General features: G+C 64.9%; 42 protein-coding genes (1 of these 42 cut by a window edge). 15 read left to right on the top strand and 27 right to left on the bottom strand.

Annotation, left to right across the window (positions count from 1 at the left end; translation table 11 throughout):
• Positions 1-103: 103 nt before the first annotated feature.
• The gene (locus tag PCA31118_RS04850; RefSeq protein WP_150623412.1) at positions 104-718 is read left to right on the top strand and encodes a hypothetical protein; all 615 of its coding nucleotides are present in this window, start codon (positions 104-106) and stop codon (positions 716-718) included.
• Positions 719-842: 124 nt separating this feature from the next.
• Complete coding sequence (locus PCA31118_RS04845; RefSeq protein ID WP_150623410.1) at positions 843-1,424, top strand: hypothetical protein; 582 nt, start codon at positions 843-845, stop codon at positions 1,422-1,424.
• Here the strand turns inward: PCA31118_RS04845 and PCA31118_RS04840 are convergent.
• The 5 genes from PCA31118_RS04840 to PCA31118_RS04820 are packed head-to-tail and all read right to left on the bottom strand — an operon-like array spanning position 1,412 to position 9,805.
• Positions 1,412-2,947 (bottom strand): heavy metal sensor histidine kinase, encoded by a 1,536-nt coding sequence (locus tag PCA31118_RS04840; RefSeq protein ID WP_150623407.1) that lies wholly within the window; start codon positions 2,945-2,947, stop codon positions 1,412-1,414. The two genes, PCA31118_RS04845 and PCA31118_RS04840, sit on opposite strands and share 13 nt — an antisense overlap.
• A 37-nt stretch (positions 2,948-2,984) precedes the next feature.
• On the bottom strand, positions 2,985-3,665 hold the full coding sequence (locus PCA31118_RS04835) for a heavy metal response regulator transcription factor (RefSeq protein WP_150623405.1): 681 nt from the start codon (positions 3,663-3,665) through the stop codon (positions 2,985-2,987).
• Positions 3,666-3,674: 9 nt separating this feature from the next.
• Positions 3,675-5,246: an efflux transporter outer membrane subunit gene (locus PCA31118_RS04830; RefSeq protein ID WP_246190057.1), complete on the bottom strand. Its 1,572-nt coding sequence runs from the start codon at positions 5,244-5,246 to the stop codon at positions 3,675-3,677.
• On the bottom strand, positions 5,243-6,541 hold the full coding sequence (locus PCA31118_RS04825) for an efflux RND transporter periplasmic adaptor subunit (protein ID WP_150623401.1): 1,299 nt from the start codon (positions 6,539-6,541) through the stop codon (positions 5,243-5,245). The genes PCA31118_RS04830 and PCA31118_RS04825 overlap by 4 nt, the downstream gene beginning before the upstream one ends.
• Before the next feature lie 57 nt (positions 6,542-6,598).
• Entirely contained in the window at positions 6,599-9,805 is a 3,207-nt protein-coding gene (locus PCA31118_RS04820; protein ID WP_150623399.1) for an efflux RND transporter permease subunit, read from the bottom strand.
• 345 nt (positions 9,806-10,150) lie between these two features.
• Between PCA31118_RS04820 and PCA31118_RS04815 the strand changes: the two genes are divergently transcribed.
• Together PCA31118_RS04815 and PCA31118_RS04810 are read left to right on the top strand one after the other, a co-directional pair.
• Positions 10,151-11,284 carry a Dyp-type peroxidase gene (locus tag PCA31118_RS04815; RefSeq protein ID WP_150623397.1) on the top strand — a complete coding sequence of 378 codons (1,134 nt, stop codon included), beginning with the start codon at positions 10,151-10,153 and terminating at the stop codon, positions 11,282-11,284.
• A complete protein-coding gene (locus PCA31118_RS04810) occupies positions 11,281-12,111 on the top strand; it encodes a family 1 encapsulin nanocompartment shell protein (protein WP_150623395.1) in 831 nt (276 codons plus the stop codon). Before PCA31118_RS04815 ends, PCA31118_RS04810 begins: the two co-directional genes overlap by 4 nt.
• 92 nt (positions 12,112-12,203) lie before the next feature.
• Here PCA31118_RS04810 and PCA31118_RS04805 read toward each other — a convergent pair whose 3' ends face one another.
• The 5 genes from PCA31118_RS04805 to PCA31118_RS04785 form a co-directional block, all read right to left on the bottom strand.
• Positions 12,204-13,952 carry a glycosyltransferase family 39 protein gene (locus tag PCA31118_RS04805; protein ID WP_150623394.1) on the bottom strand — a complete coding sequence of 583 codons (1,749 nt, stop codon included), beginning with the start codon at positions 13,950-13,952 and terminating at the stop codon, positions 12,204-12,206.
• A 42-nt stretch (positions 13,953-13,994) separates the two neighbouring features.
• Positions 13,995-15,392, bottom strand: a complete 1,398-nt coding sequence (locus PCA31118_RS04800) for a sensor histidine kinase (protein ID WP_150623392.1) — start codon at positions 15,390-15,392, stop codon at positions 13,995-13,997.
• Positions 15,389-16,048, bottom strand: coding sequence for a response regulator transcription factor (locus PCA31118_RS04795; RefSeq protein ID WP_150623390.1), 660 nt, complete (start codon positions 16,046-16,048; stop codon positions 15,389-15,391). Before PCA31118_RS04795 ends, PCA31118_RS04800 begins: the two co-directional genes overlap by 4 nt.
• Positions 16,049-16,363: 315 nt before the next feature.
• Positions 16,364-18,652 (bottom strand): 5-methyltetrahydropteroyltriglutamate--homocysteine S-methyltransferase, encoded by a 2,289-nt coding sequence (gene metE / locus PCA31118_RS04790; protein ID WP_150623388.1) that lies wholly within the window; start codon positions 18,650-18,652, stop codon positions 16,364-16,366.
• Positions 18,653-18,759: 107 nt separating this feature from the next.
• Positions 18,760-19,746, bottom strand: a complete 987-nt coding sequence (locus PCA31118_RS04785) for a LysR family transcriptional regulator (protein ID WP_150623386.1) — start codon at positions 19,744-19,746, stop codon at positions 18,760-18,762.
• Between the two features lie 189 nt (positions 19,747-19,935).
• Between PCA31118_RS04785 and PCA31118_RS04780 the strand changes: the two genes are divergently transcribed.
• On the top strand, positions 19,936-21,843 hold the full coding sequence (locus tag PCA31118_RS04780) for a sulfatase family protein (RefSeq protein WP_150623384.1): 1,908 nt from the start codon (positions 19,936-19,938) through the stop codon (positions 21,841-21,843).
• A 187-nt stretch (positions 21,844-22,030) separates the two neighbouring features.
• Positions 22,031-22,672, top strand: coding sequence for a putative pterin-binding protein (locus PCA31118_RS04775; protein WP_150623782.1), 642 nt, complete (start codon positions 22,031-22,033; stop codon positions 22,670-22,672).
• Between the two features lie 21 nt (positions 22,673-22,693).
• On the opposite strand, the gene PCA31118_RS04770 is transcribed toward PCA31118_RS04775, so the two are convergent.
• Both PCA31118_RS04770 and PCA31118_RS04765 read right to left on the bottom strand, forming a co-directional pair.
• Positions 22,694-24,847, bottom strand: coding sequence for an esterase/lipase family protein (locus tag PCA31118_RS04770; protein ID WP_217431239.1), 2,154 nt, complete (start codon positions 24,845-24,847; stop codon positions 22,694-22,696).
• Positions 24,844-25,917, bottom strand: coding sequence for an Lnb N-terminal periplasmic domain-containing protein (locus PCA31118_RS04765; RefSeq protein ID WP_150623382.1), 1,074 nt, complete (start codon positions 25,915-25,917; stop codon positions 24,844-24,846). The genes PCA31118_RS04770 and PCA31118_RS04765 overlap by 4 nt, the downstream gene beginning before the upstream one ends.
• Before the next feature lie 235 nt (positions 25,918-26,152).
• On the opposite strand from PCA31118_RS04765, the gene PCA31118_RS04760 reads away from it, so the two are divergent.
• Complete coding sequence (locus PCA31118_RS04760; RefSeq protein ID WP_246190056.1) at positions 26,153-26,851, top strand: hypothetical protein; 699 nt, start codon at positions 26,153-26,155, stop codon at positions 26,849-26,851.
• 69 nt (positions 26,852-26,920) lie between these two features.
• Here the strand turns inward: PCA31118_RS04760 and PCA31118_RS04755 are convergent, their stop codons facing one another.
• The 3 genes from PCA31118_RS04755 to PCA31118_RS04745 form a co-directional block, all read right to left on the bottom strand.
• Positions 26,921-27,925, bottom strand: coding sequence for a sterol desaturase family protein (locus PCA31118_RS04755; RefSeq protein ID WP_150623381.1), 1,005 nt, complete (start codon positions 27,923-27,925; stop codon positions 26,921-26,923).
• 12 nt (positions 27,926-27,937) lie between these two features.
• Positions 27,938-28,903, bottom strand: coding sequence for a YVTN family beta-propeller repeat protein (locus PCA31118_RS04750; protein WP_150623778.1), 966 nt, complete (start codon positions 28,901-28,903; stop codon positions 27,938-27,940).
• 267 nt (positions 28,904-29,170) lie between these two features.
• On the bottom strand, positions 29,171-29,749 hold the full coding sequence (locus tag PCA31118_RS04745) for a PadR family transcriptional regulator (RefSeq protein WP_150623379.1): 579 nt from the start codon (positions 29,747-29,749) through the stop codon (positions 29,171-29,173).
• Positions 29,750-29,922: 173 nt separating this feature from the next.
• Between PCA31118_RS04745 and PCA31118_RS04740 the strand changes: the two genes are divergently transcribed.
• Both PCA31118_RS04740 and PCA31118_RS04735 read left to right on the top strand, forming a co-directional pair.
• Complete coding sequence (locus PCA31118_RS04740; RefSeq protein ID WP_150623377.1) at positions 29,923-31,944, top strand: NADPH-dependent 2,4-dienoyl-CoA reductase; 2,022 nt, start codon at positions 29,923-29,925, stop codon at positions 31,942-31,944.
• Positions 31,945-32,168: 224 nt separating this feature from the next.
• Entirely contained in the window at positions 32,169-33,944 is a 1,776-nt protein-coding gene (locus tag PCA31118_RS04735) for a GGDEF domain-containing protein (protein ID WP_174990328.1), read from the top strand.
• A 100-nt stretch (positions 33,945-34,044) separates the two neighbouring features.
• On the opposite strand, the gene PCA31118_RS04730 is transcribed toward PCA31118_RS04735, so the two are convergent.
• The gene (locus PCA31118_RS04730; protein ID WP_246190087.1) at positions 34,045-35,439 is read right to left on the bottom strand and encodes a CoA transferase; all 1,395 of its coding nucleotides are present in this window, start codon (positions 35,437-35,439) and stop codon (positions 34,045-34,047) included.
• A 261-nt stretch (positions 35,440-35,700) separates the two neighbouring features.
• Here PCA31118_RS04730 and PCA31118_RS04725 point away from each other — a divergent pair, with 261 nt between their 5' ends.
• Complete coding sequence (locus tag PCA31118_RS04725) at positions 35,701-36,900, top strand: citrate synthase family protein (RefSeq protein WP_150623371.1); 1,200 nt, start codon at positions 35,701-35,703, stop codon at positions 36,898-36,900.
• Between the two features lie 128 nt (positions 36,901-37,028).
• On the opposite strand, the gene PCA31118_RS04720 is transcribed toward PCA31118_RS04725, so the two are convergent.
• The 3 genes from PCA31118_RS04720 to PCA31118_RS04710 all read right to left on the bottom strand — a co-directional run bounded on the left by PCA31118_RS04720 (position 37,029) and on the right by PCA31118_RS04710 (position 40,753).
• Positions 37,029-38,642: a PepSY-associated TM helix domain-containing protein gene (locus tag PCA31118_RS04720; RefSeq protein ID WP_150623369.1), complete on the bottom strand. Its 1,614-nt coding sequence runs from the start codon at positions 38,640-38,642 to the stop codon at positions 37,029-37,031.
• Positions 38,643-38,782: 140 nt separating this feature from the next.
• On the bottom strand, positions 38,783-39,241 hold the full coding sequence (locus PCA31118_RS04715) for a DUF2946 domain-containing protein (RefSeq protein WP_150623366.1): 459 nt from the start codon (positions 39,239-39,241) through the stop codon (positions 38,783-38,785).
• A gap of 57 nt (positions 39,242-39,298) precedes the next feature.
• Entirely contained in the window at positions 39,299-40,753 is a 1,455-nt protein-coding gene (locus tag PCA31118_RS04710; protein ID WP_150623364.1) for an HD domain-containing phosphohydrolase, read from the bottom strand.
• 282 nt (positions 40,754-41,035) lie between these two features.
• Between PCA31118_RS04710 and PCA31118_RS04705 the strand changes: the two genes are divergently transcribed.
• Together PCA31118_RS04705 and PCA31118_RS04700 are read left to right on the top strand one after the other, a co-directional pair.
• Entirely contained in the window at positions 41,036-41,821 is a 786-nt protein-coding gene (locus PCA31118_RS04705; protein ID WP_150623361.1) for an alpha/beta fold hydrolase, read from the top strand.
• Between the two features lie 253 nt (positions 41,822-42,074).
• A complete protein-coding gene (locus PCA31118_RS04700) occupies positions 42,075-43,118 on the top strand; it encodes an alpha/beta fold hydrolase (RefSeq protein WP_150623359.1) in 1,044 nt (347 codons plus the stop codon).
• A gap of 131 nt (positions 43,119-43,249) precedes the next feature.
• Here the strand turns inward: PCA31118_RS04700 and PCA31118_RS04695 are convergent, their stop codons facing one another.
• The 3 genes from PCA31118_RS04695 to PCA31118_RS04685 are packed head-to-tail and all read right to left on the bottom strand — an operon-like array spanning position 43,250 to position 46,265.
• A complete protein-coding gene (locus tag PCA31118_RS04695; RefSeq protein ID WP_150623357.1) occupies positions 43,250-44,233 on the bottom strand; it encodes an ABC transporter substrate-binding protein in 984 nt (327 codons plus the stop codon).
• A complete protein-coding gene (locus PCA31118_RS04690; protein ID WP_150623355.1) occupies positions 44,233-44,562 on the bottom strand; it encodes a 4Fe-4S binding protein in 330 nt (109 codons plus the stop codon). Before PCA31118_RS04690 ends, PCA31118_RS04695 begins: the two co-directional genes overlap by 1 nt.
• On the bottom strand, positions 44,559-46,265 hold the full coding sequence (locus tag PCA31118_RS04685; RefSeq protein WP_150623353.1) for an FAD-dependent oxidoreductase: 1,707 nt from the start codon (positions 46,263-46,265) through the stop codon (positions 44,559-44,561). The genes PCA31118_RS04690 and PCA31118_RS04685 overlap by 4 nt, the downstream gene beginning before the upstream one ends.
• A gap of 119 nt (positions 46,266-46,384) precedes the next feature.
• Between PCA31118_RS04685 and PCA31118_RS04680 the strand changes: the two genes are divergently transcribed.
• On the top strand, positions 46,385-47,215 hold the full coding sequence (locus PCA31118_RS04680) for a Crp/Fnr family transcriptional regulator (RefSeq protein ID WP_150623351.1): 831 nt from the start codon (positions 46,385-46,387) through the stop codon (positions 47,213-47,215).
• 341 nt (positions 47,216-47,556) lie between these two features.
• Here the strand turns inward: PCA31118_RS04680 and PCA31118_RS04675 are convergent, their stop codons facing one another.
• The 5 genes from PCA31118_RS04675 to PCA31118_RS04655 form a co-directional block, all read right to left on the bottom strand.
• Positions 47,557-48,480, bottom strand: coding sequence for a SphA family protein (locus tag PCA31118_RS04675; RefSeq protein WP_150623776.1), 924 nt, complete (start codon positions 48,478-48,480; stop codon positions 47,557-47,559).
• Positions 48,481-48,638: 158 nt separating this feature from the next.
• Entirely contained in the window at positions 48,639-51,314 is a 2,676-nt protein-coding gene (locus PCA31118_RS04670) for a fused MFS/spermidine synthase (RefSeq protein WP_246190055.1), read from the bottom strand.
• A gap of 114 nt (positions 51,315-51,428) precedes the next feature.
• Positions 51,429-53,000: an arylsulfatase gene (locus PCA31118_RS04665; protein WP_150623772.1), complete on the bottom strand. Its 1,572-nt coding sequence runs from the start codon at positions 52,998-53,000 to the stop codon at positions 51,429-51,431.
• Between the two features lie 220 nt (positions 53,001-53,220).
• Complete coding sequence (locus PCA31118_RS04660) at positions 53,221-54,270, bottom strand: HAD family hydrolase (RefSeq protein WP_150623349.1); 1,050 nt, start codon at positions 54,268-54,270, stop codon at positions 53,221-53,223.
• Positions 54,271-54,333: 63 nt separating this feature from the next.
• Positions 54,334-55,485 (bottom strand): formylglycine-generating enzyme family protein, encoded by a 1,152-nt coding sequence (locus PCA31118_RS04655; protein ID WP_150623770.1) that lies wholly within the window; start codon positions 55,483-55,485, stop codon positions 54,334-54,336.
• A gap of 363 nt (positions 55,486-55,848) precedes the next feature.
• Between PCA31118_RS04655 and PCA31118_RS04650 the strand changes: the two genes are divergently transcribed.
• Both PCA31118_RS04650 and PCA31118_RS04645 read left to right on the top strand, forming a co-directional pair.
• Entirely contained in the window at positions 55,849-56,808 is a 960-nt protein-coding gene (locus PCA31118_RS04650; RefSeq protein WP_150623347.1) for an AAA family ATPase, read from the top strand.
• Positions 56,809-56,936: 128 nt separating this feature from the next.
• A protein-coding gene (locus PCA31118_RS04645; protein ID WP_425495325.1) for a DUF58 domain-containing protein crosses the window boundary here: on the top strand, positions 56,937-57,671 show its 5' portion. The gene runs 171 nt beyond the window's last position; 735 of the gene's 906 nt are visible here — the first part of the coding sequence; the start codon lies at positions 56,937-56,939; its stop codon lies beyond the right edge, outside the window.

Raw genomic sequence — 57,671 nt, 5'->3', positions numbered from 1 at the left:
GGTTAATACGCGGTCTGCAGCGCCCGGTGTTTTAGTTCGGATAATTAACTAGATGCGATCCCGGTGGCGGGAATCGCGTTCATCGATAACAAAAGGACTCACCATGAAGCTCACGAATGCCATGATTCTGGCCGGTTTGTTGTCGTTGGGAACGGTAGTACACGCGCAGGACGCAGCGCGTCCCGCGCCCATCGTCGCCGGTGGCGTGGTCGAATACCGCACGACCTTGCTCGGCGTCGATGCGAAGAATCGCAGCATCAAGGTGGCAGACGATCACGGCAAGCCGGTCACGTTCCTCCTCGGCCCGGACGTCAGAAACTTTGAACAGCTTCGTAAAGGGGATAAGGTCATCGTTGCGTACGAACGCTCCGTGGCCATCTCGGTCGCTCCTGGCGATGGCATTCGCAGCCGGGTGGTGACCGAAGGTGCCGACCGCGCCGCGCCGGGTGAGAAGCCCGCCGCCGACGCGGCCCGTAACCTGAAGGTCGTGGCAACGGTGCAGCGCATCGATCGCAAGTCGAATGTGATTACGCTGCGCGGTCCGCAACGCACGGTCGACGTGAATGTCGAGGATCCGAAGCTGCTCGAAGGCGTGAAGGTGGGCGATTCCGTGACGGTGAACTACACCGAAGCGATCGCAGTTGCGGTCACGCCGGATCCGTCGGCCGGCAAGAAGAAGTGGGTACCGCCCGTGCCTGCATCGGCACCGAAGCCCTGAAGTATCGTCTGACGGCTGCGATGCATTGTCCGCAGCCGGTTTGACGGTCGTGTCGCCGGTGTTGCCAGCCATGGCCCATCGGCGCACGAGCCCCCCCTGATACGGCAAGCACCCGGAGATCGCCATGGCACGGTCCGCCTTGAAGTTCGACGATGCAACCTATGCTGCCTTGCTCGGCGCCGCGCGCGATGCGGACGCAGCACATCCTCATAACAACCCCGCCTTCCTCGATGCCTTCCTGGCGGATGCATGGAAAGCCGCGCATCGGATTTACGGCGCGCAAACCTATCTGCGCTTCATGGCGCAGGCGGGGGTGACGCGTCGCCCAAGCGCCGGCACCGTGCAAAAGGCCATTGTGCGCGCGCGTTCGATTTACGAAACACCGCTCGCCCCGGCCTTCGGCGCACTGCCCGCCACTGGCGGATCCGTGTGGGCGCAGCAACTCGAGCAGAATCTGGCGCGCGCCATGACCCTGCTCGACGCCATGCCCGAGAGCCACAACGCGCTTGGCGACGGCGTAGCCGACGTCGCGGATGCCATGCGGCGCGTGCAGCATCTCGAACGGGAAAACCTGGAGTTACGTGCGCGCCTCGCGCAGATGACGGTCGCCGCTGCCTACGCCCGCGAAGCGCTGGGTGAGACGCTGACGGTCTTCGCGCCGCACGCGTTGCAGCAGGCCAGCAGCCTGAGCCGTCACGGCGTCTGACGCGCAAGCGTCGTCGTGGCGGGACCGGCGGGCGAGGGCGGCATGGCCGATGGCGTGCTGCCGTCGCCCCCTGTCCCGGTATCAGCCGGGCGCGTCTGACCTTCGACATTGGCGCCAGCGTTGCCCGTGCGTCCGGTGGCGATGGAAAAACCGAATCGGTTAAGGCCGTTCGCGCTGCGTGCCCACACCGTCCCGCCATGCATCTCGGCAATCGCCTTGACGATGGCCAGCCCCAATCCGTGGTTCTCGCGACTGTTCGTGCGCGAGGCCTCCGCACGGTAAAAGCGGTCGAACAGATGCGCGAGCACGTCCGGTGCGATCGGCTCACCGGGATTGACGACTTCGATGTTCACGCGTCGGGTGTCGTCCGCGCGCGCGTCGTGCGGTTCGGCAGCTTGCGCATCGATGTGCACGTCGATGTTGGCGCCCGGCGCGCAATGTTCGACGGCGTTCATGACCAGATTGGCCAATGCGCGGCCGAATAGCGCCTTGTTGACCAGGGCGAAGGCGCTGCCGTGCAGTCGCGCGGTGACTTGTGCCTCTTCCAGCGCAATCTCGAGAAATTCCAGCGTATGCGCCGCTTCGCTGGCGAGCGACAGCGCCGTGAGCCCTGTGGCGCGCTCGCCCTGATCGGCCCGGGAGAGGAAGAGCATATCGTTGACGATGGTGCGCATGCGGCCCAGTTCTTCGAGATTCGACTGCAACAGGACCCGCAATTCCTCGACTGGCCGCTCCCTTGTGAGCGCCACTTCCGTTTGCCCGATCAGAATCGTGATCGGCGTGCGCAACTCATGGGCGACATCGGCATTGAAAGACTCCAGTCGTTCGTAAGCACTGTCCAGCCTCGCCAGCGCACCGTTGAACGAGTGGGTGAGATCGTCGAGCTCGACCGGCAGTGACCGGGTATCCAGGCGCTGCGAACGGTTGTCAGGACGAATTTCGGACGCTTCGCGCGTGAGCCGCCGCAATGGCGACAGGCCGAGTCGCGTCACGGAAAAAGTGAGCAGCAGCACGCCCAACGCACCTAAACCGGAGAGCGCCGCCAGACTCAGGCCGAACGCCCGCAATGTCTGCTCGTTCGGGGCATAACTGGCGGCGACTTGCAGCGCGACCGCGGGACGCGTGCCGTAAGGCGGCAAAATCTCGCGCGTGGTCAGCATGTCGTCGCCGCCGTTGTCGGGACTTAGCCTGACATACCCGTTGGATAGCCGCTTGACGAACATGCCGCTCACCGGGGTGCCGAACGTGTAACGCGGGTCGTCGCTCGTGACGGCGTAGGTCGTGGTGCCGTCGCGCGGCGTCATGTCGCTCAGCTTCTCGCGCACGATCTGCCACTTCTCGGGCGTACCGCCGTGGTAGACGATGATATGGGCGATCTGTGCCCGGTCGTCGAGCGATTCGCGCAGGTGCCGCTCCAACTGCACGCGCAGCACCAGATACAACGCCGCGCCCACGAGGGCGAATACCGACAGCGCCACAACGGCGAACATGGCGGCAAGGCGTCGGGAGATCGAGTGTTTCACGGTGGCGAGGTCGGTGCAGGTTCTCTCGGACGTGGCCTCAGGCCTGCGCCTCGCGCACTTCGAGCACGTAGCCCATGCCGCGCACGGTGTGCAGCAGCTTGGTCGTGAACGGGCCGTCGAGTTTGGCGCGCAGCCGCTTGATGGCGGTTTCCACCACGTTCGTATTGCTGTCGAAATTGACGTCCCAAACGAGTTCGGTGATCGCCGTCTTCGACAGGATGTCGCCCTGACGGCGCGCCAGCACCGAGAGCAACTGGAATTCCTTGGCGGTGAGATCGAGGCGATGGCCGTCTCGGGTCGCGCGGCGTCCGATGAGGTCGACGAACAGGTCGCCTACCGAAATCAGCGTCGATTCCTGTACACGCGTGCGGCGTGCCAGCGCATGCAGGCGTTCGACCAGTTCGATGAACGAGAACGGCTTGGTCAGATAGTCGTCGGCGCCTTCGCGAAGCCCGCGCACACGGTCGTTCACGTGATCGCGGGCGGTGAGCATGATGACCGGCGTCGACTTGCGTTCGCGCAAGGCGGCAAGCACCGCGAAGCCATCGCGTTTGGGAAGCATGACATCGAGCACGATCACGTCGTAGTCGAACTCCAGCGCCAGATGTGTGCCTTCCTCGCCATCGAGCGCTACGTCGACCACCCAGCCTTGCTCGGTGAGCCCGGCGCGCAGATAGTCCACTACCTTTTGTTCGTCTTCAACGATCAGCACTTTCATGTCGTTACCTCATCTTTGCGCATTATACGAGTCGGCGGATGCGCCGTCGGGCACGACGGCGACCGGGGCGACCGGGGCGACCGACCGCGCCGGGGAAGCCGGGGAGGCTGACGATGCCGCGGATGCAGAGGGTGTCGATGTCTCCGAAGGCTGCCATCCGCCACCCAGCGCCTTGACCAGTGCCACCGACAGGACGAGTTGCTGCCCCCGTATCTGCACGTCCTGACGTTCGCTGGCGAGCGCCGCCTGCTGCGCCGTGATGACGCTCAGATACGCCGTCAGGCCACCCGAATAACGATCGTTCGCGAGGCCCAGCAGGCGTTCGGCGTCACCGACGGCCGCGCGTGACTCGCGGGCGGCCGCGTCCAGCACCGACAGGCCGGTGACGCCGTCCTGTACCTGCTGGAACGCCGTGAGCACCGTTTGGCGATAGTTTGCTTCGACTCCGCGATACCCGGCGCTGGCGAAGTCGACGTTGGCCTGACGTCGGCCGCCGTCGAAGACGACTTGCGACGCCACGGTGCCAAGCGTCCACAACAGACTTGGCGCCGACAGCAGACTGGCGAATTCGGTACTCTGCCAGCCGATCCCCGGGTTGAGCGTCAGACTGGGGAAGAACGCCGCCTTCGCCACGCCGATTTGCGCGTTCGCCGCGGCCATGCTGCGCTCGGCGGACGCAACGTCGGGGCGCCGTTGCAAGAGGTCGCTGGGCACGCCGAGGGGAATCGGCGGCAGCACGCCCGGCAATGGGCCGGGCGCCACGGTGAACGCTGGTGCCGGCACGCCGACGAGGGCGGCGATGGCATGCTCGTACTGATCGCGCTGCTGGTGTAACAGACGCGCCTGCACGCGCGTGGTGTCCAGTTGCGATTGCTGCTGGAGCACGTCCAGTCCCGAGACGGCCCCCAGATCATGCTGCGCGCTCACGTAGTCGAGCGCCTTTTGCTGCAACGCGACCGACTGATCCAGTACCTTGATCTCCGCATCCACCTCCCGCAACTGAAAGTACGCAGTTGCCAGTTGTGTGGTGAGGATCAGCCGGGCGTTCGCCAGGTCGTCGCGCGCCTGTTCGGCGGATGCCTGTGCGCCTTCGACCTGACGGCGGATGCGCCCGAACAGGTCGGTGTCGTAGCTCACGCCGAGGCCGAGCTGCACGTTGTTCTGGACCGTCGACATGCTCGCCGACGAGTAGCTCGTGACCGGCCGGTTTGCCGAAATGCGCTGGCGAGCCAGGCCGAAAGACGCATCGACCTCCGGCAGACGTTGCGCCGACACACCGGACAGGGTCGCCTGCGCCTGATCGTAATGGGCGAGGGCAGCGGCAAGCGTCTGGTTCTGGGCGAGCGCCTGGGTTTCGAGCGCATCGAGCGTCGGTTCGCGGAACGCCTTCCACCAGTCGGGCTGCAGCGCTGCGTGAGAGGGCTGCGCCAGTTTCCAGTAACCGTCCGTCTTCCAGTCGGCCGGTGTGGCGACGTCGGGGCGATGGTAATCCGGGCTCACCGCGCATGCACCCAGCAGTGCACTGAGCGCGGCGGCCGTCAGCGTCGCTCCCAGCGGGACACTGCGCGTGAGCGCGCTCACGATTCGGCTCCCTGCGGTTTGGCGCTCGTGCCTTGTTGACTGCGCTCACCGCTCACACCGCTCCCACCGCCCGATTTCACGCCGGAAGCGGCCTTCACGTCGAGCGCCCTGGCTTGCACGTGGTCGCCATCGTCGATGGAATCGCTCGGATTGACGACCACGCGGTCGGTCGGCGCGACACCATCGGCCAGTTCCAGCGACTGTCCGAGGTCCTGAGCGATCACGATCTTGTGCAGATGCACGACACCCTGATCGTCGACCACGGCCACGCGCGGACCTTCCGCACGAAACAGCAGCGCATTGGCGGGCACGCTCAGGTGCGCCTGCACGGCGCCGGGCAGCGCCAACTGCACGTACGCGCCGGGACGCAGTTTCCCGTCCGGGTTCGGCAAGGCGGCCTCGATCTGGAGCGAGCGTGTCGCCACGTCGATGGCGCCCGACACGTGGGTGATCTTGCCCTGGAAGTGCTGGCCGGGAAGTTCGGCCTGCGTCACCACCACAGACTGGCCGACGGCCACACCCTGCGCATATGCCTGCGGCACCTGGACATAGACACGCAACGGGTCCGTCTGCGCCAGCGAAAACAACGCCTGACTGTTGCCGCTGCCCGCAGTAACCAGGTCACCGATGTCGACGTTGCGTTGCGTGATGACGCCGTCGAAGGGCGCGACGATGCGTTTGAACGATTCCAGTTGCTGGAGCCGCTTGACGTTGGCGTCCGCCGCCGCGAGGTTGGCGACGCCTTGCGTGTAGGTGCTCTGGCGCTCATCCAATTCCTGCTGGGAGACGGCATCGCGCTGGCGCAATTGCTGCCAGCGCGCGAGCGACGACTTCGCCAGTCCGAGAGACGCGTTGATCTGATTGCGCTGGGCGACGGCCTGGGCCAACTCCTGATCGATTTCGGGCGTGTCCAGATCGGCGAGCAACTGACCTTGCTTCACGCGCACGCCGATGTCGACATAGCGGTGCAGCACGTACCCGGTCGCCCGGGCGTAGATCGGCGACTCGACGGCGCCGCGCAGCGTGGCGGGGAGCAGCGTCTCGCTCGCTTTGGTCGCCTGCGGCGTGACGACGCTCACATACTGCGCGGCGTTGCGCTGCGTCACCTCGGCGACTTCGCGGCGTTGCAGCGCGTTAGAGAGGGTGGTGCGCGCAGCGCCCGCCGCCAGCAGCAAGGCCACGACGATCAGCGCAATTCTCGCGCGTCGGAATTCGCCCCGCCGAGGGGGCAACTGCCGACCCTCGGCGGGGTCGTGCTCGGGGATCGCCAGTTCGGCGTGATGTTTCTCGGTCATGTCGTTCAACCCGTCAAATCTTGGTATCTGGTGTGTTGGGTGTCGGTCGTGGCGCTTTCAGTGGTTCGCGCGGTCGTCGTCGCCACCGGGTGCTTCGCGCGTTGCTTGTGCCGTACGCCGGGCGTGGCGTCGTGCGAGTCGCGTGTGAACGCCGGCGAAGACCAGCGGCACGAAAAAGAGCGTCGATACCGTGGCGAACATCAGCCCGCCGATCACCGCGCGGCCCAGCGGTGCGTTCTGTTCCGCACCTTCCCCGAGGCCGAGCGCCATGGGCACCATGCCGATGATCATGGCCAGCGCGGTCATCAGTACCGGCCGAATGCGGCTCGCTCCGGCTTCGAGCGCGGCGGTGAGCGGCGCCATGCCGGCTTGCATGCGCTGTCGCGCGAAGGCGACCACGAGAATGCTGTTCGCGGTCGCGACCCCCATCGTCATGATGGCGCCGGTCAGCGCGGGCACCGACAGCCGGGTGCCGGACAGGAACAGCATCCAGACGATACCCGCCAGCGCGGCGGGCAGGGCGCTCACGATGATGAGCGGGTCGACCCAAGACTGAAAGTTCACCACGATGAGCAAATACACGAGCACGATGGCCATCGCCACGCCGATGCCCAGGCCCAGGTACGAGCTTTGCATCGTGCTGACCTGACCACGTACGACGATCTGGCTGCCACGCGGCAGCGCCTGCCTGGCCTGAGCGACCAGGCGGTTGATGTCACCGGCCACGCTGCCCAGATCCCGGCCTTCCACGCTCACGAAAATGTCGATGACCGGTCGGATGTTGTAGTGGCTCACCACGGCGAAGCGCTGCGTCGGCTCGACCTTCACGAAGTTGCCCAGCAACTGCGACTGTCCGGTGCCGGTCGTTCCTGCGACCGGCAGACGCAGCAAGTCGTCGATGGAACTGATGCGGTATTGCGGCGACTGCACCGAGAGGCTGTACTCCACGCCGTTCTGTTCATTGAACCAGAAGCCGGGGGAAGTCTGCGAACTGCCCGAGAGCGAAATCAGCACATTCTGGGCGACGGCATTGGCGTTCAGATTCAGTTGCTGCAAACGCGTGCGGTCCATGTCGAGGTGGATCGTCGGGGCGTTCACCCGTTGCTGGATGTGCGCATCGACGGTCCCCGGTACCTGGCGCACCTGCTTGAGCAGCTTCGTCGCCACGTCGAAATTCGCCAGTTGCTGGTTGCCGCTGATCTGAATGTCGATGGCTGCGGGCAGGCCGAAGTTGAGGATCTGCGTGACGATGTCCGCCGGCTGAAAGAAGAACTCCACGCCGGGGAAGCGTTGCGGCAGGAGGGCGCGCAGCTTGTCGACGTACGTCGCGCTCGGGTGGTGGTCCGGCGTCAGCGCGATCTGAATCTCGCCATCGAGCGTGCCGATCGTCCCGGCGTTGCTGTACGACAGGTTGATGCCGCTGTAGGGCAGGCCGAGGTTGTCGAGAATCGTCTCCAGTTCGTTGGCGGGGACCACCTCGCGCACCACTTTCTCGACTTCGTCGGCCAGCCGCGCCGTTTCTTCGATGCGCGTGCCTGTCGGCGCGCGCATGTGCATGCGGATGTTGCCCGCATCGACCGATGGAAAGAAGTCCGCGCCCAGCGCGAACACCAGCCCCATCGACAGAACACAGAATGCGAGAAACCCTGTCGCGAAAACGCGGCGGCGCACCAGCAGCGTGGAGAGCACCACGATATAGGCCGCGCGCATGCGCTCGAACCCGGCGTCAAAGCGCAGGTAGAGGCGGCGGAACATGCCTGGCCTGGCATTTGGCGCGCCCGCGTGCGCATGACCCATGAGCAGCATGGCGAGCGTGGGCACGAGCGTGCGCGAGAGGATGTACGACGCGAGCATGGCGAATACCACCGCCTCGGCCAGCGGCACGAAGAGGTAGCGCGCCACGCCCGTGAGGAAGAACATCGGCACGAACACGATGCAGATACACAGGGTCGAGACGAGCGCCGGCACGGCGATTTCGCCCGCGCCGTCGAGAATCGCCTGATGCAGGGGCGTGCCCATGTGAAGATGCCGCTCGATGTTCTCGATGGTCACGGTCGCGTCGTCGACCAGAATCCCCACCGCCAGCGCCAGCCCGCCCAGCGTCATGATGTTGATCGTCTGGCCGAGCGCGTGAAGCGCGAGCAGCGAGGACAGGATCGAGAGCGGGATCGAAATGGCGATGATGCAGGTGCTGCGCCAGTTGCCGAGGAACAGCAGGATCATGGCGGCGGTGAGCGCCGCGGCGATCAGCGCTTCATGAATCACGCCCTGCACCGCAGCTTTCACGAAGACAGACTGATCGAAAAGGGCCGAGATATGAAGATCGGCAGGCAAGGCCGCTCTGGCCTCCGGCAGAATCGCCTTGAGCGAGTCTACGACCGACAGCGTCGAGGCGTCGCCCGTCTTCATCACGGACATGAGCACGCCGCGCTGGCCGTTCTGACGCACGATGTTCGTCTGCGGCGAGAAGCCGGTGCGAACGTGGGCGACTTCGCGCAGATAGGTCGTGGCCCCGGCAACGGTGCGTACCGGGATGTTGTTCAATCCCTCCACCGTCGGAGGAGAGCCGTTCATGTCAACGGTATATTCCCGCGGCCCGATCTTGGCGGTGCCGGTCGGCAGAATCAGGTTCTGTGCGTTGACCGCGGCGACCACGTCCTGTGCCGTCAGGCCCTTGGCAAGCAGTGCGCGCGTGTCGATGTCGACCGAAATCAGCCGCGTCTTGCCGCCATACGGATAGGGCACCGCGGCGCCGGGAATCGTCACGAGCTGCGGACGCAGGAAATTGAGCGCGGTGTCGTTGAGCGCCGGTTCGGACAGGCTCGGGCTCGACAGGCCCAACTGCATGACCGGAATCGACGACGCCGAGTAACTGATGACCAGCGGCGGCGTCGCTCCCGGCGGCATTTGCTTGACCTGCGCCTGTTCGACCGCGACGACCTGCGCAATGGCGGTCTGAATGTTGGCCGTCGGTTGCAGGAAGATCTTGATGATGCCGATGCCGGGCAGCGACTGCGACTCGATGTGCTCGATGTTGTTGACGGTCGTCGTCAGCCCGCGTTCGTTGCCGGAAATCATCCGGTCGGCAATGTCCTGTGCGGACAGGCCGTTATAGGTCCAGATGACGCTGATGACAGGGATGTTGATTTCCGGCAGCACATCCACGGGGGTGCGCATGAGCGCGAGCGGCGTGGCGAGCAGAATCAGAATGGCCATCACGATGAACGTGTAGGGCCGTTTGAGCGCAACGTTGACAATCCACATGATTCAGACGCGCTCGGGCGCAGTCACAGGCGTATGGAGGAGGGCCGTGCCGTGAGCGCAGCATGGCGCGCCACCGGTATCGGAAGGATCGCCGCCATGGTAGGGGCGCACGCCCAACGCCAAAATGGCGCGAAAATGGCGAAATTGACAGAATTCGAACGACGGTCCGTAAACCCGCGCCGTATAAGGCTTTGCTCGACGGCATGCCTGCGGGAGTGGCATATTACGGCGTGTTGCGTTATAAAGTTGACGTACCAAAAGTCGCCGCCCGATAGCCTACGGTCTGCCTTTCGACCGCCGTTGCCGTGGCTGGCGTCGAGAACCCAAGCCCCACGCAGGAAAGCAATGACCGAACGCCCGACGTCCCCCCCTGAACCTCAGCCGGTTTCCGGCAAAGTCACCCGCAGCGCCATCTTCCTCGTCGCCACGATTCGCGACGATGAGGCCGCGCACGCCGCTGTGCGAGGCTGGTGTGCCGATGCCGCCGCTTATGTGCGCGCGGTCGGCAAGCGCGTGCCCACGGGCAATCTGTCGTGCGTGGTCGGCTTTAGCGACAACGCCTGGGATCGCCTGTTCGGCGCGCCGCGTCCGGCCGAGCTGCATCCGTTTCGGGAGTTCGGCTCGGGCAAGCGTCACGCCCCGGCCACGCCGGGCGACTTGCTGCTGCACATTCGCGCCGAGCAGATGGACCTGTGCTTCGATCTCGCCACGCTCATGCTGGGCAAGCTGGGCGACGCCGTGACCGTGGTCGACGAAGTCCACGGCTTCCGCTATTTCGATATGCGCGCCATGATCGGCTTCGTCGATGGCACCGAGAATCCGGAAGGCCAGGAGGCGCTCGATTTCACGGTGATGGGCGACGAAGACCCCGAGTTCGCCGGTGGCAGTTACGTGCTGGTGCAGAAGTATCTGCACGACATGACGGGCTGGAACGCACTGCCGGTCGAAGTGCAGGAGCGCATTATCGGCCGCACCAAATTTTCGGACGTCGAACTCGACGAGGACGTGAAGCCGAGCAATTCTCACAGCGCGCTGACCACGCTCGAAGTGGACGGCAAGGAAGTGAAGATCCTGCGCGACAACATGCCGTTCGGGCGCCCCGGATCGGGCGAGTTCGGCACGTTTTTCATCGGATACGCCCGCTCGCCGTGGCCCATCGAGCAAATGCTCGAGAACATGTTCGTCGGCAAGCCGCCCGGCAACTACGACCGCCTGCTCGACTTCAGCACGGCCGTGACCGGCGGACTGTTCTTCGTGCCCTCGGCGGCCCTGCTCGAAGCGCTGGCGGAGCGCTCGCCGCAGGCGGCTGCGGCCGAATCCGCCAACGTCATCAAAACCCTGATCGATGCCCAGCCGTCGAGCGTTCAGGTGCTCGACCGGTCTGTGGCAACGGCGCAAACCACTTCTCATCAGGCGAGCCCCGCCATTGCGGACGGCTCGTTGCAAATCGGATCGCTCAAAGGAGTTTCTCAGGCATGAATAACCTGCATCGCGAACTGGCCCCCATTTCGAGCGCCGCGTGGGCGCAAATCGAAGAAGAGGTGGCCCGTACATTCAAGCGCACGGTGGCCGCTCGTCGCGTTGTCGACGTCAAGGGCCCGAGCGGTCTGGCGCTCTCCGGTGTCGGCACCGGTCATCAGCAGGCCATCGACGCGCCGCTCGACGGCGTGAGCGCGCGTCAGCGCGAGGTGCTGCCGCTCGTGGTGCTGCGCGTGCCGTTCGAGCTCTCGCGCGAAGCGATCGACGATGTCGAGCGAGGCGCGAACGATTCGGACTGGCAACCGGCCAAGGACGCGGCGATCAAGCTGGCGTACGCCGAAGACCGTGCCATCTTCGACGGCTACGAGGCCGCGCGCATTACGGGCGTGCGTCAGGGTTCCTCGAATCCCGTGCTGCCGCTGCCGGACGACATTGCCGATTACCCGACGGTCATTGCCAAAGCGCTGGAGCAACTGCGTCTGGAAGGCGTTGACGGTCCGTACAGTGTGTTGCTGGGCGCCGACGCGTACACCGCCGTGGCCGAAGCCAACGACCAGGGTTATCCGATTCTCGAGCACATCGGCCACATCGTGAGCGGCGAGATCATCTGGGCGCCGGCCATTGACGGCGGCTGCATTCTCTCGACGCGCGGCGGTGACTACGAGATGCACATCGGCCAGGACGTCTCCATCGGTTACCTCGATCACACGGCCACGACCGTTCGACTGTATCTGGAAGAGACCTTTACGTTCCTGATGCTCACGGCCGAGGCCGGTGTGTCGGTGGGCAATGCCAAGCCTGTCGGTGCGAGAAAGAAGTCGAAGTAATGCGTCTAACTTACTGACGTAAAAAGAAAAACGGCTGAGGCGGAATTCCGCCTCAGCCGTTTTTCGTTGGGGTGTCGCCGTCCTGCGGGCGGTCAGTTGGCCGCAGGTGCCGATGCGCCGGCGGGTACTGCTCCGGTCGCCGGCTCGCCGGCCATCGGCTTTTCAATCATCACACGACGGTTGTCGCGCGCGATGATCTTCATCGGCAAGCCGAGCGTTTCGAGCACCGTGAACTTTTGCGGATCGACCAGCGCGAGCGCCTTCGGCGCCGCCATCCAGACGTCCACGAACTTCTCCAGCGTCGGCACCCAGCTATCGGGCGCTTGCGAGATGCCGAATTCCAGTTCGTCCTGTACCGCGACCATGATCATCGGTTGACGCAGGTAGTACGGCATCGTGTGGTCGAGCGTGCCGACCGAGTAGAACGGCGTGTCGGGGCCCAGTCGATCCATCTCGGCGCGCACCGCCGGCACGAGGTCGATGCCGGAGCTGCCGCGCCCGAAGGCTTCGTGACCGGAGCCGCCGATCATCGCAAAGGTCAGCCACGTCCCCGCGAACGCGATCAGGGCTTGCTTCGTACTGCGCAGGCTCAGCCAGCGGGTCATGGCGATGCCGATCAGTCCCACGACGCTCGCGGCGTACAGGTAGTAGGTAAACGTCTGATATGCCTGCACGGGGTTGCGGCTGTCCGAGTGATGCGACAGGAACACCAGCCCCGTGATGATCGTTGCGATGAAGAGCACGGCCGACACGACGAGGTGCTTGCGCAGCGACTCACGCGTCATCCCGGCGAGCCCCAGACCGAACAGCATGGCGATCGCGGGCACGATCGGCAGCACGTACGAAATGAGCTTCGAGTGCGAAAGCGAGAAGAAGCAGAAAATGAAGACGGCCCAGACCGTGATCATCAGCACCGGACGGAAGCCGTTCGCCTGACGCGGCACGGCGCGCGACCCCGCAACCGCGCGGGGAATCATCGACAGCCAGGGCAGGAACCCGACGATCAGCACCGGAACGAAGTACCACAGCGCACCCGGACGGTTGTGGTCCGGCTTGAGGAAGCGGTTGAAGTGCTCGTTGATGAAGAAGAAGTCGAAGAACGACGGATTACGCGACATGACGGCGGCGAACCACGGCACGGTGACGGCGAGCAGCACGATCAGACCGCTCACGAGATGCAGTCGCTTCCACAGCGCCCAGTCGCGCGAAATCAGCGTGTAGATGACGAGGACAGCCCCGGGAAGCACTACGCCGATCAACCCTTTGCTCAGGATCGACAGGCCCATCGCCGCCCAGCACAGCCACATCCAGTTGCGCGTTTGCGTGTCGGTGAGCCCCGGGCGCTGTGCCAGCAGCAACGAGCACAGCACCAGCGTCATCATGAACGACAGGCCCATGTCGAGCACGTTGAAGTGGCCCAGCAGGCTCCACAGCGGGGCGCTGGCCAGCGCCAGTGCGGCGAAGAAACCTGCGCGCGCGCCGAATACCCGTCGACCGGTGTAGCCTACGAGCAGCACGCCGCCGAAGCCCGTGAGCGCCGTCCAGAGACGGGCCTGCCAGTCGCCGAGACCGAAGATCATGAACGTCAGCGCGTTCATCCAAGTCTGGAGCGGCGGCTTTTCGAAGTACAGGTAGCCGTTGTAGCGCGGCGTGACCCAGTCGCCCGTGGCCAGCATCTCTCGCGCCATCTCGGCGTAGCGGCCTTCGTCGCTGGGAATCAGATGACGAAAGTTCAAGACGCCGAACCAGACGAGCGCGAACATCGCCAGCAGCCATAGCAGGGCAGTAGGGGAAATCGGCCAGGGTTCTAACCCGGCGTCACGTTGAGGGCGTGTGGACATGAATGCGAGGCTTCCGGTCTTGATGAACTAGGGAGTGAATGACTAAACCTGGGTCGGCTGGGGCGGCTGCGATGCGTGAGGGGCCGTCGGGGACGCATCGGGATTGGGGAGCGAGACTCGCACGTGCAGGCCGCGCGGGCCCGACCGGTTCGCGTCGCTCAGCGTGACCTGGCCGCCCAGGCGGTCGACGATGGCGCGTACGATGGCCAGTCCGAGGCCGGTGCCTTCGTCGCCGTGATTGCGCGATTCGCGGTGATCGGTCGCACGGTAGAACGCGTCGAAGACGCGCTCGCGCTTGTCTGCATCGATACCCGGGCCGGAGTCGATGACGTCGATGACCACGTCGCTCCCCGTGGCCGACAGACGCACGGATACCGTGCCGCCTGCGGGTGTATAGCGCACGGCGTTGCCGACGATGTTGCTCAACAGGGTGACGATGTCGCGCTTCGCGCCCGCGACGCGCAGGTTCGAGCGTCCGGGCGCGCTGGAGGCGGCGGAGGCGTCCGCCAGATCGAGCACGATCTGCTTGCGATCGGCGAGCACGAAGGCGTCTTCGAGTGCTTCGTGAATGGCTGGCAGCAAGGTGAGCGGCGTTGCCGCAGCGGTCGGTGCGCTCTGGGCCCGCGCGAGCGTGAGCAGTTGTTCGATCAGGGTGCGCGTGCGATGCAGGCCGCTCTTGAGCTTGATCAGGCGATTGCGCGTTTCCGTGTCGAGGCCTGCCGGCTCCAGCGCGCGGTCGAGATTTTCCGACTGAATCACCAGCGCCGTCACCGGCGAGCGAAGTTCGTGCGCGGCGTCGGCGACGAAGCGGCGTTGCTCGTCGAGCGCCTTGTCCAGACGGGACAGCAGCCGGTTGATCGACACGATGAACGGCTCGATCTCCGTCGGGGCACCTTGCGTGTCGAGACCGCGCAGATCGGTGTCGCGCCGCTTGTCGACTTCGGCGGCCAGCTGCTGAACCGGTCGCCAGGCGCGCCGTACGGTCCAGACGATGGCGGCGATGAGCAACGGCACGAACCCGACGAACGGTAGCGCGGTGCGCAGACCGCTGTTGCGCGCAATCTCGTTGCGGCCTTCGGTGGGCTGGGCCACGACGATCCGCAGATCCGGGCCGATGGTGCGAACGAAGGCGCGCCACGTGTGCTCGCCCGTGTTAACCGTATGGAATCCGTCGGACAGCGTGACGGGAAACGTGCCGCCGAGACGCTGGACCGTGAGACGGTAGTCGTGGTCCTCGATGGGCAGACCATGGATGGCGCTGTCGGCGCCCGCGAGATTGCGGATGTCGACGAGGGCGGCGAGTTGCAGCAACTGGTCGTCCTGAAAGCGATAGGCCTCGCGAAACGCGGCGCCATAGGAAACGAAACCCGCTACGATCGCCAGCCCCAGCGCGCAGGCGCTGAGCGTGACGACCAGCCGTGACTGCAACGAACGCATCATGCCTTGGGCACCAGCCAGCCTGCGCCACGGATGTTGCGGATCACGTCCGCGCCGAGTTTCTTGCGGATCGAGTGGATCAGGAAGTCGATCATGTTGCTCTCGATCTCTTCGCCCCAACCATATAGACGATGTTCGAGGGCGTCGCGCGAAAGGATCGTGCCGGGGCGCAGCATCAGGGCGTGCAGCAGTGCGTATTCGCGTGCCGACAGCACGCAACTGTTCTCGCCGTAGGTCGCCTGATGGGTTGCCGGGTCGAGGGCGAGGGTGCCATTGGTCAGCACGGGGACGGCGACGCCCGCGTGACGCCGGATGACGGCGCGCATGCGTGCGAGCAGCTCGCCGACTTCGAACGGCTTGACGACGAAGTCGTCTGCGCCGAGATCGAGGCCCTGAATGATGTCTTCGGCGCCGTCGCGCGCCGTCACGACAATGATCGGCGTGCGCCCGCCCGCGCCGCGATGCGCCCGCAGGACCTCCCAGCCGTCCCGCCCGGGCAGGCCGAGGTCGAGCAGCATGAGGTCATAGGCATGCGAGGCAAGGGCAGCCAGTGCGGCTTCGCCATCGCGGCACCAGTCGGCCGCATACGAGGCGTCCTTGAGCGCCTGCATCATGGCCTCGCCGATCATGGCATCGTCTTCTACAAGCAATATCCGCATGGTTTTTCGTACGCATTCTGGCGTGGCCGTATCAGCCTACGCCTATTCCTTGCCGTCCTCCGGGAACGGCTCGGGCGCAAGATAGCGCGCGAAACTTAGGAGAAACTTAGTGCGCAGGTGCGTCCAGTGGCGCGACTATGCCACGCAAACTGTTAGGCATTCAATGACTTAGCGAAGTTTTTTCAAGTGATGCCGAGATTGAGCGGGTGCCGGTCGTCCAACGCAAACAGGCCGGCAGAAGCGCCGACCTGTCGATTTTGGTTATTTTCCTAAGGTGCAGTCTGCTTCGAGATGACTGCACCGCGCCGGGCTACCTTATCCCGCGCGCAACGTTTTCGCCGCCGCCACCATGTTCCGAAGCGCCGGCACGACCTCCGCCCACTGACGGGTCTTCAGCCCGCAGTCCGGATTGACCCACAGGCGCTGGGCCGGAATTCGCTGCGCCGCCTTGCGCATGAGCGAAACCATGTGCGCCTGCGTCGGGATGTTCGGCGAATGGATGTCGTAGACACCCGGTCCGATGTCGTTCGGATACCGGAACGAGTCGAATGCATCGAGCAACTCCATATCCGAGCGTGAGGTCTCGATGGTGATCACGTCCGCATCCATATCGGCAATCGCCGGGAGAATGTCGTTGAACTCGGAATAGCACATGTGGGTATGAATCTGGGTGTCGTCCCGTACCCCGTTCGCGGTGATGCGAAACGACTCGACCGCCCAGTCCAGATACGACTGCCATTGGGCGCGGCGCAGCGGCAGGCCCTCGCGCAAGGCGGCTTCGTCGATCTGGATCACGCGTACGCCGGCGCGCTCCAGGTCGAGAACTTCTTCGCGGATCGCAAGCGCGAGTTGCAGGCACGAGACGGCACGCGGCTGATCGTCGCGCACGAACGACCAGTTCAGGATCGTGACGGGGCCGGTCAGCATGCCCTTCATTGGCTTGCTCGTGAGCGATTGCGCATAGGTGATCCACTCGACGGTCATGGGCCTGGGGCGACGAATGTCACCGAACATGATGGGCGGCTTCACGCAACGCGAACCATAGGACTGCACCCAGCCGAACTGGCTGAAGGCGTAGCCGTCGAGCTGTTCGCCGAAGTATTCGACCATGTCGTTGCGTTCGGCTTCGCCGTGCACCAGCACGTCGAGTCCCAACGCTTCCTGCTCGTGTACGCTGCGCTCGATCTCCCGTTGCATGGCGGCGACATAGCCCGCCTGGTCGAGCTCGCCCGATTTGAACCGGCTGCGCGCGGCGCGGATCTCAGCTGTCTGGGGGAACGAACCGATGGTTGTCGTGGGGTACAGCGGCAAATTGAGTTTGGCCGCCTGCTTCGGCGCGCGCTCGGCATAGGGCCGCTGGCGACGCCCCAACGCAGCTTCGATCCGACTCACCGCGGCTTTCACGGCAGGGTTGTGCACGCGCGGCGAGGTGCGTCGGCTGGCAATGGCCTGGGCGTTGGCGTCCAGTTCGGCAGCGACCGCCTCGCGACCGTCGTTGATTGCCCGGGCCAGCACAGTCACTTCGGCCAGCTTCTGCTTCGCGAACGCCAGCCATGAGCGGATCTCGGCATCGAGGGTCTGTTCGCTGTCGAGGTCGACCGGCACGTGCAGCAGCGAGCATGACGGTGCAACCCAGAGACGCTCGCCCAGTTGCCGGGCCACCGGTTCGAGCCAGTCCAGCACGGCGTTGAGGTCTGATTTCCAGATGTTGCGACCGTTGACCACGCCCAGCGAGACGACCTTGTCGGCCGGCAGCGCGGCCATGACGGCTGACACTTCGTCGCGCGCGTTGACCGCATCGAGATGCAGGCCGTCGACCGGCAGTCGGCAGGCGAGGGGCAGGTTTTCCTGCAATTCGCCGAAATACGTGGCGAGCAGTCGGTTGATCGGCACGACGGCAAGTGCGGCGTAGGCCGTCTCGAACGCCTGTTGCCACTGCGCATCGAGTTCAGTGACCAGGATCGGTTCGTCGATCTGCACCCATTGCACGCCCTCGGCGGCCAACGTGTTCAGCAATTCGACATAGACGGGCAGCAGGCGCGGCAGCAGCGCGAGTTTGTCGCTGTCGTCCTTTGCCTTGCCCAGCCACAGATAGGTGAGCGGACCGATGATGACTGGCTTGGCATTCACGCCGGCGGCGCGAGCTTCGGCCAGTTGACCGATCAGACGTGAAGCGTCCAGCGTGAATGCGGTCCCGGCGCTGAACTCGGGGACGATGTAGTGGTAATTCGTGTCGAACCACTTGGTCATTTCCCCGGCGGCCACGCCACCGCAGCACTCGGCGTGTTCATCCGCGCGCTGCGCCGAGCGACCCCGGGCCACACGGAAGTAGTTGTCGAGGACGTTGCCGTGAAAGCCCTGCACACGCGCAGGCAAGTTGCCCAGCGTGAAGCTCATGTCGAGCACCTGGTCGTAGAAGGCGAAATCGCCGACCGGTGTCAGATCGAGCGCCGCCTGATCCTGCCAGTGACGCTTGCGCAGCGTGGCACCCAGCGCTTCCAGCGCATCGAGCGTCGCTTGTCCCTTCCAGTACGCTTCCAGCCCGAACTTCAGTTCACGTTTCGCGCCGATGCGCGGAAATCCCAGGTTATGTGTTTTTGCCATGTTCTCTAGTGACGTTAGCCGTCCGATGTGTGAAACCGTGGCATCGATCATAGAGATTCCGATTCATGAATGAAAATGGTCTTATTTGTGATTATCTTTAATTTAATTCATGTTCGCGCAGGCGCGGGAAGCGTACGGGCAACATCTTGCAGTATCTCGATGAGCGCGAGCGCAGCGGCACTGGGAGCATGCCCGTGAAGCACGCCGACGGTGGAGGCCACATGCGAGAAACGTAGCCCGAAGTCTTGCAGCGACGTTGCCAGCGGCGAGTACGCCACGCCCAGTCGCGAGGCAAGAAACAGGCAAGGCATGGCCTGCGCAATGCTGGCGTTGGTCATGAGCGTGACGGATTCCATGACGACGCGTGGCAGCGGCAGTCCCTGGTGGGCGAATTCGGTATCGATGGCCCTTCGCATCGGCGTGCCGGGAGGCGGCACGATCCATGGGTAGCGCGCGGCGTCCGCCCAATCGGGCGAGGGATGTGCGGCAAGCGGATGATGACGCGCACCGAACACGCGCACTTCGTCGTCGTACAGCGGCACGACGCCGAAACCGGCATTCATGGCGGTCTCGTCCAGTCGGCAAATCAGCAGATCGATCTCGTGCCAGTGCGCGCGTGGCAGCAGTCGATCCAGCGTTTCCTCCAGCAGATTGACGCGCAGCGCGGGCCCCGTATGGGCCACGCGTGCGAGCGTTTGCGGCATGAGCACGCTTGCCATGCCCGGCAGAATGCCGACATTGACGGGCCTGGCGAGTCCGTCGCGCAACGCCTGCATGGCCGGGGCCACGCCCGCGAGGTCGGTCAGCATGCGCTCGGCGCGCTCAAGCAGGGCGTCGCCATACGGTGTGGGCGTGACACGACGCGTGGTGCGCTCGAACAGCGACACGCCGAGCGCCTGCTCGATCTCGCGCAGCCACTTGGACAGGGCGGGCTGCGTGATGGCGGCGGCCTCCGCCGTGCGCGCGAAACTCCTTGTGCGACCCAGCCACCGAAGGGTTTCCAGATCGCGAATCCTGAGTTTTCGCAGCACGGCGGGGATCTGCCGTACCAATGGGCCGGGGTCTTTGGACGAGGGGACTTGGCTGTCGGTCATGAAGAAGGGCGCTGGGAATCCGGGTTGCCGTGCAACCGATGTCGGGACCGATGTCACGTATTGTTGTCGCTTTGGTAATGAATATAGCGTGACTTTTCATCGATGGGTGCTGAGTCCCATCGAATAATGAGACTCCCATCGGAAGCCAGGGCAAGACAAGACACTGGCGCCTCATCAGGAGCGAGACGCATGACAACACGCAAGCCACCGTCCCCGGCGTCCACCGGGTTTTCCGAGTCCTCCGCCTGCGCCGAAGCGTCGGTCGGGGGAACCGGGTCCAACACGCCGCCCGGCCCGCGCGCGTCGCGTCGCGACTTTCTCAGGCAGGCGAGCGCCGCCGTGGCCTCGGCCGGGTTGGCAACGTCGGCCATCGCCGCGCCGAAGATCGAGCATCATGGCAAGCCCACCGACGACGGCTACGTGATGCCGCAAGACGCCCCGGCTGTCGCGCCGAAGGGGTACAACATCCTGTTCATCCTCACGGATCAGGAGCGGTACTTCGACAAGTGGCCGTTCCCGGTGCCGGGGCGGGAGCGGTTGCGCCGCGAGGGCGTGACGTTCGCGAATCACCAGATCGCCGCGTGTGTCTGTTCGCCGTCGCGCTCGGTGGTGTACACCGGCCAGCACATCCAGCACACCCGCGTGTTCGATAATTGCGGCATTCCGTGGCAGCCGGACATGTCGACGGATCTGCGCACCATCGGCCACATGATGCGCGACGCCGGGTATTACGCCGCCTATCTGGGCAAATGGCATCTGAGCGGCAAGCTGCACCACAACCACACGCCGTACGACACCCCGACCAAGGAATACAACGAACTGTTCAAGGCGTACGGCTTCGACGATTACTTTGGCGTTGGCGATCTGATCGGGCGCGTGCGGGGCGGTTACACCTACGATGGGCTGACCACATCGTCGGCCGTGTCGTGGCTGCGCGGTCGGGGCGCACAATTGGCGAGCGAACGCAAGCCGTGGTTCATGGCCGTCAATCTGGTCAATCCGCACGATGCGATGTTCCTGAACACCGACCCGGCCGGCGTGGAAACGCAAAACGCCAACGGCCCGACGCTGGGCAACGCCCGTCCACCGAAAGATGCGCTCTACGACGCCCACTGGGACGTGCCGCTCGCCGCCACGCGCAAGCAACCCTACGACGCCCCGGGGCGTCCGGCGGCGCATGGCGTCTACAACGCGTCCGAGGGCGTGCTCGTGGGCGATTATCCAATCGACGACGCTCGGCTTCGGGTCTATCAGGACTATTACTTCAACTGCATTCGCGACTGCGATACGCATGTGGTGAAGTTGCTCGACACGTTGCGCGAGCTGGGGATCGACAAGAACACCATCGTGGTCATGAGCGCGGACCACGGCGACCACGTGGGCGCGCACAAGCTCGTCGGGAAAGGGCCGACGACGTATCGCGAGCAGAACCACGTGCCGCTGGTCATTCGTCACCCGGCATATCCGGGCGGCAAGCAGTGCGCCGCGCTCAGCTCGCATCTGGACATGACGCCGACGCTGCTCGGTCTGACCGGGCTCGACGCCGCCGGCATCGCCCGGGTCGCTGGCAATGCGGCGCGCGGGCACGACCTCACGCCGTTGTTACAGCGCCCGGAATCCCAGCCGGTCGATGCGCTGCGCCCCGCGGCGCTTTTCAACTACGCCATGCTGCTGTTCTACGACAGCGAGTGGGTGGCGCAGGAATATGCAACGTTGCGAAACAAGGGCATGCCGATCGAGGAGATCCACCGGCGCGTGATTGCGCGACAACCGGACTTCCGTCATCGCGGCATGATCCGCAGCGTTTTCGACGGGCGTTATCGCTTCTCGCGCTACTTCTCGCCCATGCAGTTCAATCGGCCGACCTCGCTCGAATCCTTGTTTGCCAGCAATGATGTGGAGCTCTACGACCTGCAGGCGGATCCGACCGAGTCGCACAATCTCGTGCTCGATCGGCAGCGCAACGGGCCATTGATTCTTGCGATGAATGCGTTGCTCAACGATCGTCTGGACGTCGAGGTCGGCGAAGACCGGCCCGATATCCTGCCGATTCGCGACGGGCGCGTGCACTTCACGTTCGAGACGGCTGGCGGCTGATGCCCTCCGGCGTTGCCGTGCGTTGACACGAGCGGGCCGCCGGACGCGCGATGGGCGTTGGCAAGTCGGGCGGCATTGGTGGTACGCTCTTGCGTCCGCGCGCGAGGGGACATCTGCGCGCATGCGCTTGTTGTCCGGTCTGTCGAGCGCATCGCGTCAACCGGTGTCATCTGTCTTTGCCAACGCCATGAACAAACGTGATTTTCTTGCCGGTGCCGTCGCCCTCGGCGCCTCGGTGCCGGTGTTTGCCCAATCCGCTACATCCGCCGCCAAACCTGCCGCCAAATCGGACAAACCGGGTGAGGCAGGCGCTTTTGCCGCACCGACTTCGACGCCCCTCGTCACTCTGTCCGGGGCCATCGAGCGCCACAATCGGGGAGCGGTCGATCCGGCGTTGGATCAACTCTTTCACAAGCAACTGGTGCAATTCGATGCGGGCTACGCGTTCGACTTCGCCATGCTGAGCCGCACGCCGGCGCAGACGATCCGTCCAACGCTGGAGTACGACGCCCGGGCGCATACGCTTCGCGGGCCGCGTCTGGCCGACGTGCTGGCGCAGGCCGGCATTCCCGTCAATCCATTGACTCAGGTGCTGTTGCGCGCCATCGACGGATACGTTGTCGCCACGACCCTGGGGCAAGTGCGCGAGTACGGATTTTTGCTGGCGACCCACATCGACGACAAGCCCCTCGCGCTCGGCGGGTTAGGGCCGCTGTGGGCCGTCTACGATCCGGCAAGGATCCCGGTGCTGGCGGGCAAACCGCTCAAGGAACGGTTCGCGCTTTGCCCATGGGGCGTGTATCACATTCAGATCAATGCGGTCTCCTGACGTGACGGGACCGTCGACGCGTCAGTAAGATGTCGGCCGCCCCGGCGGCGTCGGGGCGAGTGGCGGCGGATCGATGGCTTGATACGGGTTGAGACGGCCAGGCAACTTGACGGGGTCGAGTTCATCGACGTCTTCATGCAGGATACGGCGTATCTCGAGAATGGCCTGCGGTGTTTCCTGCACGCTGTGACCCGCGACGATGACTCGTTCCGATTCGGCCCCCGCCAGATGCGCGCTCGCATACGGCACCACGCCGTCGGTCGATTCGGTGAGCGGCCCCTTGGGGCTTCGCCGCGCAATGATCGAGTGATAGTGGACGGACGGCGAGATCTTCAGCCCGGCAGCGGCGACGACATACGGATCGTTGTCGCGCAGTTGGTCGATGCTGTTGGGCACGTAGCGCGTCTTGCCCTCGGACGGATCGTCTTCCGAGCCGGTGGCGTAGTGGAGTACGTCGTCGATGCTCGAGAGCAACGTGACGGGCAATTTGATCAGGTTCGAGACCCAGCGCCCGATCCGGTTGCGTGCGAACGGTGTGCCGCGATGCGGTGCGGCGATGAAGATCGCGCGCTCGAACTGCGGGATAGGCTTGAAATTGAACAGCGGATCGAGCCGGTCGCGCGCGCGGTCGATCTGATCGTCATCGAGCTGATAGTCGTTCTGGAAGGTTTCCCAAAGATCGTCGTCCGAACTGGATACCATCAGGCGTGCGATCACGCCGCCCATACTGTGTCCGATGATCACGGCGTCGTGCGAGGCTGCCGACTGGCCGTCCGGATCGAAGTGCTTGATCGTGGCTTCGAACGCGTTGCGGATTGCCATCGCGTTGACCAGAATCGGCGCATTCGTCGGGTAATAGACCTGCCAGACCTGAAAATGCTCGCGCAGGGTCGCGTCTCCCTGAATCTCGTTGGCAAGATTCACCCACGCTTCGGGGCTGCTGGCCAGCCCGTGCAGCATCAGAATGACGCGACGCCCCGGATCGAATGGCTGCATCAGATAGATGTGCGGGCGCACGATGCCCCGATCGCGCCCGAACAAGGTTCGCAACGACTGCTCGGCGAATCCCGAGCGCGCGAGCCACAAACCATAGCCGGCGGTGAAGTTGCCGGCGAGCGGCACCAGCTGATGATTGATTTCGACCGACGCCTGTCGGTAGGGGTCGTAGACGACCAGTGTGGCGAGCTGCGTCGTCAGCACCTCTTCGAGTGTGGTGCCGTTAAAGCGAAGCAGCAGCGTGAGGGACGGTGAGGGCATTTCGCTGAACACGGGGCCCGCGTTCGGATCGGTCGCGCGTCGGAAGTCGCGCGATGCGCGGCTCTCGCGAGCGTTACGCGAACTGGCCCCTGTGTTGCCGCGATTCTCGGTTGGTTCCGTGCCGACAGTGTCGGGCGCGGGGCCGGTCGCGGCGTCGCCACGCGCTGCCGGGGGGCGGGCGGCGGCGAGTGCATCGGCAGCCGACTTTTCGTCGAGCACGGCGACGAGCTCCGCGCCGAAGCCGTCGCGTCGATACGGGCTTCGCAATCCTGCGAAGGACAGCGTGGAGGCCGGCAGCACTTCGCGCGGCTGCGTGCGGTTGTCGGCAAAGCGAACGCTGCTGGCGTCGATAGGCAACGTCCATCCGGCGATCTTGTCGCTGCCGGTTTGCTGCACACGACGAAAGAGCGCGACGGAGAAGTTCTGCACCGCGTAGTTGTAATAGTCGCGCACCTGCGTCTGACGATCCTCGAATGCGCGCTCGCTCGACGCCCGGTCGCTGTAGAACAGATAGGCGTAAGCGTAGCGCGCGGAGCGCAGCCACAGATCGAATTGCGCGTCGTTCCATTGCTTGTCGCCGGGCGACGTCTGCGCAATCGCAAGCTGCATGGAAATCTCTGCCATCGCCGCCAGTCGCCGGTCGACGTCGATTTCCTTGGCGCGTCCCAGCGCGTCGATGCAGTCGAGCGACGTCTTCGCGCACACCGTTTCGTCCAGGCCTGCCACGCGAATCGTCTCGTCGGTCGAGGCGCTGAGCTTGCCGGTGGACAGAATGTCGCCACGCTTCATGGCGATGTACTGCTCGGGACCGAGCGAGCGCACCTCCACCATGGCGCAGCCCGACAGGACTGTAAGCCAGACGATGGCCGCGAGTGCGCCGGCGTGCCGAAGCCGGGATGTCGTACGCGGCAGTCTCATGGGATCACCTTCGGATCGTCGCCCGGCACCCCGTCGCGAATGCGCGCCGAGAAGTCCGGCGCATCGCCCGCAGCCAGCGCGCGTTGCACGAAGTTGCCGCGCTCATGCAGTTGCGCATAGGTGAAGCCCGGCGTCAGGCCTCCCTGATCGTAGGCATATTCGGCGAAGTAACCTGAGAGCAGCAAACGATAATCGAGCGGCAGCCCGGGGGCGATAAGCCGTGCGATCTCGAAAACGATGGTCGTGCAATTGCTGGTGAGCGTGTTGTACCAGGCGGGCTCGCTGTCCAGCTCTCGGGCGCGCTCGAGATAGCCGAGGAAGACCTGGCGCAGCGCCGCAGACGGGATATTCAGGTGATAAAGATAGGTTGTCTCGCCGCGTACGTTGCTGCGCACGCGCAGGATGTCGCGTTCGTCGGCGGCGACCAGCGTTGCCTCGAAGTCCTTGAAGAACCCCCCGATGGCCGAGAATTTCTGCCCTTGTTTCTTGCGGATCTCGATCGAGAACACGACGCGCTTGCCGTCCTCGAACCCGAACGACACCAGGGTATGCGCGATGGCCGGTCCCATCCAGTAGGACAGCACCAGATCGGCGCTCACGAGCTTGTCCAGATCGTAGTCGCGCGTTTCCCACCGTGGCGTGAAGTCGGTTTCTGTGCGCCATTCGAAGTTACGCACGTTATGCAGGGTGACGTGTGAGCCATCGCGTCGGGAGTTGAGGCGCTGGGCGACATCGGCGGCCCAATCGCGATCGTTGGATGGCCGGATCGTCTGCCACCAGCCGACAAGCAGGATCATCGCAACCAGAAAACCGAGCGGCCAGCCCCTGAGCGGCACGCCCGCGCGCACGCGCAGCAAAGCGACGATGGCGGCGATGCCCAGCAACGCCCATAGCGCGATAACGCCATAACGCACGGGTGCAGGCCCCGGGCACCGATAGGCGAGCGCCATCGATCCCCAGGCGCATGCGCCGAGCACGAGCAGGGCGAGGAGTGCGCGCAGCACATAGACGTACCACGCGATGTGATGGCTGACGAGGGCGTCGCCAGCATGGGATTGCAGTTGCACCATATGTCGCTGAATTCGATCCGGGGCGGTCGCCGCACAGACGGTTCGCGGCAATTCGCGAGCCTTGGGCCGGCGAGCGTACCACTGCGCGCAGCATAGCGTGAGTCAGGTCTTCGGGGAAGCGACGCGATAGGTGCGGCAGTGCCGCGGTAGTGGTGCGGCAATGCGGGCGCTACAATGCGAGCCCATCGACGAATTTCGTCGGACAACACAATATCGGGGACTTCATGAGGTTGGCATGCTGAGGTATCGCGTCCGCGTTTTTCGGACGGTCAAGTGGACGGTGTTGCGCGTTGCCGTCATGTGCATTGGCGGCGCCCTCGGGCTTGGCGCTTGCGTGACTCGTCCGTTTCAGCCGGCGCCGGCGCTCTATACACTCTGGAAAAAGCCGGGCATCGATGAACAGGGTGTGCGCCATGCCATGCTGTCTTGCGGGTTTCCCGATGCCGCCCATGTCAGCACGAGCGAGTTGACCACAAACGAGTGGGCCAGGGCCGAACTGTGCATGGTGGACGACGGCTTCCAGTATCAGGATGGGCAGATTCTGTGCACCTATTCCCCACAGTTACCGGCCTGTGCCAATGTGGCACGGCCAAAAACGTTCGTCGCCGCAGACAACATCGATCCGGCCGCGCCATCATCCGGGCGGCGCGCAAAGCCTGCCTACACCGACTGGACGCGCCCCAATACGGATCTCGCCACGGTCAGGCGCGAAATGGCCGCCTGCGGCTATACCGATTTCGACATGCCGTCCGACACCATGAAGCGCAACGACGTGGCATCGGCCCAGCTTTGCATGCTCGACAAGGGATTTCGATACGGTTGGCCGTATCAGGCGCTGCTCTGCCGGACAACGCCGTCGCTGAGCGCGTGTCGCGGCAAGTCCATCGACGCCACGCGTTGCTGCGCGGCGCCGACGGCTGCCGGTGCGAAGTGATTGAATTCGGCTGGATCTAGCCGGAGGTGCGGGCGCCAGCCGAGCGCTGATCCCGGCTGCGCAACCGCGTCAGACTGGCTGGCGCGGCGACGTGCGGCGCGGCGCAAGACGTTTGGCGATGCGACCCAGGGCGCGGACCTGCTGTGCGATCACCCCCATGCCGTAGCGACGGGACCGGCCCTCCGGCGCGGGCAACTGGTCGCGAATGCCCGTCGGCTCGACGGTGCGCTCCCATGACGCCGTGCGAAACAGCATATCCCACCACGGGAAAAGCACCCCGAAGTTGCAGCCGTAGCGGGTGCCCTCGTGACCGTAACCGATCGCGTGATGGCGACGATGGAAGGTCGGGCTCACGATCAGGCGTTCGAGCACAGGACCATAAGGCAGCCGGGCATTGACGTGCTGCACGCTTTGCAGGAAGTTGCCCACGGCCACGAGCACGACGTACTGTGCCGGCTGCACGCCGATGAACAGAGCGATCGCTGCGAAGAACGCAGCCTGAACGATATCGTCGAGGAAGTGATTCCGGTCGTCCGACCACAGGGACATCTGTTGCTGGCTGTGGTGCACGGCGTGCAGTTCCCACCAGACGCCGAAGCGATGCTGCCAGCGGTGATACCAGTAACCGGCAAAGTCCAGCACCGTGAGGTACATCAGGAACGAAACGATGGGCTGGTCGGTCACGCCGGGATACAACCCGTCGAGGTCGACGCTCGGCAACCCGTGAATCACCATCTGGCTCTGCAATTCGTTGAAAACCGGTTGCAGCACGATGAAGAACAGCAAATTCAGAATGCCGAGCTTGGCGATCCAGGTGTAAATCACGTCCGCACGGACCTGCTTGCGATCCTGCCATCGCTCCACCGGGCGCAAGGCTTCGAGGGGACGCAGCAGCACATACGTCAACCCCACCTGCATGACCCCGATGATGACGAGATAAAGGGCGTCGTAGATATCGTCGTCATAGCCCATCAAGTTGAAGTGGAACAGCAACGGCTGCACCACATCGACGTAGATGAGGGTCTGAACGGCAGAAATGCCGCTATCGACGAAGTTGAGAGCTTCCTGAATCATCTGTCGGTTCTGTCAGTCCGGATTCGGCGAAAGTACGGGCGCCCGATCGGCAAAGTAAATGCCGTGTGGCGACCGGTTGACGGCAATCGTGTCGACCAGCTTGCGCGCGGGCAGGTCGATCACGCCAACGTGGCGTGCAAACCGGAACGTTACCCAAAGATAGCGTTTATCCGCGGACAATTCCATATCGTCCGGTCCCGGCATCAGACCGGTGATGTCGGCCACCTTGGTGAGCGTTTCGTAATCGATGATGCTGATGGTGCTCTCGACCCGGTTGCTCACGGCAATGTGACGGCCGTCGGAGAGCGAGCGGAAGTTGTGGGCGCCGCGTCCGGTCTGGATACGCTTGACGACCTTCTGGGTGCGCCAGTCCACCACGGCGACGTCGTCCTCGCCGGTCATGCCCACGAGCAGGTACTTGTCGCCCGGCGTCATCCAAAGGCCAGCCGGGGTCTTGCCGACCGGCATGCGCCATTTCACAGTCTGTGTCGGCAGGTCGATGGCCACCACTTCGCCCGAATCCTGCAACGTCACGAAGACCGTCTTGCTGTCGGACGAGAACGTCATGTGGCTCGGCGTCTTGGCCAGGGGAATCCGCTTGGCCACCGTGACGTTTTCGCCGTCGTAGTGATAGAGATCAACGCGATCGAGGCGCAGCGCCGCCGTGACGAACCACTTGCGATCGGGCGAGAAGCCGAGTTGGTACGGATCGTCGATATCGGCCACCTGGCGCTGGAACTTGCCGGTGTTCGGATCGAGGAACATCAGGCTGTTCGAGACCGAGTTGGCCACGATCAGCGAACGCTCGTCGGGCGTAATCATGAGGTGATGCGGCTCTTTGCCGGTGGGCATCGTGCCGACGACCTTATGCGAGGCCTGATCGATGAGGGAGAGCTGCGCAGCACCAGAGTCCAGCACGATTACCGTGCCGGCGTGGGCGGACGAAACGGTCAACGGGAGCGTGGCGGCAACCAGCATCGAGAACGTCGTCGCGGCGCGAAAACGACTGGCCAGCCAGGAAAGCTTGAGGAGCTTGGAAGAAAACACCATGAATGCCTAGGGTAGGGCGAAAAACGGTGACGTTTGCCGGTCAGATATGCCGATGCACACGATCGGTTACCCAATCGGTGCTCGATCGGCAACCAACCGGTAGACCAACTTAACGTCGATTCTCACGTTAAACGCGCCAGATGTCCCGTCCGTTGACAAGAAAATGGGACGAAATCCCAAGCGGGAGCGATCACGTCAGGGCGACTGAGTGTCCCCGCTGTCCGTGCCGTCCCAGTGCGCCAGCAACTGCAAGGCCTCGCGGGTCCAGTCGAGCCAGCCCTGTTCGTACCGTACGCCCAGTCGGAGGATGTGGCGTTGCAGCGTGGCTTCCCGAGTGGGCGGCGGGGCGGTTTCGTCTGACGGAAAATCCCGCGCCTCGATCGCCTGATACGCCGCCAGCTTTTGCGCGTGAAGCGCTGCGCGGCGCGCCAGTTCGGGTTGCAGGCCTAGCGGACCGATGGCGGCGTCCGCGCGCAGGCGGACCATGAGGTCGTCACGCAGATCGGACGGTTCGGTCCGTGTGCCGGCCCAGGCCAGCAGTTCGTCACGCCCGGCGTCGCGCACCCGGTAGACCCGCTTGCGGGTTCGCCCGCCATCCGGGGCAGCCATCGAGTCGATCCACCCGGCCGCCTCCATACGGGCCAGCTCACGGTAGATTTGCTGATGCGTGGCACGCCAGAAGAAGCCGATGGACTTGTCGAACCGGCGTGCGAGGTCATACCCCGACGAGGGCTTTTCCAGCAGCGAGGTCATCAGGGCGTGGGCAAGCGGCATGCCCGGTAGTCTAGGGACTCTAATCGCACTATGCAACTTGTTGCATAGTCACTCGGGCGCTTAGAATCGTCGTCAAACTATGCAACCGGTTGCATAACCGGCGATTGCGAGACTGCCCCTACTTGCCCCCTACCTGCCACGGCCCTGCGCCGGACGACGAGAGAGACAAAACGATGAGCGGCTATCCCCACCTGATGCGGCCCCTGGACCTGGGCTTTACGACGTTGCGCAACCGCGTGCTCATGGGATCGATGCACGTCGGTCTGGAGGAGGCCCGCAACGGCTTCGCCCGAATGGCCGAGTTCTATGCCGAGCGTGCGAGAGGCGGTGTGGCGCTGATGGTGACGGGCGGCATCGCACCGAACGATGCCGGACGTCCCTACGCGGGCGGTGCGAAGCTCAGCACCGAAGACGAGGCGGACAAACATCGTGTCGTGACCGAAGCGGTACATGCGGCCGGGGGCAAGATCGCCATGCAGATCCTGCACTTCGGGCGCTATGCCTACCATCCCGATCTCGTCGCGCCCAGTGCGTTGCAGGCGCCGATCACGCCCGCCAGGCCTCGCGAGCTCACGAGCGACGAGGTTGAAGCGACCATCGACGACTTCGCAAACTGTGCTGCGCTCGCGCAGCGCGCCGGCTACGACGGTGTCGAGATCATGGGCTCCGAGGGCTACCTGATCAACGAGTTCATCGCGGCGCGCACGAATCATCGCACCGATGCGTGGGGCGGCAGTTACGCGCACCGTATCCGTTTTCCGGTCGAGATCGTGCGACGCGTGCGTGCGCGGGTGGGGCGCGAATTCATCATCATCTACCGCCTGTCGATGCTCGATCTGGTCGAAGGGGGATCCACGTTCGACGAAGTGGTGCAACTCGCACGCGCGGTCGAAGCCGCGGGGGCCACCCTGATCAATACCGGCATCGGCTGGCATGAGGCGCGTATCCCGACAATTGCCACGAGCGTGCCGCGCGCTGCCTTTGCGTGGGTGACCGGCAAGCTCAAAGGGCATGTCGGCATTCCGCTGATTACGACGAACCGCATCAACGTGCCGGACGTCGCCGAGCGGATTCTCGCCAGCGGCGAGGCGGACATGGTGTCGATGGCGCGTCCGCTGCTGGCCGATCCGGCGTTCGTCAACAAGGCGGCCGCCGATCGCGCCGAGACCATCAACACCTGTATCGGGTGCAACCAGGCGTGTCTCGATCACACCTTCAGCGGCAAGATCACGTCGTGTCTGGTCAATCCCCTGGCGTGCCACGAGACGGAACTGCGCATCGAGCCGACCGGGCGTCGTCGACGTATCGCGGTGGTCGGCGCGGGGCCCGCCGGGCTGGCCGCCGCGACCGTTGCGGCCCGCAGGGGGCACGACGTCACGCTGATCGAGGCCGACGCGCAGATCGGCGGGCAGTTCAATATGGCCAAGCGGATTCCCGGCAAGGAAGAGTTCTTCGAAACGTTGCGCTATTTCCGGCACGAACTGGACGCGAGCGGCGTCAGGGTCATGCTGAATACGCGCGCCACAGTGGACTCGCTCGTTGAGGGTGGCTACGACGACGTCGTGCTGGCGACCGGTGTCGTGCCGCGCACGCCGGCGATCGAGGGGATCGATCATCCAAAGGTTCTCAGCTATATCGATGTGCTCCGCGACGACGCGACGGTCGGCAACAGCGTTGCCGTGATCGGGGCGGGCGGCATCGGCTTCGACGTCGCCGAGTTCCTGACGCAAGCCGGCGAGAGCGCCACGCTCGTGCCCGAGAAGTTTTATGCGGAATGGGGCATCGACCCGTCCTATGCGCATGCCGGCGGCTTGCGCCCGCCGGCGCCGCAGACATCGCCGCGCAAGGTCTACCTGATGCAGCGCAAGACGTCGAAGGTCGGCGACGGGCTGGGCAAGACCACGGGATGGATTCATCGCACTTCACTTAAACACAGGGGCGTAGAGATGATTCCCGGTGTGACGTATCGTCGTATCGACGATGAAGGTCTGCATGTCACCATCGACGACACCCCGCACGTCCTATCCGTTGATAACGTAGTTTTGTGCACGGGACAGGAGCCAATGCGGGAATTGGCTGATGGTGTGCGTGCTGCGGGTGTACGTGTCCATGTCATCGGCGGGGCCGATGTGGCGGCGGAACTCGATGCAAAGCGGGCGATCCGGCAGGGAACGGAGCTGGCGATCGACCTATAACTTTAGAGAGCCACGCGGGGCGCAGCATACCGTTGTGAGAGAATGACGCCTCGTGAATCCCGCTGACTGAAGGCGGTTTCACGATGCCAAGCGTACGTGCCAAGTGCCGGGCACGACGTTTCCGCGGCACGCTGCGGATCGCCACCGTTACGGTGCGCCGTCACGGTGTCTTCGCAGCGGCCTCAGTGGGAACCTGTACCGTGTGGCCGACGGTGTCATCGTCAATGAAGCGCAAGTTACTCTCGGCCGGTTCGTTCACCGGTCGTCTCCGGTTACAGAACCTCGCCGTTGTCTCCGCTGTCGTCATCCTTTGTAGTGGCCTGCTTGTCTTGGCCTGGGGAACTTACCGCCAGGCCAGCGACGCCGAGCTCGCCCTCGAAGCGTTGCGCGCCACGTTGCTGGCGATGGAGAAAGCGTCTGCTGAACGCGGGCCGGCCAACGCCGTGCTCGGCGCAGACCTTCCGCTGCCCGACGCCTCGGTCATCGCGCTGCGGAACGCGCGCGATGCGACCAACGCGCGTCTTCAGGCGTTGCTCACCGTGCTCTCGTCCGACCGATGCGGTCAATGCGCGAGTAGTCTGCGCGCCGTCGAACGGGCACGACTCGACCTCGCGGCGGCGAGCGCGAATGTCGACCTGCTGGTGCAGCGTCCGCGCGAGTTGCGCAGCGACGCGGCCGTGCGCGACGCTGTCGAGCGCATGGTTCGCGTCATCGCCGATTTCACGCCGGTTGCGTCGTCGCGTATCGACGTCGTGTCGCGTGGCGCGCCGGACGCACTCCACTACATCATCCTTGCCCGACTGGCGGCCGATCTTCGCGAACACGCGGGACAACTCGGTTCGCACTTCACCGCCGCGCTCACCACCCGGCAGATGCTCAACGAAGCGGATCAGCGGACCATCGAGCGCACACTCGGGCGCATCGACCAGCTTCGCGACATGATCGTTTCGCGGGTGACGGAGCCGCCGGAACTCGGCCCCGGCACGCTCAACGCTTTGAACGCGCAGTACTTCGGTGCGGGGCTCCATTACGTGGCGACGGTGCGCACATTGGCCGCTCAGCCACGCCCGCCCGCGATCACCACGGCAGAGTTCGCCGCTCACTATGTGCCGACGATGCGCGCAATCACCGATCTGCGCGACAGCATGCTCGCGCGCGCGAAACACAACGTCGAGGCGCGGCGCGCCAACGCACTGCGGCTGTTGATCCTGACTGCGGTGGCCGAGGTCATCCTCGTGTTGGGGATCGTGTTCGTTCTGCGCAACTTCCGACGCACGGTGGTGCTGCCCTTCGAGGCGGCGGCCCGCTTTGTGGATTCGCTCGCGCAGGGCAATCTCGACGCCACCGTGCCCGGCGAAGACGTGCCGTTGAAGCGTCCCCAAATCAGCGCGGTGTTCGATGCCCTGCGCGTATTGCGACTCAACGCCGTCGAACTGGTGCAGTTGCGGCGCGAACGCGCGAGGTTATTGGGCGAGCTGGAGATGACCGCAGACACCGACGCGCTGACCGGACTGATGAACTGGCGGGCGCTGGCGCGTCAGGCGCAGACGTTATGCGCCGCGGCAACGCCGGGCAGGGTCACGCTGATCAAGTTCGATATCGACAACTTCACCCAGATCAATGCAGCATGGGGCCACAGCGTGGGCGACGACGTGCTGAGTCGTGTGGGTGCGGTGTGCCTGAACACGGCGCAGCCGGGAGATGTCGTGGCGCGGTTGGGGGCGGACGCCTTCGTGGTGCTGGCTCGCGTGCTCGACGAGTCGCGAGCACGCCAGTTTGCCGAACTGCTGCGCGGACGCATCGAAGCCACGGCCCTGAAGCTGCCCAACGGCGAGGTGCTGCCGCTCACGGCGAGCTTCGGGATTGCGATGGCCGATCCCATGACGTTCGACGCGCACGGGGCGCCAACCGGCGAACCTCCCAATCTCTCGTCGCTGCTCAGTCAGGCTGAGCGCCAATTGCATGCGGCCCGGCAAGCGAGGCGGCATGCAATCGATTAGCGATTGATCTACGATCAACGATCGATCAGGACGTCGAGGCAAGCAGGTCAGGGCGCGTGTGCCTCACGCGCCCTGCATCGCGCTCAGCGATTCCCCATGCTCATGCCCAACGGGGCGTTGCCGTACCCAGCGCCATGGCGGGCAGCGCCCAATCGACCGGCGTGCCGACGATCGACATCGGCGTTGCGACGCGCCGCACGGGGCCCCATGACGTATCTTCGATGCGCGGCGACAGGTCCGCAGGCGTCTCCTCGGCCAGCGGGGTGGGGCCAGTGGCCGACGAGCGATGCCTCACCAGCAGATGGGCGGTGCGCGCGAGCGACGCACGGACCGTTGCGCCTGCGCCGCGCGTCTGACGCAGCGCCAGCGCATGGACCGCCGCTGCCGCCATGAGATATCCCGTCGCGTAATCGATGCCCTGGCCGGGCAGTGGCACCGGACGCTGCGTGCCCGCGGCGCGCATGCCGGCATCGGCGATGCCGGTGCTCATCTGCACCAGACTGTCGAAGCCACGCCGGGTATGCCAGGGACCTTGCCAGCCATAGGCGTCGAGCGAGATGTCGATCAGTGCCGGGTTGAGTTCGCGACGGCGTGCAGCGCCAAGTCCCAAACGTTCCAGTGCATCGGGCCGGTAGCCGTGGACGACGATGTCCGCGTCGCGAAGCAAATCCTCCAGCGCGGCTCGCCCGTCCGCCTGCTTCAGGTCGAGTCGGGCGCATCGCTTGCCCTGCACGACTTCGGGCACCGTGCCGACTTCGTCCCAGCCTGGCGGATCGATGCGTAGCACCTGTGCACCGAAGCCCGCGAGAAAGCGCGTGGCCGTCGGACCCGCGAGGATACGTGTCAGATCGAGTACGCGAATGCCGCTCAGCGGCCGCTCGCGCATCGGTTTCCACTGCCGCAGGCGGGAGGTATCGGCCGCGTCGAAGGTCTCCCATTGCAATAGCGGCGCGGCCGCGACGGCCATGCCTTGCGGATGCTCGCGCCATTGCGCCAGCGTGCGCATGGCAGCAGCGCAGCCCCCCTGCGCGACGACGGCGTGCTCCAGCGCGTCGGCTTTCCACGCCGACACGGCGCGCGCCACGTCCTCACGCTGTGCTTCGACGTCGAGCACCGCCAGTGCCGCCGCGCGATGGTGCGCGGCGTTCGTGTGCAACCGAATCCAGCCATCCTCGGTTCGATAGTCACCGGCGATCGGGTCCCACATCGGGGGGGATGACCAGCCCTGGGCACGCAAGGACGTTTGAAACCAGAAGGACGCCAAGCGCCGGTCGACGTTCACACGAGGCATTACGGCGCGCTCATTCAGGCCGTAGTCGCCTGCCGCACCCGTCGTCAGTCCGGCCACGGCCAGCGTGGCCGTTGCAATGGCCGACGTGGCGAAGTCGGTGTAGGGAAAGGCGCACGGCAACGCACCTTCGCCGCTGATCGTGAGATCGATATCAGGGCCGCTATCGTCGCTATCGCTGGTATCACCAGCGACGGCACGCTGCATGTCGTTCAGATAGGCCGCAATGAAGCCCGTGTCTTCAGCAAGCGAAACGACGGCGTCGGCGCCGGTAGCAGAAGCAGAAGCCGCGGCGGGTAAAGGGCAATGCATGGGAAGTCCTCGAACGATTCGATACGTGGCATCGCAGTGAGTCGCGATGCAAGACTGCCGGCGCATTGAAGCTTAAGCCCATGGATTTTATTGTCAATATTGATTAACTTAATCAATCTGTTGGCTTCCCGTCCCTTCTCTGTCAGGGATTCGACCATGAATTACTTCACTGCGGCGCAAGCCGCCGAGCGTCTCGGCGTGTCGCTTCAGACGCTTTACGCTTACGTGAGCCGAGGGCTGCTGCATGCGGAGCCGGGCAAGACGCATCGTGAGCGTCGCTACCGCGCGGCTGACGTCGAGCGCCTTGCGGCGCAACGCACGCGCGGGCGCAAACCCAAAGAGGTGGCCAAGGCCGCACTCGATTGGGGGATGCCCGTGCTGGAGTCGTCCATCACGCTGATCGAGGACGCTCGCTGTTACTACCGTGGGCGCGATGCGCTGACGATGGCGCAAACGGCATCGGTGGAGGCGATGGCGGCGTGGTTGTGGCAATGCGACGAAGCACAAGCTTTCGCGAGCGGCGACGCCGACGCCGCCACGCGAAGGCTCGCGTCCGACTGGCCGGTCATGCTGCTCGAGCGCTATCGCGATCGTCGCGCCGAAGAGGCGCTGCTCCCTACGTTTACCGTTGTGAGCGACGATGCGCCCACGGCGATCTGGCAACGCGACCCGTTGCGCGTTGCACAGGGCAGCGCGGTGTTGCTGCGGCTGATGACAGCCTGCTTGTTGGGCACGCTGCCGAGCGCTGCGCCAATTCACGAGCAATGTGCCAAAGCCTGGGGCGTGAATGATGCCGAGGGGGCCGACCTGATCCGGATGGCACTCGTGCTGTGCGCCGACCACGAACTGAACGCGTCGAGTTTCACGGCGCGGTGCGTGGCATCCACGGGCGCGAGCCTGCGCGCGGCGATCATTGCAGGGCTGTCGGCCCTGACCGGCGGTCGCCATGGTGGCACGACGGCTCGCAACGAAGCGATGTGGGACGAGATCGGCGACGTGGACATTGCGAACCGCATGCGCGAACGCCTCGCGCGTGGCGAGAAACTGCCCGGCTTTGGCCACCACCTCTACCCGATGGGGGACGTGCGGGCCAGCGCCATGCTCGCTCGCGTGCTGCCCGCGCATCCGACGTGGCAGACGATGATCGACGCGGCCGATGCCCTGATCGGCCAGCGTCCGTCACTCGACTTCGCGCTGGTGGCGGTGCGGCGTCATCTGGGCCTGCCCGTGGGCGCCGCGTTCGGGCTCTTCGCACTCGGGCGCACCATCGGCTGGATCGCTCACGCCAGAGAGCAGCGCGAGAGTACGCAACTGATACGTCCTCGTGCGGCCTACGTGGGGCCGCGGCCGGCGTAAGTCGGAGTGTCGGCATGAGTCGGCAGGAGTCGGCATGAGTCGGCATGAGTCGGCGTAACACCACATAGCCCGCGCTGTCGTCGCCATCGCCGTCAGCCCACTTTTTACGTCTTATGGCGCATGGCGACTCATGGCCCCGGACGACGTCCGAACACCGCACGATCTCCCGCCCACACGAGCGTCATCGTCGCGCCCATCAGCGGAAAAATGCAGCCCAGCGCGATCATGCCGAATGTCCAGCCGCGCATCGGCGGCGGTGACGCCGGGCGCGACGGTGCGCCCAGCGCGCGTGCCGGACGGCGCATCCACCACATGACGAAGCCAGTCACCGCCATGGCGAACAAGCCCATCGAAATCAACGCGCACAGCCATTGATTCGCGGGACCGAAGTAGCGGCCCATGTGCAGCGACGTCCCGAAGGAGACCGCCTGTGCGATCGCCCCGTAGGCGTTGTAGTCGATGTCGCGCAGCACCTTGCCGCTGTATTGATCGATGTGGATCGTGCGCTCGACCTTCGGATCGGCGGGGAAGTACGAGATGGTGTAGACGCCGTCCGGCCGCTTCGGCACCACGAGGCTGTAGCCGGTCTCAACTCCCAGACGCGAGGCAATCGCCATGACCGCATCGACCGGCAGCGCACCTTCCGCGCGCAGGCTGGCGGGCGTCAGACCGGTGTCGCGCCCGGCGCTATGTGTGCTATGTGCGCCATGTCCGCTATGTCCGCTATGTTCGGCATGCGCGTCGGTGTTGTCCGCGGCGCCGGGCATGTCCTTCGCGCCGTGGGCTGCATGGGACATTCCTTGCATTCCCGGCATCACCGTCGCCGTGTCTGCCGTGTCTGCCGTGTCAGCCGTGCCAGTGGTACCCGGCGGCGTCGAGCGCGGCACGGCCGTGTTGCCTACGGCCCAGGGAATCTGGGCAACGGGCAGGTCGTCCATCTTCACCGACTTGGACGGTATCTGGGAGCGCACCGGCGCTTCACCCCAGGCGCCGGGCGGCGAGCCCATACCGATCCTGGATGTCAGCACCTTGAACTGCGCCCCCCATGAGCCGGACCAGGGCAGGCCCGTCAGTACGAACGCCAGTCCGCCCGCCGCAAGCCACAGTCCGGCAACGCCGTGCAGATTGCGCAAGAGCGCGCGTCCGCGCAATTGCAGACGCGGGCGCAACGCGTTGGCCCAAGTGGCGCCGGCCCGCGGCCACCAGAGCGCGAGGCCCGTGACCAGCATCACCAGCGTCCAGCACCCTGCCAGTTCCATGAGGAGTTCACCGGGCTTGCCCAGCATGAGCGAGCGATGGAGCGCGCGCGTTTGCGCCATGAGCCGATGCTCGACACTCAACGTACCGAGGACTGCGCCCGTGTAGGGGTTGACATACACGCTTTCCCGCTCGCCACCGGGCAGGCGAAAAATGAATTCGGCACTGCGCGCCGGATCGCGATTCACCTCGACCGAACTGATCCGTGAACCGGCGGGCAGCGTTGCCGCGGCGCGTTCCATTAACGTTTGCTCGCTGATCCGCGGCGCGCCGGTCGCTACAACGGCGAGCCTGTCCTGATACAGCCACGATTCGATTTGCGGCTGGAAGACATAAAGGGTGCCGGTGATGGCCAGCACCATGAGCCACGGCATGACGAACAACCCTGCGTAGAAATGCCAACGCCAGAGCGTGCGGTACTGAGCGGCGGCGCGCGCCGGTTGCGCCTCGTGCGTGTGAGGTGTCTGTGTGTAAGGGATCTGCATAGTGCGACGATTCCGTCTCGTGCCGCCACGCGATGGCGGCGGCGCGTGCATGCCGCGGATACGACGATCCGTCGGACGTGCACGCGAACAGGGAACGACGCGGTCACCGGGTGCGGTGAGGCATCGGACTGAGTGCGAGATCAGGAAAAGGCGGGGGGCGCGCGGGCAGGCGGTGTGCGGGCGGGTTGGGTATGGGAAGCAACACGATCGGCAAGCGGTCCCGCGCGCGCAATCCAGGCGAACGACACCGCGCCGGTCAGCGCCGGCATGACGAGAGGCGGGTGATTGGCAAGCAGCGAACAGTAGCCGCAAAGGTCGCTCTGGCTATCGTGCGCGCCGTGCGACATCGGCGAGGCGTGGTCCCCGTCGGCGTGCATGGCGTGCGTAGCATCGCTGCCGTGCGCCTGAGCCGACGCCCTCATCACGGCGGGCAGCGAGCGGCCATCGCCTTCGACGGTGCAGAACGCCACGTCCAGCACGCGCGCGGCCTCTGCCCGATGCGCGGCGAGCATCTGACTGACCAGCGGCATGCCCACGGCGAGCCACATGGCGGCGAGGCCAAGCCATGCGCTCAGGCGTTTGCGTGCGTTGGACGTCATGCGGGTGGATGAGAGGCGATACCTGTTATGGAAGCCGAAATGCTATCACGCGGCCTGTCAGAGCATGCCCGCCGTGAGAGCCTTAAGCGTTGCGGCGGCGCGCGTCGAGCAATCCAGTTTGCGAAAGATGCTCTCGACGTGGGTGCGCACGGTGCTTGGGCTCAGTGCCAATGCACGGGCGGCCTCCTTGTTGCTCAGGCCCGCGCTGATTTGACGCAGCACGTCGAGCTCGCGCGGCGACAGCAGCGCGTTCGCCCCGGCACTTGCCGACCGCGGGCGCACGGTCTGGCCTTGTGCTGTCGCTACGACAGCCGCCACGACTTCGGCGTCGAACTTTCCCGCGTGCGCGTCGCGCGTGAGCGTGTCGGCGGCTTCGTCGAATGTCATTGCGTCGCGCCACGGACGCGTTGCGAGCAACGCTTCGAACGCGACGGACGTTGCGAGCACGCGCTGCGGCGTGGTCAATGCGGGGCCCGACACGCCGCGAAAGTACCCGCTGCCGTCGAGCCGCTCGTAGGCATACGACGCCAGCTCCGCCGTCTGGCGCAATCCGTCGATCTGCCGGGCTGCCCGCGAACTCCAGTACGGCACGAGGCGGACCTTCTCCCACTGGTCCGCCGACAGTTTTCCGTCCGTCTCCCACAGCCGGTTTGGCAGCGCCGCGCGGCCGATGCCATGCAGCAGCGCCGCCGCATGCAATTGCGTCTGCACGTCTGTGTCCAGTCCGAGGCTGCGCGCCGTGCGCGCTGCCAGGTCGGCGGCTCGGCGGGAGAAGCCCGCGAGCCAAGGCAGTTTCAACTCCGTGACATCGGCGAGCAGCGAGAGGGGGACATCGGCGTGGCGCCCGACAGGCGCCAGTTGCCAGGTGCTCGTGTCGGGGGATGCGGAGGCGAGTGCATCCAGCCAGTGTCCGGCATGGTGCAGGGCGGTGTCGACCAGCCGCGCGGGGTACTTGGCGTCCGCCTGACTGCGCAGGAAGGCGAAGGCGTTATCGCGGCCGTGCGCCTGAGCAAGAATTTCCAGGTCGCTTGCCACGCTGACAAAGAAGACCGTCGCGGGAATCGCATCGCCGCTGTGCGCGGCAGGCATGCCTTTGCCATCGAAGCGCTCGAACACTTTGCGCAGGGCGTCGACGACAGCCGACGGCATCCCCAGCGTGGCCGCCACATCGCCCGACACTTCGCAGTGAATCAGGGCCAACGGCACGATGAGCGATTGTGTTTGGGCGGAGAGCGCAGGCAAGGTCTGGGCCATCATCGCTTCACGCGCGGCGACGTCGTCGCCGAGCAGTTCCGCAAAGCCCCCGGCGTTGGCGGTGCATCCCGACCAGCGAAGCAAGGCCGTTGCGCGGGCATGATTCTGTGCATCGAGATCGGCGCCGCATGCCTGTGCGAGCCAACCGGCAAGGCAGGCGGCGCGACGGGAGTGGTCCGTTGAGCGCCCCATGCTGAGATCGCCAATGAAAGCGAGCGCAAGAATCGCGTCGGTGAGGTCGGCGGTGCTCGAAGGCATGGTCAGGTCGGATGACAAAGGCTTGGTAGTCAGGGGAGCGGGAAGGGTGTCGGGCGCATGACGGGCATCAAGGGCATGACAGCCAAGGGCGGGTGGCGAAGCCGGGCCGGTGTCAGCCGACGTCGGCATGACGGAACGTGGCGGGTCGGTCGATCGTCCGATACCGCCGCACGCGCCGGGCGACGACACTGGCAACCAGTCGAGTCAGGCAGACGAACCGCCGAACGACACCCGTCGGACTTACCCCGCAACCCTTGCTAATCCAGCATCAAGGAGATTTTCATGAACCACCATTCTACCCTCGCCGCCATTCTGTTGAGCACCGGTCTTCTGGGCGCTGCCGCCGTGCCGGCCGCACCTGCAGCAACTGCGGCAACCGCCGACGCCGCGCCGTCCGTCGTGATCGTGCACGGCGCTTTCGCCGATGGCTCCGACTGGGCCAAGGTCGTAGGTCTCCTTCAGGACAAGGGCGTCAGGGTCACCGCCGTGCAGAACCCGCTCGATTCGCTCGCAGGAGACGTTGCCGCCGCTACGCGCGCCATCGACAACCAGCCCGGCAAGGTCGTGCTCGTGGGCCACTCGTGGGGCGGTGCCGTCATCACCGAAGCCGGCAAGGACGACAAGGTGGCAAGCCTCGTGTACGTCGCAGCCTTCGCGCCGGACGCCGGACAGTCGGTCGAAGCGCTCTCGAAGGATCTGCCGAAGGCCCCCGGCATCGACCATATCGTGGCCGACGCGAACGGCTGGCTCAGCCTGCCGCCGGCGGACGTCGCGAAGTACTTCGCACAGGACGTGCCGGCCAGGCAAGCGCGTGTCATGGCCGCCACACAAGGTCCGATCAAGGGCGCGGCGTTCGCCGACACGCTGAGCGTCGCGTCCTGGCGTCAGAAGCCGTCGTGGTTCGTCGTGAGTCAGAACGACCGCATGATCAACCCGCAAGCGCAGCGCATCATGGCGCGCACGATCGGCGCGAAGGTAACGGAGTTGCCGACGAGTCACGTGCCGCAGCAGTCGCGTCCGGCCGACGTTGCGAAGGTGATTCTGGATGCCGTGGCCAGCGTCAAGTGATCCGGCGCAGGGCGACAAGACCTCTCGTCGCCCATTCGGCGCGGATTTTTGAATCCGTATGTGTCACTTGTCCCGACGGATACATTCGGACATAAACGGCCTGGATTCGGCAGATATAACTATGGGCAAGCGCTCAACCCGCCATCCGTCAGCCTCGAAATCCCGACGGAACATGGACGGAATGCGGACAGCGCAACCCTTGGCGCCATCGCTCACCGGTGCGCCGGTATATCACTCAGAGAGGTCAAAAGTCATGTCGGATCCGGTCAATCTTCGCCGTCGTCGTCTTCTTGGAACCACGCTCGCAGGGGTGACCCTCGCGGAACTCGGTTTGTCGCAACTGGCCAATGCCGCCAATGCGGCCAACGTGGCGACCACGGCAACCGTCGGCGGACATACGTCGTTCGAAGCGCTTCGACAGATCGAGGCGGGTGATCTGAACGTCGGTTATGCCGAGGCCGGTCCGAAGCAGGGCAAGGTCGTGATCCTGCTCCATGGCTGGCCGTACGACATCTACAGCTACGTTGACGTGGCGCCGCTGCTTGCGGCAGCCGGTTATCGCGTCATCGTGCCTTACCTGCGCGGTTACGGCACGACGCGTCTGCTCTCGGCCACTGCCCCGCGCAACGGCCAGCAGGCCGTGGTGGCCGCCGACGTCATCGCACTGATGGACGCGCTGAAGATCGACCAGGCGATTCTCGGCGGCTACGACTGGGGGGCGCGCACGGCGAACATCGTCGCCGCCCTGTGGCCCGAGCGCGTGAAGGCGATGGTGTCGGTGAGCGGCTATCTCATCGGCAGTCAGGCGGGCAATGCGGTGCCGTTGCCGCCGCAGGCCGAACTGCAATGGTGGTATCAGTTCTACTTCGCGACCGAGCGCGGCGCGAAGGGCTACGCCGCGAACACCGACGCGTTCAACAAGCTCATCTGGCAACTGGCGTCGCCGAAGTGGCAGTTCGACGACGCGACGTACGCCCGCTCGGCCGCCGCTTTCCACAACCCGGATCACGTGGACATCGTGATTCATAACTACCGCTGGCGTCTCGGGCTGGTGCAGGGCGAGGCGCGCTTCGACGCGCTGGAGAAACGCCTGGCGGCAGCCCCGACGATCGGCGTGCCGACGATCACGATGGAAGGCGACGCGAACGGCGCGCCGCATCCCGCACCGGCGGCCTACGCCAGGAAGTTCACCGGCAAGTATGAGCACCGCGACATCGGCGGCGGCATCGGCCATAACCTGCCGCAGGAAGCGCCGAAGGCATTTGCCGACGCGATCCTGGAAGCTGTCTCGCTGTAATCGGCCGACGCACAAGTGCCAACCCGTCGCACGGGCGGGCGCTTGTGCGCCGGGGCGCTTTCAGGTGTATCAGTGCCCCGTTTTCGGCTTCGGCTTCGGCTTCGGCTCCGGCGCACACCGCGCGGTGCCGCTCACGTTTGCCACTGCTGCACGGCAAAGTCGTGACGAATCAGACGACTATCCAGCAGGAAGCGCTTGACGCCATCGAGGAGCTGGATGCCGGATGACGGCAGCGCGTCGCCCGGGTAGTTCGCAATGGGATGCGAGATCTTGACGGTCTCGATCGGAATGCCGCTCGTGCGCTGATGAAAGTCGAAATAGGCCGCCGGATCGCGTTTGATCTCGACGAGCGCATCGCGTCGCGCACGGTTCCACGCCGCGGGCAATGCCGGCGCCTGACTGAGCACCTTGTCGGACGCCACGATGACCGACGAGCCGAGCAATTCGGGATGCTGGGCCGCCTTGTTGATGACGGGATACCCTTGCGCGGCGAGTGTCGGCCCGAGATCCGATTGCGCGGCATAGGCGCCGATGGCGCCGTGTTCGAGCGCAGCGCCTGCATCACGCCCCAGCATATGCACCACGCGCACGCGCCCCGTCAGCCCCGCACCATCGAGCACACCGAGCAGATACCGGTGGATGTACGAGCCGAGCGGCACGCCCACGGTCTTGCCTTCGAGCGCCTTCACGCTGCTCACGCCGCCGCGCGGGGTCAGCAGCCATGCCGCCAGCCCGATCTCCTCGAACCCGATCAGGCGCGCCTTGAGACCTTGGGAGCGCGCGACCACGGCGGGCGTGTCGCCGTAGATGCCGACATCGAGTGTCCCGGAGAAGAGCGCTTCGTTCAGGTCGGGCCCGTTCGAGAACATGTCGAACCGCACGTTATCGAAGCCCAGTGGCGCCAGTTCGCGCAGCAGATAGCCGCGATCGAGCGCATAGCCGGTCGGCGCAGCCGGCGCCCGGGCCGGGCCGATGACACCGAAGCGCAACGTCTTGCCGCTGCCGTTTGCGCTTGCTGCACGCGCGCCGCTGCCGGCCATCATCAGTCCCGCTGCTGCGCCTTTGAGGAGCGTGCGGCGTGTGCGGGACACCCCCTTGTGTGTGTCTTTCGTCATTAATGTGCCTTCGTCAACAATACATAACTGGCGTCGAGCGCCGCAGTGGAATGCCGGCCCGGGCCCCAGCCGACAGCGTCGCGATAACTGCCCCAGGTCACCTCGCGCAGGCGTTGCGCGTCGGTTTCGTTCGTTGCACGATCGGCGTGCGGGGCGACGAACAGGGCGTCTTCGGGGCAATACAACTCGCACATGAAGCACGTCTGGCAGTCGTCTTGCCGCGCAATGCGGGGCACGCCGCCTTTGACCGCCTCGAAGACATTGGTCGGGCACGCGCGCACACAGATGTTGCAGCCGGTGCAGCGTGCCTCGTTCACGATTTCGATCATGCGATGGCCCCCTCGGAGATCGGGGCGCGTGTTGCACGCACCGTGACCGGCTGCCTGCGCACCCAGACCTCGTCGAGTCCGCCGCTCAGCAGCCGGTGATGCTGTGCTTCGTCCGTGACGGTATGTTCCACGCGTCGGTGCATGCCGCGAGTCTCGGTGCGCGCTTGCGCGCTGCGATACATCCAGCGCGCGGTCGCAAGCATGGCGGCCGCTTCACGCGTGCGCACGGCCTCCTGCGCAGTGCGTGCCGGACTACCGGAGCGCAAGCGTTTCCATAGCGTGTCGAGGCGTCCGAGCGAGTCGTCGAGCAGATCGGCCCGGCGCCACCAGTTGCGCTCCAGCGGAAAGACTTCGTCCTGAACGGCGCGGATCACTTGTGCGCTGTCGATGGCCTGGGACGTGGACGACGCCTGTAGTCCCGCGCCCCCCGTGTGATAGAGCGAAACAGACGTCGCGCGGCGGTTGTGCTTCGCGAAGGTCGCCGCTCCGGCACCGGCCCAGAATCCCGACGACATGGCCCACGCGGCGTTATGGCTGCCGCCACCGGTAAAGCCGCCGCAAATCAATTCGCGCGTCGCGGCGTCGCCCGCGGCGTAGAGCCCGGTTACCGAGGTGGCGCAGTCCTGGCCCGTGACGTTCAATCCCCCCGTGCCGCGTACCGTACCTTCCAGACGCAATGTCACAGGAAAGTGCTGCGTGAAGGGATCGATGCCGAGCCGGTCGAACGGCAGGAAGAAGTTCGGCTGCGCCGTGCGCATCCATGCCCGAATCTGATCGTCCGCCTGATCGAGGCAGCCGAAGACTTTCCCGGTGGTCAGTTCTCGGGCGATGACACCGCGCCCGCGCGCCGATCCGGCACCTTCGATCTTCCGGCCGTCTTCGTCGTAGAACGTCGCCCATTTGTAGAACATGGATTTGGTGACGGACGCAAAGGCGGGGCCAAGGCCGTAGGCATTCGAGAACTCCATGCCCGAGAGTTCGGCACCCACCTCGGCGGCCATCAACTGGCCGTCGCCGGTGAGCACGTTGCAGCCCAGCGCCCGGCTCAGAAACGCGCATCCGCCGGTCGCAATGACCACGGCGTTCGCACGCACGAGCCACGTCTCGCCGGTCTGGCGATTGACGCCGGTCGCCCCCGTCACGGCGCCATCGTCGTCGACCAGCAGTTCGAGGGCAGGGCTATGGTCGAGAATGCGTGCGCCGCTTTCCTTGACCCGCTTGCGCATCAGGCGCATGTACTCGGGACCCTGTACGGACGTGCGTTGCGACTGGCCGAACTCGTCGACCGGGAACGGGTAGCCCCATTGCGCGAGTTGCTCGACGTTGTCCCAGGTCTGATCGAGTACGCGATCCATCCATGCATGCTCGGCAAGTTGCCCGCCCATCTCGAAGCGGCTGGCCTTGGCGCGCTCGCGTGTCTGACCATCGTCCGGCACGTACCAGATCGCCGTACCCGAGGGCGCCGTTGCGCCGGAGGTGCCGCAGTAGCCCTTGTCGGCCAACACGACTTTCGCGCCTTTTGCGGCGGCACTGATGGCGGCCCATGTTCCCGCAGGGCCGCCGCCGATCACGAGCACGTCCGTGTCGTGAAGCTTGCCGACAAAGGCGTCCGTCACTTTGCGCGAGGTCGCTCCCGCTGCCACGTTCGCCTTCGCTTTCGAGCTCACGTCCGAGGTCACACTCGCTTTCACACTCGCTGTCATTTACTTACGCTCCTGAGTCGAATTTTGATATGCCCATCCATTACTAGGCGCGGTGCCGAAACGCGTTACGGTGGTCGACCGGCAAACGTTCCCGCTCATTCCCCCAAACTCTCGGTGTCATGCAGTTACCCTCCGCGTCTACACCCACGCCGCCCTTCGGCTACGCCAACGCTGCGCGCGACATTGCCGCGCAGGCCGCTTCGCATTTGCCCCTGCACGCGAATGGCCGCGATCTGACCGAGCGCCAGCGTGCGATCATCTGGACCGCCTTTCGCAACAACGCGGGCCTGCGCGAATGGCCCGACGACGTCCTTGTCGCCCTGATTCAGGCCGGTCATCTGCAAACCTATCCCGACGCCACGCTGATCTACGCCGCTGGCGATCCATGCCCGGATGTCCACGTCATCCTCTCCGGTGTTCTCGAATGGGAGTGGACAAGCCCCGATGGCGGTCGGGCCGTCGAAGACTTCATTCCGCCGGGCGAAGTCGCCAACTTCATTGCCGTCCTCACCGGCGAGACCTCGGTTCACCATCAACGGGCCCGGGGCCTGACCCGGCTCTTTCACATTCCTGCGCGGGCGCTGCGCGAACAGTTCACGCGCGATCCAACGCTCACCGCCTCACTGCTGCGCCTGATTGCCGGTCGGGCACGTGGCCTGCACGACCGGCTCGGTCGGCATAGCCTCCAGCCGTTTCGCGCACGTCTCGCGTATCAGCTGCTGGCGCTGGCCCGGCGCTACGGCGTGCCCGACGCATCGGGCGTGACGCTGAACATCCGGCTGTCGCAGGAGGACCTCGCCGCCTTGCTGATGGCCTCGCGCCAGTACCTCAACCGGGAGTTCCGGTGGTTTCTGGACCGGCAACTGGTGCGCGTGCGTTACGGGCGCGTGACGTTGCTGGATATGGCAGCCTTGCAGGCGATCAGCGAGGGGCGGGATGTTGAGCCCTGACAAACGCGACAGGACTATTGTGTGAGCGCTCGGGCGAGGCGATCTGTCGCCAAGCCGACAGTGTTTCGCGGGATTTCTTCTACTTAAATTCCGATGCCGGGGGGGCGGCGAGCCAGCCCGGCGGCGTGATCCGTGTGGGAGAGAAGCGGCGCAGGGGAAGGTGCGCAGGGAAGCAAGGAGAAAGGAAGGAAGGGAGGAAGGGAGGAAGGGAGGACGATCAACGTCGCGAACCGTGCGCGCGAATGTGCGGTGCAGGCGAGGTGCAGACGAGGAGCAGGCGCGGCGGCGCGTGCCGCAACGCCGACCGGGTCAATCAGCCCCCGCCGCGCCGGGGGCCTGGATCAGAACACCAGCGTCGCCGTCGCCATGAACGTCTTCGTGCTCTTCAGGCGGTTCGTCGCGGTGATGGTCGGCACCCACCGGGCGGAAAACGACAACGGGTGCTTGCCGTCGAGCTTGGTGTCGTAGGTGACGATGGGGCCCAGCGCGAAGTCATGGCCCCGGAAGCCATTGAGCTGGTCGGCCGTTGGGCCGCTGTCGCTGCCCAACTGCTGGGTCGTGCCGAGGACCAGCCCGATGCCCAGTCCGTTCGAAAACTTCTTCAACCCCATGACGTCAAGCGTGAAAAGCGGCGCGTTCTGGTAATCGGTGGCGGTGTTGCGCGTGTAGAACTGCACCCCGGCGATCACGTCGAACTCCAGATCGTACGCCGGCACGAACTTCGTGTAAGCCACCTGTGGAATGAACGTCCAGTTATTCAGACTCGGGTTGGCGAGGGCGTTCGGATCGTAGCGCCCGGTCGGCGCCCAGATCGCCACGGAGAACGACATGTGGTCGGTCTTCGAGAAGTGATAGCCCGCGATGATCGGCGTGAACGTGATATCGAACAGGTTCGATGCGGTCTGCGATGTACTCGTCGAATTCCCGCGGCCACCGCTCAGGGAAGCCGTCGCCTTTGTCCACAGATACGGCAGCGTAAAGCTGGATGCGAAGTTCCACGCACCGGTACCCGTATTCCACGTCTTCATGAGGGTGGCGAGCGTGAACGACAGTTCGCCATCCAGCCCGAGTGAAGTCTTGCCCGCAATCGGCACCTGACGGCTGCCGCTGATATTGCCGTCGAAGTAGATTTCGGCCAGATTGACCGCCCAGATCGGTTCCGGCGAGACCACCCCGGCATTCGGCTGCACCCCTGTGCCGCTCACGGGTCGCCCGAGCGCGCCTTCGGTCGCGCTGGCCGGCGGCGCGAAGGCGGCGAGCGTCATGAGCACAGCGCCCAGCGCCAGCGCCGGGCGCAATGGCCGCAATGGCAGCAATCGCTGCCGCACTGCGCGCGCGTTCGTGGTCGACCTATCGGGTGTGGAGAGCGAATGCGCCATGGTCGTGGTCTCGGACATCATTGACGGGATCGGTGGTCGTTGTCTTAGTTGTTGTTGGGATCGCCTGCGAACCAGCGGAAGTACGGGTTGTCGCCGTCCAGTCGCATGGCGGTGTTGAGTTGACGCGCCCACGTGCTGCGGTCTCCGTCGAGCGCGGCCAGCGACGCGCCGTAGAACGCGCGCAATGCGTCACGCGAGCGGGTGAACTCGGCCTTGAGCGCATCGTCGGCGCCGACGACCGGTGGCTCGTTCTGCAAGGCCAGCAGGTTGCGCAGCGTCGGGGCGAATGCCTGACGGCCCACCCACGGCGCATATTCGATGCCGGGACGGTCGTCGGTGACGGGGGCGGCATCTTCCACGTAATAGGCGAGGCCGGAGCGGTCGGTCATCCAGGTGGCGAGCAGCGCGCCCGGCGAATCGATGCCGACTTCCCTGAGCGCCTGAGCGACGCCCGGCTGCGCAAAGCGCTGCCGGATCGACGCGGCGTCGAGCACCAGCGGCGTCTGTCCGCCCACGAGCAGCATCTCATGCAACTCGGTCGTCCAGAGACTGGCGTGCGGGAAGACTTCGATGAAGCTGGCGATCAAGGCCTTCGTTTCGGCTTCGTTCTGTGTGGGCAGCGGCAGCCACTGCGCCACGACACCCCCATCGCGCAGGCGCGACGACGCGAGCCGATAGAAGTCCGTCGAATACAGATTCGCCACGCCCGCAGCGCTCGGCGGCGGCGGCTCCAGCGTGATCAGGTCGTACCGGTCGGTGCTGCGCAGCAATTCCCGGCGGCCGTCTCGCACACGGATGTCCATGCGCTTGTCTTCCGCCACGCCGTAATTGCCTTTGAAGTGCGACGACGCACGCACCACGCCGGGCAGCAGTTCGGCGGTGACACGTTGCGTGAGCCCCGGGTATTGCAGCAGCGCGCCCGCCGTAATCCCCGTGCCCAGCCCGATCACCAGCGCACTTTGCGGCTGCGTGCGAGCCACGATGAGCGGCAGGAGCGCCTGAAGACGCATATAACGCAGCGAGGTCATGGCGTCGCCCGAATTCGACACGCCCTGAATATAGAGACGCTCGAACCGGTGCGTGCCCGACGACTGGCGCAGCACCGCGACGGTGGCGCCTCGGCCTTCCTCGTAGAACGTGAGTTCGCCGCCGCGTGCCTGCGTGAGCAATGTAGCGAGTCGTTGCGGCGGTGTGGCGACCGCAGCCGCGCAGAGCAAGACCGTCAGCGCGACGACGACACCGCGCGACAGATGGCCCGCCCCCACACCTCGCCATACGGCGATCAGCGCGACGACACACGCCACGCCTGCGAGCACGCCCAGCGTGCGCACCAGTCCGAGCGACGGTACCAGCCAGAAGCCCGTCACCAGCGAGCCGACGATGCCGCCTGCGGTGTTGAGCGCGACCACGCGTCCGACGCCCCGGCCGACATACCCGGCGTCGACGGCAATGCGCAGAACATACGGGAATGCCGCGCCCAGCAGCAGCGTGGGGAGGAACACCACGCCAAGGCCCGCCACCAGAAAGCGCGCACACATGGCGAGCGTGGTGCTGTGCGTGGCCGAGTAGACCGCGCTCGCGAGCCAGCCCTGCGAGACGAAAATCCAGTCGCCCAGCCCGTAAAGCGTGCCTGCGGCAACGACGCCCGCACCTGCGACAAGGATCGCAAACATGCCCCACGGGTCGCGCGAGCGCTCCACCCGACGGGCGACCAGCGCGCTACCGAGCGTAAGGCCGCACAGGTAGGTCGCAAGCACAATGGCGAAGGCGAAGGCCCGCGTGCTGACGAACTGAACGATGGCCTGCGACCACATCACCTCGTAGCCGAGCGCTACACCGCCGGCAGCAGCGTACAGCCAGACGGCAAGCGCGCCGCGCCGCCGCGCGAGCGACGTGTCGCTCGTCGAGGTCAGTACGTCGCTCTCGATCTCGACCGGCGTGAAGGGCAGCGTGGCCGACGCGCGTCGCGACGCGATGACCGCCGCGACGGCCAGCAGCACGTTCAACGCTGCTGCCGCGAACGCTGCGCCCTGCATGCCGAGCGCGGGAATCAGCCAGAACGGCACGGCCAGCACACCGATGACCGCGCCGATGGTGTTGGCCGCATAAAGGCGTGCACCCACGTGGCCGACATGGCCGCTTATGGCGCCCCGCGAGCGCATGAGCACCGGCAGCGTTCCGCCCATGAAGACGGCGGGCACGCCCACGAGCAAAAACGGCAACGCCCACGCGGCGAGGCCCAGATGGGCTTCGAGCCATGCGAAGGGCGCGGCGGCGCGCGCGAGCATCAGCGTGCTGACGACCGCGCTCAGCGCGACCGCCGCCTCGAGCGCGGCGTACAGACGCATCGGATTCGCGATGTCGTCGGCGCGGCGTCCGAAGTACCAGCCGCCCAACGCCAGTCCACCGAAAAATGCGCTGATGGCAATGGACACCGCATGCACCTCCACGCCGACGACGAGCGAGAGTTGCCGGATCCATAGCATCTGGAATACAAGGGCCGATGCCCCGGAGAGCACCAACAGCAATGCCGGCCATGCCAGCTGCGGGGCCGATGTCTCGACGGGGGAAGCCAGGGACGATGAAGCAGAGGCGTCTACCGCAGCAGGCGACGGGGCTGGCGAGGTGGGTGAAGCGGGCGGGTTGGCCGAAGCGGGCTTGCGGCCCTTGCGGCGGTCCCGAGGCGCGGGAATGGACGGAGAAGCCAGCATATCGGTCATGTCGCGCTTTGAATGTCGTATTGGGGTGACACAGGTGCCAGTGAAACCACCCGGCCGCGCCGGAAGTGAAGCGACTCCGGCGCGGCGGGCTTGTTACCAGACTTGCGATCCGACTTACTCCAGACCGCGGTTCTTGAACGACTGATCGATCTTCTTATCGACCTGCTTGCGCACCTGGTCGATGCTGAAGCTCGCCGGGCGCTGGCTTGGCGGATAGTCGACGAACGTTTCAAGGAATGTCGACGCCTTCATGGTCGCGATGGCCGTGAGGTACGAATTCTTCGCAAGCCAGTCGTTGTACTGGTCGGAAGTAATATCGGCACGCTCATACGGATCCATGCGCAGGTTGAAGATCTTCGGCACCCGCAGGCAGACGAACGGTTCCTGCCAGATGTTGAAGTTACCTGGCGCTCGCTGTTCGCAGAACACGGCCTTCCAGTTGCCCCAGCGCATGGCGACCAGTTCCCCGTCGTCGTTGAAGTAGTAGAACTCGTCGCGTGCACCCTTCGGCGATTTGCCGGTCAGGTAGGGCAACTGGTTGTACCCGTCGAGGTGATTCCGGAACTTGGTCTTGTTGCCCTTCGGTGTCCAACCCTTGAGCAGACGATCCTTGATGCCATCATCGCCGGCAGCGGCGAGCAGGGTCGGGAACCAGTCGAGACCGGAGAAGATCTCGTTGGACACGCTACCCGGCTTGATCTTGCCCGGCCACCGAATCATGGCAGGTACCCGGAACGCACCCTCCCAGTTCGAGTCCTTCTCGCTGCGGAACGGTGTCATCGCCGCATCGGGCCAGGTGAACATGTTCGGGCCGTTGTCGGTCGTGTAGATCACGATGGTGTTGTCCGTGATCTTCAGATCGTCAAGCAGTTTGAGCAGCTTGCCAACGTCCTGATCGTGTTCCCACATCCCGTCGGCGTACTCGTTGCCGGGCATGCCGCTCTTGCCTTTGAACTCAGGCCGCACGTGCGTGTAGATGTGCATGCGCGTGAAGTTCATCCAGACGAAGAACGGCTTGTTCGCCTTGACCTGCTTCTGGATGAATTCGGCCGCCTTGGCGCCCGTTTCATCGTCGATGGTCTCCATACGCTTCTTGGTGAGCGGCCCGCTGTCTTGCACCTTGCCGTCCGACGTGCTGTGGATCACGCCGCGTGGCGAGAAGTTCTTCACGTACGGATCGTTGGGGTCCTTCGGCCAGTAGGGGCGCTCGGGCTCTTCTTCGGCGTTCAGGTGATACAGATTGCCGAAGAACTCGTCGAAGCCATGGTTGGTCGGCAGATACTCGTTACGGTCGCCCAAGTGGTTCTTGCCGAACTGGCCCGTGGCGTAGCCCAGCGGTTTCAGGGCTTCCGCAATCGTAATGTCGCCCTTTTGCAGACCTACCTTTGCGCCCGGCGCCCCGACCTTGGACAACCCGGTGCGCAGCGGCGACTGTCCGGTGATGAACGACGAGCGTCCTGCCGTACAGCTGTTCTCCGCGTAATAGTCGGTAAAGATCATGCCTTCCTTCGCAACCCGGTCGATGTTCGGCGTGCGATAGCCGACCAGTCCGTTGGAATAGGCGCTGATGTTGGTCTGACCGATATCGTCGCCAAAAATGACGAGGATGTTCGGTGGCTTGGTGCCGCTTTGCGCTGGCGCGTCGCCGGGCGCAACCAGCACGTACGCGGCCGTAACGGCGACCATCGCTGTGCTGGTAAAGCTGAAGACTCGTCTGAGTGAGAATGACATCTTCGTCTCCGTTAAGGGAAAGTCGAACGCGCGCCGTGCAAGCACTGCCATTTCCTGCGTAACCCCGATGCGCGGCGCAGTCGTGTCGCGTTAGTGTTGCGGGTGCTGCCAAAGGTGTTGAGGGTGTTTAAGGGCTTCTTCGTTAGCTTCGGGTTGGTGAGGAAATCGTCGGGAATCAATTCGGTGCTGCCGGGAACACGGTGGCCCAGTCGTCCTTCATGCTCACGACCGTCCAGCCCCGGGCCACGGCGGCGTCCCATGCACGGTCGAGCTTGCCGACTTTCGACTGGCGGTCGTACGCGAACTCGCGCACGGCGTCGTCGTGATGGACCAGCAGGGCCAGATGCGGGCCGTGGCCGGTGGTCGTGTATTCGAGCATCTGAAGATCGCCGTCCGAATTGCCGAACGCGAGAATCGGCTTGCGGCCGATGCGTCGGTAGATGCCGACGGGCTTGCCCGGTCCGTCGTCGACGAAATCGACTTTGGGCTGCCGAATGAGTCGGCCTTGCGCGTCGCGACTCTCGTACTTCACACCTTCGTCGGTGCCGATGACCTGCTCGGGCGGCACGCCATAAACACGCTCCACCCATGCGCGCATGAACTGTGTCGTGCCGCCGGAGACGATGTAGGTCTTGAAGCCGTTCGCCCGAAGATAGGCGAGCAGTTCGAGTTGCGGCTGGAATACCAGCGACGTGTATGGCCGATGCAGTGTGGGGTGCTTCGCGCTCGCGAGCCATGCGTCGATGCGTTTGTCGTATGCCTCGACGTCCATGCCGCTGTTTGCCGCTGCCAGCAGTTGGAGCAGGGGCTTCTTCTGTGCGCTAAGTGCGGCAGTGTCGCCCGCCATGAGCGCCCGAAACGCCGGGTTGCGCTTCCATTCCGGATGCGACGGCGCCTGTGCCTTGACCTGATCGATCAGGAACACGAACTGGAAGTAGAGCGGCTGCTCGCTCCACAGCGTGCCGTCGTTGTCGAACACGGCGATGCGTTCGGCGACAGGCACGAACTGCGGCGATCCCTCGCGAGTGACGTCGGTGACGAAGCGCACGATGGCCTGTTTGGCCGCGCCGTCGCGCCACGAGGGCAGAGCGTTGGTCGTGGCGACGGACTGCGCATGTTGCGGCGCGCTCGCGCTTGAGTTTGCCGACGTCGGCGGTGTACCGCACGCGGCAAGCGACACGGCCAGCACCACGGCGGCTGTTGCACGCAGAGCGAGTCCTTCCATCCCCCATCCTTGTTTGTCGTGTTGATTCATGGGCGTTCGCACGCGCGAATGCAGATCCATGCGTCAGCGCGCGGGCGTGTTCGATGCGAGCTTGTCTTGTGACGCGCGGCGCGAGGCCTGCCAGGCGTTCTCGTCCATCACCAGACGGAAGCCCAGGTGCGACATGCTGTTGTAGGGGTCGGTCCCGCGGCGCGCACTCGGCCGGTAGCTCAGGCAGTAAGCCTCGTTACAGAGGAACGAGCCGCCGCGCGTGACCCGCTTGGGAGCCTGCACCGGTACGCCGGGATCTGCCGGGTCCCACGAGTCGGAGGGGCCGGTAGGGTTGTCGGCCAGTTTGGTGGCCGCCGCCTCACGTCGGAACTGGTCCGCACGGTACCAGTCCGCGACCCATTGCCATGCATTGCCAGTCATGTCGGACAAGCCGTAGCCGTTGGGCGGGAACGTACCCACCGGGCTCGTGCCGACCGCGCCGCCGGCCTTCGGATTGACGACCGGGAAGGGTTGCGCCTGCTCGCCTTCCCAGACGTTGGCCATCTGCTTGCCGTTGGGTGCGAACGTCTCGCCCCAGGCGTAGGTTGCCTGCTCAAGGCCGCCGCGCGCGGCGAACTCCCATTCGGCCTCGGTCGGCAGGCGCTTGCCCGCCCACTTCGCGTAGGCCTGTGCGTCTTCGAACGAGACTTGCACGACGGGATGGTCGTCCTTGCCTGCGATATTGGTGTCGGGGCCGCCGGGGTGACGCCAGTCGGCGCCGGGCACGAAACGCCACCATCGCGAATAGTCCTGTAGCGGCACGGGCTTGTCAGTGCCGACGAAGACCATGGCGCCCGGCACCAGCGCACTCTCGGGCGGGCGGGGGGTACCAGGCGGCAACTGAACGCGCAGCGTTTCCCAGTCGGGCTTGCGCTCGGCGGTCGTGACGTAACCCGTTGCGTCGACAAAGCGGCGGAACTCCGCGTTCGTCACATGATGCTGGTCCATCCAGAAGCCATGGACGCGGGCCGGGTGCGCGGGTTTTTCATTGGGCTGCGCCATCTTGCTGTCGCTGCCCATCAGGAATTGACCGCCGGGAATCCACGCCATGCCTTTCGGGCCGCGAACGCCGTCGCCAATGACGATCTTGATGTCACGCGGCGTGGCCGCGTCATTGCGCGTCATCGCCCATGACATGGCGCCGCCGGCCGCGACCGACGCGCCCAGGGCCGCACCGGCCCACATCAGAAAGGTTCGCCGACCCTTGGCCGGCACTGCGTGTGAAGCGACCTGTGTCTTGCCCGAAGTCGTGTCCTGCTGCGCGATTCGCTTGCGTCGTGACATGTCCCGAAACTCCTGGATTGCGCACCGGCATTTCGTGCCCGATGACCCGGGGTGCGCGAATTGCCAGCCTGAGAATTGGCTTAAAGACTATTATCTAATTTGCGTAAACTCAATTGAAATTTTGAATGCCTATGGAAATTAATCTTTGACGCAACTCGTTTGTTTGCTTAATGTTCGTGTGGTTGTTCGTGTGGTTGTTCGTGTGGTATTGCGTGTTCGAGGTGTCGCCGAGTTATTTTTAAAGTAATTTAAATTACCGGCATTATGAAAAATACGATTATCGAATTCGAAAAACATATCGGCGAGTCGGTCGTAGGCCAGGAGGCGGTGGTCCGTCAGATCCTGATCGCGTTGCTTGCCGACGGACACGTATTGCTGGAGAGCCTGCCGGGCCTGGCCAAAACCCGCACGGTCAAAGCGATTGCGGCGCGTCTGGCGGCCACGATGCGTCGCATTCAGTTCACGCCGGACCTGTTGCCGTCAGACATTACCGGCGGGGAGACGCTGCTCCAGTCGGGCACCGAACGCGTACTCCAGTTTCAGCCGGGGCCGATATTCGGCAACTTGATTCTTGCCGACGAAATCAACCGCGCGCCGGCAAAAGTGCAGTCGGCACTGCTTGAGGCCATGGAAGAGCGGCAGGTCTCGGTCGCCGGAAAGACCCATGCCATGGCCGATCTGTTCATGGTGATGGCAACGCAAAACCCCATCGAGCAGGAAGGCACATATCCATTGCCGGAAGCGCAAATGGACCGCTTCCTTTTAAAAATACTCATTACGTATCCGACGCCGCAAAGCGAGCAGGCTATGCTGCAACTGCTGCGCAACGAAACGAAAGAGACCCGTGCGGTCGAAGGAACGTTGTCGCAGGAAGACGTATTCGCGGCGCGGCGTGAAATTCAGAATGTGACGGTGTCGCCCGCCATCGACGCCTACATCGTCGCGCTGGTCAACGGCACACGGCACGGCATTGCCAGCGACGCGGATCTGGCGCGCTGGATCGAGGTCGGCGCGAGCCCACGCGGCGCCATCGGGCTGGACCGGGCCGCCCGCGTGCATGCGTGGCTGGAGGACCGGGACTTCGTGACGCCCGACGATGTGCGTGCAGTGGCGCATCCGGTCTTGCGTCATCGCCTGGTGTTGTCCTACGACGCGAACGCCGACGGCATCGATGCCGACCGTGTCGTCGACCGTCTGGTGGAAACGACGCCTGTGCCTGCCTGATCGCATCCGGCTAATACAGTCCAACCCCGGGGAGGGTGTCCATGGCCGCACCGCCGGCTTCGCCTGTCATCCGCCGTGAAATTCCCGTCGACACCGTGGGTACGGTGCATGTCGACGTGCCACATCTGATGCGGCTGCGTTTTCGCGTGCATGGCATGAGCTTCGTCGCGCCCGCGCCGGTCACGAGCGTGCTCTCGGGCAATCACGCGTCGCGTTTGCGCGGCCGGGGCCTGAACTTCGATGAAATTCGCGGCTATGTGCCGGGTGACGATATCCGTCATATCGACTGGCGGGCATCGATGCGTCTCGGCCGCCCGCTCGTGCGCGCCTATACCGAAGAGCGCGACCGTCCGGTGCAGGTGGTGGTCGATCAGCGCATGAGCATGCACTTCGGCTCGCAGCGCGCGTTCAAGTCCGTGGTCGCGGCCGAAACCGCTGCGCTGGCGACCTGGATGGGCTACGCCGCAGGCGATCGCGTCGGTGGCGTGGTCTTCAACGATGCGCGTGTCGAGCGCGTCCGGCCGCTGCGCAGCATGAGCCGCATTGCCCGATTGTTCGGCGCCATTGCGCAGATGAACGCCGAATTGCGCGCCGACAGCCCGGCGCGTACCGATTACGGACAACTCAATCTGGCGCTGGGCCAACTGTTGCATATGGCACCGCACGATCACCTGATCTGTATTGTCAGCGACTTCGCCGGGGCGGATGCCCGAACGCAGGCACTGCTGCGCCAGCTGAGCGTTCACAACGATGTCGTGGCGGGCCTCGTCTTCGATCCGTTGTGGCAGCACGTGGACGAGCGCAGCGCGCTGGTGGTGAGCGAAGGGCATCTTCAGGTGGAGTTGCGTATCGCCAACGAACGG

The sequence above is a fragment of the Pandoraea captiosa genome (genome assembly GCF_902459775.1).
Lineage (GTDB): Bacteria > Pseudomonadota > Gammaproteobacteria > Burkholderiales > Burkholderiaceae > Pandoraea > Pandoraea captiosa.
This window is presented reverse-complemented; position numbering and strand designations above follow the sequence as displayed.

Excerpts from the sequence above, each read along its gene's own strand:
- PCA31118_RS04665 (WP_150623772.1), bottom strand. The coding sequence starts at position 53,000 with ATGGTCGCCGTTACGGCCGCGTACGTGCTGGTTGCGCCCGGCGACGCG.
- PCA31118_RS04845 (WP_150623410.1), top strand. The coding sequence starts at position 843 with ATGGCACGGTCCGCCTTGAAGTTCGACGATGCAACCTATGCTGCCTTG.
- PCA31118_RS04740 (WP_150623377.1), top strand. The coding sequence starts at position 29,923 with ATGAGCGGCTATCCCCACCTGATGCGGCCCCTGGACCTGGGCTTTACG.
- PCA31118_RS04780 (WP_150623384.1), top strand. The coding sequence starts at position 19,936 with ATGACAACACGCAAGCCACCGTCCCCGGCGTCCACCGGGTTTTCCGAG.
- PCA31118_RS04680 (WP_150623351.1), top strand. The coding sequence starts at position 46,385 with ATGCAGTTACCCTCCGCGTCTACACCCACGCCGCCCTTCGGCTACGCC.
- PCA31118_RS04835 (WP_150623405.1), bottom strand. The coding sequence starts at position 3,665 with ATGAAAGTGCTGATCGTTGAAGACGAACAAAAGGTAGTGGACTATCTG.
- PCA31118_RS04675 (WP_150623776.1), bottom strand. The coding sequence starts at position 48,480 with ATGACGCTCGCCGCCTTCGCGCCGCCGGCCAGCGCGACCGAAGGCGCG.
- PCA31118_RS04805 (WP_150623394.1), bottom strand. The coding sequence starts at position 13,952 with ATGTCCACACGCCCTCAACGTGACGCCGGGTTAGAACCCTGGCCGATT.
- PCA31118_RS04760 (WP_246190056.1), top strand. The coding sequence starts at position 26,153 with ATGCTGAGGTATCGCGTCCGCGTTTTTCGGACGGTCAAGTGGACGGTG.
- PCA31118_RS04850 (WP_150623412.1), top strand. The coding sequence starts at position 104 with ATGAAGCTCACGAATGCCATGATTCTGGCCGGTTTGTTGTCGTTGGGA.
- PCA31118_RS04765 (WP_150623382.1), bottom strand. The coding sequence starts at position 25,917 with ATGGTGCAACTGCAATCCCATGCTGGCGACGCCCTCGTCAGCCATCAC.
- PCA31118_RS04705 (WP_150623361.1), top strand. The coding sequence starts at position 41,036 with ATGAACCACCATTCTACCCTCGCCGCCATTCTGTTGAGCACCGGTCTT.
- PCA31118_RS04810 (WP_150623395.1), top strand. The coding sequence starts at position 11,281 with ATGAATAACCTGCATCGCGAACTGGCCCCCATTTCGAGCGCCGCGTGG.
- PCA31118_RS04655 (WP_150623770.1), bottom strand. The coding sequence starts at position 55,485 with ATGTGGGCCGGTGCGGCCCTGGGCGCGTCGGTCGCGGCCGGCGGCGCC.
- PCA31118_RS04750 (WP_150623778.1), bottom strand. The coding sequence starts at position 28,903 with ATGCTGGTTGCCGCCACGCTCCCGTTGACCGTTTCGTCCGCCCACGCC.
- PCA31118_RS04820 (WP_150623399.1), bottom strand. The coding sequence starts at position 9,805 with ATGTGGATTGTCAACGTTGCGCTCAAACGGCCCTACACGTTCATCGTG.
- PCA31118_RS04660 (WP_150623349.1), bottom strand. The coding sequence starts at position 54,270 with ATGGAAGGACTCGCTCTGCGTGCAACAGCCGCCGTGGTGCTGGCCGTG.
- PCA31118_RS04695 (WP_150623357.1), bottom strand. The coding sequence starts at position 44,233 with ATGACGAAAGACACACACAAGGGGGTGTCCCGCACACGCCGCACGCTC.
- PCA31118_RS04715 (WP_150623366.1), bottom strand. The coding sequence starts at position 39,241 with ATGACGTCCAACGCACGCAAACGCCTGAGCGCATGGCTTGGCCTCGCC.
- PCA31118_RS04735 (WP_174990328.1), top strand. The coding sequence starts at position 32,169 with ATGAAGCGCAAGTTACTCTCGGCCGGTTCGTTCACCGGTCGTCTCCGG.
- metE (WP_150623388.1), bottom strand. The coding sequence starts at position 18,652 with ATGGCAAAAACACATAACCTGGGATTTCCGCGCATCGGCGCGAAACGT.
- PCA31118_RS04700 (WP_150623359.1), top strand. The coding sequence starts at position 42,075 with ATGTCGGATCCGGTCAATCTTCGCCGTCGTCGTCTTCTTGGAACCACG.
- PCA31118_RS04730 (WP_246190087.1), bottom strand. The coding sequence starts at position 35,439 with ATGCAGCGTGCCGTCGCTGGTGATACCAGCGATAGCGACGATAGCGGC.
- PCA31118_RS04770 (WP_217431239.1), bottom strand. The coding sequence starts at position 24,847 with ATGAGACTGCCGCGTACGACATCCCGGCTTCGGCACGCCGGCGCACTC.
- PCA31118_RS04710 (WP_150623364.1), bottom strand. The coding sequence starts at position 40,753 with ATGCCTTCGAGCACCGCCGACCTCACCGACGCGATTCTTGCGCTCGCT.
- PCA31118_RS04670 (WP_246190055.1), bottom strand. The coding sequence starts at position 51,314 with ATGACCGATATGCTGGCTTCTCCGTCCATTCCCGCGCCTCGGGACCGC.
- PCA31118_RS04785 (WP_150623386.1), bottom strand. The coding sequence starts at position 19,746 with ATGACCGACAGCCAAGTCCCCTCGTCCAAAGACCCCGGCCCATTGGTA.
- PCA31118_RS04685 (WP_150623353.1), bottom strand. The coding sequence starts at position 46,265 with ATGACAGCGAGTGTGAAAGCGAGTGTGACCTCGGACGTGAGCTCGAAA.
- PCA31118_RS04755 (WP_150623381.1), bottom strand. The coding sequence starts at position 27,925 with ATGATTCAGGAAGCTCTCAACTTCGTCGATAGCGGCATTTCTGCCGTT.
- PCA31118_RS04795 (WP_150623390.1), bottom strand. The coding sequence starts at position 16,048 with ATGCGGATATTGCTTGTAGAAGACGATGCCATGATCGGCGAGGCCATG.
- PCA31118_RS04825 (WP_150623401.1), bottom strand. The coding sequence starts at position 6,541 with ATGACCGAGAAACATCACGCCGAACTGGCGATCCCCGAGCACGACCCC.
- PCA31118_RS04775 (WP_150623782.1), top strand. The coding sequence starts at position 22,031 with ATGAACAAACGTGATTTTCTTGCCGGTGCCGTCGCCCTCGGCGCCTCG.
- PCA31118_RS04725 (WP_150623371.1), top strand. The coding sequence starts at position 35,701 with ATGAATTACTTCACTGCGGCGCAAGCCGCCGAGCGTCTCGGCGTGTCG.
- PCA31118_RS04815 (WP_150623397.1), top strand. The coding sequence starts at position 10,151 with ATGACCGAACGCCCGACGTCCCCCCCTGAACCTCAGCCGGTTTCCGGC.
- PCA31118_RS04720 (WP_150623369.1), bottom strand. The coding sequence starts at position 38,642 with ATGCAGATCCCTTACACACAGACACCTCACACGCACGAGGCGCAACCG.
- PCA31118_RS04745 (WP_150623379.1), bottom strand. The coding sequence starts at position 29,749 with ATGCCGCTTGCCCACGCCCTGATGACCTCGCTGCTGGAAAAGCCCTCG.
- PCA31118_RS04650 (WP_150623347.1), top strand. The coding sequence starts at position 55,849 with ATGAAAAATACGATTATCGAATTCGAAAAACATATCGGCGAGTCGGTC.
- PCA31118_RS04690 (WP_150623355.1), bottom strand. The coding sequence starts at position 44,562 with ATGATCGAAATCGTGAACGAGGCACGCTGCACCGGCTGCAACATCTGT.
- PCA31118_RS04800 (WP_150623392.1), bottom strand. The coding sequence starts at position 15,392 with ATGATGCGTTCGTTGCAGTCACGGCTGGTCGTCACGCTCAGCGCCTGC.